The 43,205-nt window shown below is 36.7% G+C and carries 34 protein-coding genes; 25 read left to right on the top strand and 9 right to left on the bottom strand.

All coding sequences use genetic code 11. The annotated features are described in order from the left end of the window. The first annotated feature begins 320 nt into the window (after positions 1-320). From FFX44_RS09775 to FFX44_RS09725, 11 genes are all read left to right on the top strand, one after another. The gene (locus tag FFX44_RS09775; RefSeq protein WP_289980474.1) at positions 321-1,805 is read left to right on the top strand and encodes an anthranilate synthase component I family protein; all 1,485 of its coding nucleotides are present in this window, start codon (positions 321-323) and stop codon (positions 1,803-1,805) included. Then, positions 1,786-2,358, top strand: coding sequence for an aminodeoxychorismate/anthranilate synthase component II (locus FFX44_RS09770; RefSeq protein ID WP_289980470.1), 573 nt, complete (start codon positions 1,786-1,788; stop codon positions 2,356-2,358). The genes FFX44_RS09775 and FFX44_RS09770 overlap by 20 nt, the downstream gene beginning before the upstream one ends. A gap of 409 nt (positions 2,359-2,767) precedes the next feature. Further along, on the top strand, positions 2,768-3,793 hold the full coding sequence (gene trpD / locus FFX44_RS09765; protein ID WP_289980509.1) for an anthranilate phosphoribosyltransferase: 1,026 nt from the start codon (positions 2,768-2,770) through the stop codon (positions 3,791-3,793). Beyond that, entirely contained in the window at positions 3,790-4,572 is a 783-nt protein-coding gene (gene trpC / locus FFX44_RS09760) for an indole-3-glycerol phosphate synthase TrpC (RefSeq protein ID WP_289980469.1), read from the top strand. Before trpD ends, trpC begins: the two co-directional genes overlap by 4 nt. Before the next feature lie 3 nt (positions 4,573-4,575). Continuing rightward, a complete protein-coding gene (locus tag FFX44_RS09755) occupies positions 4,576-5,169 on the top strand; it encodes a phosphoribosylanthranilate isomerase (protein WP_289980467.1) in 594 nt (197 codons plus the stop codon). Continuing rightward, positions 5,147-6,352, top strand: coding sequence for a tryptophan synthase subunit beta (gene trpB / locus FFX44_RS09750; protein WP_289980466.1), 1,206 nt, complete (start codon positions 5,147-5,149; stop codon positions 6,350-6,352). The genes FFX44_RS09755 and trpB (FFX44_RS09750) overlap by 23 nt, the downstream gene beginning before the upstream one ends. After that, positions 6,345-7,148, top strand: a complete 804-nt coding sequence (trpA, locus tag FFX44_RS09745; protein WP_289980464.1) for a tryptophan synthase subunit alpha — start codon at positions 6,345-6,347, stop codon at positions 7,146-7,148. Before trpB (FFX44_RS09750) ends, trpA begins: the two co-directional genes overlap by 8 nt. Before the next feature lie 158 nt (positions 7,149-7,306). Then, positions 7,307-8,155, top strand: a complete 849-nt coding sequence (locus FFX44_RS09740) for a PRD domain-containing protein (protein WP_289980461.1) — start codon at positions 7,307-7,309, stop codon at positions 8,153-8,155. A gap of 127 nt (positions 8,156-8,282) precedes the next feature. After that, the gene (locus tag FFX44_RS09735; protein WP_289980459.1) at positions 8,283-10,238 is read left to right on the top strand and encodes a beta-glucoside-specific PTS transporter subunit IIABC; all 1,956 of its coding nucleotides are present in this window, start codon (positions 8,283-8,285) and stop codon (positions 10,236-10,238) included. Positions 10,239-10,260: 22 nt separating this feature from the next. Next, positions 10,261-11,697 carry a 6-phospho-beta-glucosidase gene (locus tag FFX44_RS09730; protein ID WP_289980457.1) on the top strand — a complete coding sequence of 479 codons (1,437 nt, stop codon included), beginning with the start codon at positions 10,261-10,263 and terminating at the stop codon, positions 11,695-11,697. Continuing rightward, positions 11,698-13,158 (top strand): glycoside hydrolase family 1 protein, encoded by a 1,461-nt coding sequence (locus FFX44_RS09725; protein WP_289980455.1) that lies wholly within the window; start codon positions 11,698-11,700, stop codon positions 13,156-13,158. Between the two features lie 239 nt (positions 13,159-13,397). Here FFX44_RS09725 and FFX44_RS09720 read toward each other — a convergent pair whose 3' ends face one another. The 3 genes from FFX44_RS09720 to FFX44_RS09710 form a co-directional block, all read right to left on the bottom strand. Beyond that, positions 13,398-14,594 carry an acyltransferase gene (locus FFX44_RS09720; protein WP_289980454.1) on the bottom strand — a complete coding sequence of 399 codons (1,197 nt, stop codon included), beginning with the start codon at positions 14,592-14,594 and terminating at the stop codon, positions 13,398-13,400. A 316-nt stretch (positions 14,595-14,910) separates the two neighbouring features. Then, complete coding sequence (locus FFX44_RS09715) at positions 14,911-15,651, bottom strand: amino acid ABC transporter ATP-binding protein (protein WP_289980452.1); 741 nt, start codon at positions 15,649-15,651, stop codon at positions 14,911-14,913. Then, on the bottom strand, positions 15,651-17,093 hold the full coding sequence (locus tag FFX44_RS09710; RefSeq protein ID WP_289980451.1) for an amino acid ABC transporter substrate-binding protein/permease: 1,443 nt from the start codon (positions 17,091-17,093) through the stop codon (positions 15,651-15,653). The genes FFX44_RS09715 and FFX44_RS09710 overlap by 1 nt, the downstream gene beginning before the upstream one ends. A 578-nt stretch (positions 17,094-17,671) precedes the next feature. Between FFX44_RS09710 and trpB (FFX44_RS09705) the strand changes: the two genes are divergently transcribed. The 6 genes from trpB (FFX44_RS09705) (at position 17,672) to FFX44_RS09680 (ending at position 25,575) form a co-directional block, all read left to right on the top strand. Next, positions 17,672-18,874, top strand: coding sequence for a tryptophan synthase subunit beta (gene trpB / locus FFX44_RS09705; RefSeq protein WP_289980450.1), 1,203 nt, complete (start codon positions 17,672-17,674; stop codon positions 18,872-18,874). A gap of 529 nt (positions 18,875-19,403) precedes the next feature. Next, a complete protein-coding gene (gene leuB / locus FFX44_RS09700; protein WP_289980448.1) occupies positions 19,404-20,453 on the top strand; it encodes a 3-isopropylmalate dehydrogenase in 1,050 nt (349 codons plus the stop codon). 6 nt (positions 20,454-20,459) lie between these two features. Then, positions 20,460-21,836, top strand: a complete 1,377-nt coding sequence (leuC, locus tag FFX44_RS09695) for a 3-isopropylmalate dehydratase large subunit (RefSeq protein WP_289980446.1) — start codon at positions 20,460-20,462, stop codon at positions 21,834-21,836. A 1-nt stretch (position 21,837) separates the two neighbouring features. Further along, a complete protein-coding gene (gene leuD, locus FFX44_RS09690) occupies positions 21,838-22,422 on the top strand; it encodes a 3-isopropylmalate dehydratase small subunit (RefSeq protein ID WP_289980445.1) in 585 nt (194 codons plus the stop codon). Positions 22,423-22,436: 14 nt separating this feature from the next. Continuing rightward, positions 22,437-23,786 carry an MFS transporter gene (locus FFX44_RS09685; RefSeq protein WP_289980442.1) on the top strand — a complete coding sequence of 450 codons (1,350 nt, stop codon included), beginning with the start codon at positions 22,437-22,439 and terminating at the stop codon, positions 23,784-23,786. A 346-nt stretch (positions 23,787-24,132) separates the two neighbouring features. Next, entirely contained in the window at positions 24,133-25,575 is a 1,443-nt protein-coding gene (locus tag FFX44_RS09680; RefSeq protein WP_289980439.1) for an APC family permease, read from the top strand. A gap of 119 nt (positions 25,576-25,694) precedes the next feature. On the opposite strand, the gene FFX44_RS09675 is transcribed toward FFX44_RS09680, so the two are convergent. Continuing rightward, positions 25,695-27,257 (bottom strand): hypothetical protein, encoded by a 1,563-nt coding sequence (locus FFX44_RS09675; RefSeq protein ID WP_289980437.1) that lies wholly within the window; start codon positions 27,255-27,257, stop codon positions 25,695-25,697. Between the two features lie 540 nt (positions 27,258-27,797). Here FFX44_RS09675 and FFX44_RS09670 point away from each other — a divergent pair. Further along, on the top strand, positions 27,798-28,550 hold the full coding sequence (locus tag FFX44_RS09670; protein WP_289980435.1) for a DUF1003 domain-containing protein: 753 nt from the start codon (positions 27,798-27,800) through the stop codon (positions 28,548-28,550). A gap of 205 nt (positions 28,551-28,755) precedes the next feature. On the opposite strand, the gene FFX44_RS09665 is transcribed toward FFX44_RS09670, so the two are convergent. Then, positions 28,756-29,664 (bottom strand): helix-turn-helix transcriptional regulator, encoded by a 909-nt coding sequence (locus tag FFX44_RS09665; RefSeq protein ID WP_289980434.1) that lies wholly within the window; start codon positions 29,662-29,664, stop codon positions 28,756-28,758. A 121-nt stretch (positions 29,665-29,785) separates the two neighbouring features. Here FFX44_RS09665 and FFX44_RS09660 point away from each other — a divergent pair, with 121 nt between their 5' ends. From FFX44_RS09660 to FFX44_RS09650, 3 genes are read left to right on the top strand one after another with little or no spacing between them, the layout of a single operon-like run. Beyond that, on the top strand, positions 29,786-31,297 hold the full coding sequence (locus tag FFX44_RS09660; RefSeq protein ID WP_289980433.1) for an FAD-dependent oxidoreductase: 1,512 nt from the start codon (positions 29,786-29,788) through the stop codon (positions 31,295-31,297). A 19-nt stretch (positions 31,298-31,316) separates the two neighbouring features. Next, positions 31,317-32,501 carry an MFS transporter gene (locus tag FFX44_RS09655; protein WP_289980432.1) on the top strand — a complete coding sequence of 395 codons (1,185 nt, stop codon included), beginning with the start codon at positions 31,317-31,319 and terminating at the stop codon, positions 32,499-32,501. 12 nt (positions 32,502-32,513) lie between these two features. After that, positions 32,514-33,089, top strand: coding sequence for an NADPH-dependent FMN reductase (locus FFX44_RS09650; protein ID WP_289980430.1), 576 nt, complete (start codon positions 32,514-32,516; stop codon positions 33,087-33,089). A 207-nt stretch (positions 33,090-33,296) separates the two neighbouring features. Here the strand turns inward: FFX44_RS09650 and FFX44_RS09645 are convergent, their stop codons facing one another. The 3 genes from FFX44_RS09645 to FFX44_RS09635 all read right to left on the bottom strand — a co-directional run bounded on the left by FFX44_RS09645 (position 33,297) and on the right by FFX44_RS09635 (position 36,611). Further along, positions 33,297-34,712, bottom strand: coding sequence for an FAD-dependent oxidoreductase (locus tag FFX44_RS09645; RefSeq protein WP_289980426.1), 1,416 nt, complete (start codon positions 34,710-34,712; stop codon positions 33,297-33,299). Between the two features lie 238 nt (positions 34,713-34,950). Further along, entirely contained in the window at positions 34,951-35,931 is a 981-nt protein-coding gene (locus tag FFX44_RS09640; protein ID WP_289980423.1) for a Gfo/Idh/MocA family oxidoreductase, read from the bottom strand. Between the two features lie 2 nt (positions 35,932-35,933). Next, entirely contained in the window at positions 35,934-36,611 is a 678-nt protein-coding gene (locus FFX44_RS09635) for a ribose-5-phosphate isomerase A (protein ID WP_289980421.1), read from the bottom strand. 180 nt (positions 36,612-36,791) lie between these two features. Between FFX44_RS09635 and FFX44_RS09630 the strand changes: the two genes are divergently transcribed. From FFX44_RS09630 to FFX44_RS09620, 3 genes are all read left to right on the top strand, one after another. Beyond that, the gene (locus FFX44_RS09630) at positions 36,792-38,693 is read left to right on the top strand and encodes a fructose-specific PTS transporter subunit EIIC (RefSeq protein WP_289980419.1); all 1,902 of its coding nucleotides are present in this window, start codon (positions 36,792-36,794) and stop codon (positions 38,691-38,693) included. A gap of 54 nt (positions 38,694-38,747) precedes the next feature. Beyond that, complete coding sequence (locus tag FFX44_RS09625) at positions 38,748-39,587, top strand: MurR/RpiR family transcriptional regulator (RefSeq protein WP_289980417.1); 840 nt, start codon at positions 38,748-38,750, stop codon at positions 39,585-39,587. A gap of 142 nt (positions 39,588-39,729) precedes the next feature. Continuing rightward, positions 39,730-41,289, top strand: a complete 1,560-nt coding sequence (locus FFX44_RS09620; protein ID WP_289980415.1) for a bifunctional metallophosphatase/5'-nucleotidase — start codon at positions 39,730-39,732, stop codon at positions 41,287-41,289. Between the two features lie 168 nt (positions 41,290-41,457). Here FFX44_RS09620 and efp read toward each other — a convergent pair whose 3' ends face one another. Continuing rightward, the gene (gene efp / locus FFX44_RS09615; RefSeq protein WP_289980413.1) at positions 41,458-42,015 is read right to left on the bottom strand and encodes an elongation factor P; all 558 of its coding nucleotides are present in this window, start codon (positions 42,013-42,015) and stop codon (positions 41,458-41,460) included. 289 nt (positions 42,016-42,304) lie between these two features. Between efp and FFX44_RS09610 the strand changes: the two genes are divergently transcribed. After that, a complete protein-coding gene (locus FFX44_RS09610) occupies positions 42,305-42,946 on the top strand; it encodes a GNAT family N-acetyltransferase (RefSeq protein ID WP_289980412.1) in 642 nt (213 codons plus the stop codon). Positions 42,947-43,205 lie beyond the last annotated feature (259 nt).

Genomic DNA, 43,205 nt, shown 5'->3' with positions numbered 1-43,205 from the left:
GTCCATACAAACCAATGAAGTGGAGATCAAGATAGTTGTGCACATGCAGAGAACCGGCGATGCTGCGAGTCCGGTTGAACGCAGGCTATTAAATGGACCACTGAGGGTGCGGTTAAAGCATGAAAATGTGAGTACTCCGCAACGTAAGATATGCGTCAGTTATCAGGGGTGTGATTGCACCTCGTAAAGAGTGTGGTTTATTGAACAGTGACTAACTGTTTTTTGAGCTACGAATTAAGGTGGTACCGCGGAAAATCCGTCCTTAGCAGGTGACTGTTATGGGCGGATTTTTTTGTGGATTTTTAGAAAGGAGTGATAAGATGTTTCCTAAAATTGATGAGTTAAAAAGGATTGCAGCATCTTATAATTTTGTGCCGGTTGCTATGAAGGTACCTTTAACAAAGAATGAAGAAGAACAATTGTTATTGTCCTTGGCACACGATGAAGATACAGTTTATTTTTCGGGCGGGAATCATGCACTTGGAAATTATAGTTATTTTGTAATTGAGCCAACACGAAGGATTACGGTTTTAGATGGTGTGTTAACCGATAGTGATAATCAGGGGAACAAAATAATAGAAGAAGTAAATCCACATGATTATTTGGAGGAAATCTTAAAAAAATATAAGCAGCCCGTTGTTCCAGGTCTTCCACCATTTACTGGTGGATTAATAGGTTATTTCTCATATGAATATACTAAATATTATCAAAAACATATTAGTTTTCAGCATGCTAATCCAGATAATATACAAGATATCGGCTTGTTCTGCTGTAACAAGTTAGTTGCTTATGATCATGATAAAAACGAGATGAGTCTGATTGTCAGTATTTCAGTCGAAGATTTGGAAGTTAATTATGAGCAAGCAAAAGAAGAACTTGAAAAATTTAGAGCAAGTGTATTTGCACGAATAAGACAAACCTATGAGATCCCACAATTGAGACTAATGAGTGATTTTCGAATGCACTTCAATGAAGTTGAATATGCGAATAAGGTTCAAAGTGCAAAGAAGCAGATTGCAGCAGGAGATATTTTTCAATTGATTATGTCTAATCCGCAAGAAATAAACTTAACGGGAGATCTATTACCACTTTTAGAGAGGTTAATGATAGATGAACCGCATGCTTATCATTTTTATTTTAAACAGGGAAGATTTGCTGCTGTGGCGGCGTCTCCTGAAACATTGATTACCAGACAAGGCAAGGAACTTGCAAGCTATCCTTTGGCAGGAACCCGAAAGTTAACAACTGATAACGTAAAAAACCAGAAAAACTGTGCGGAATTATTAGACAGTGCAAAAGAATTAGCTGAGCATAATATGTTAGTTGACCTTGGGAGAAATGATCTTGGACAAATAAGTAAATTTGGAACAATTCAGGTTACAAAGCATGCTTTTTTAGAAAAGTTTGCAACTGTTGTTCACTTGGCATCTGTTATTAAAAGTCAGGTATTACCAGAAAAAAGTGCATTAGATATCTTAGATGCTGTTTTCCCAGCAGGAACCTTGTCGGGAGCACCTAAAGTCAGGGCAATTCAAATTATTAATGAATTAGAGCATTTTAAACGCGGCATTTATGGTGGTAGTTTTGGTTATCTGAGTTTTTCAGGTGAGATTGATCAGGCAATTGGAATCCGCTTGTTACATCGAAATGGTCAGAAAGGTATTTTACACACAGGAGCGGGGATTGTGGCGGATAGTATTGCTAAAAATGAATATCAGGAATGTCTGAATAAGGCAAGGTCAGTAAGAAATGCATTAACCCAAGCCAGTACAAGAGGTGAAATAGATGGAATTACTAATCGATAATTATGATAGCTTTACCTATAATCTATATCAACAAATTGGTCAGTTTACAACTGATATTATTGTGAAAAAAAATGATGAAATTGATTGTGCTGCAATTGAGAGATTAAAGCCGAAACACATCATTATCTCTCCGGGTCCAGGTCGCCCGAGTGATGCAGGCAATTGTGTGGGGATCGTTAATAAATTCGCTGGTAGGATTCCGATACTTGGTGTTTGTATGGGACTAGAGGTCATTGCAGTAGCTTTTAATACCGCTGTTGTTCTTGCTCCTAAATTGATGCATGGAAAAGTTGACACCATCAAAGTAAAATATGTTGACGAAATTTTAAATGGGGTTCCTCAAAAGTTTCAAGCAGCAAGATATCATTCGTTAATCGCAGATTATCAACAATTACCCGCGAATTTTAAGATTACAAGTGTTTCAAGTGATAATGAATTAATGTCTTTCTCAGATAGTCGAAAACACATATATGCGATTCAATACCATCCAGAATCAATTATGACGGATAGCGTAGTTGGAAATACAATTATTCAGAACTTTTTAAAAGTTTAATTAGCAAAAATAAAATATTTATCCATACAAACCAATGAAGTGGAGATCAAGATAGTTGTGCACATGCAGAGAACCGGCGATGCTGCGAGTCCGGTTGAACGCAGGCTATTAAATGGACCACTGAGGGTGCGGTTAAAGCATGAAAATGTGAGTACTCCGCAACGTAAGATACGCGTCAGTTATCAGGGGTGTGATTGCATCCTGTAAGAGTGTAGTTTATTTGAACAGTGACTAACTGTCTATTAAGCTACAAACTAAGGTGGTACCGCGAAAAATCCGTCCTTAGCAGGTGACTGTTACGGGCGGATTTTTTAGAGAAAGGGGTAAAAAAATGAAAGAATTTCGTTGGCAGATTCTTTTGGGATATGAACTTGAACTTACAGAAACAATTCTTAAGGAGGATGTAAACATGATAAAAGAAGCAATCAAAAAAATTATTGCTGGTAGTAATTTGAGTTACGAGGAAATGAATCAGGCGACAGATGAAATAATGGCAGGGCGAGCTACAGACATTCAGATTGCTGCACTTTTAACAGCGTTAGCGCAAAAAAAGGAAACAATTGCTGAAATTGCAGGAGCAGCCCAATCAATGAGAGAGCACGCACTTCATTTTGATTCAAGTCAACAAGAAACACTTGAAATTGTAGGAACTGGCGGGGATAATGCACACACATTTAATATTTCTACAACAACGGCATTTGTTGTTTCGGCAACCGGGATACCAGTGACAAAGCATGGCAACAGAGCGGCCACATCTTTGAGTGGTGCGGCAGATGTATTAGAAGCACTGGGAGCAAAAATAAGTATTAATCCTGCAAAATCAACTGAAATCCTGGATAAAATTGGGATATGTTTTTTATTTGCACAAGAGTACCATCAAGCGATGCGTTATGTTGCAACGGTTCGTAAGGAATTAGCTTTTAGAACAATTTTTAATATATTAGGACCGCTTGCTAATCCCGCAGGAGCAAAGATGCAATTGATGGGTGTGTATGATGAACAATTACTTAAGGTTATGCCTGAAGTAATGCAGCGACTAGGGGCCAGTTCTGGGATGATTGTTCATGGAACTGATGGATTAGATGAGATTACACTAACTGGTCCGACTAAGGTAGCGGAATTCAATAAAAAAGAAATAAAAAATTATGAATTGACACCAGAACAATTTGGTTTTCATAGTTGTACAAAACAAGAATTAATTGGAGGAACTCCGCAAGAAAATGCCAAAATTACGCGTGCAATTTTAAACGGTGCACATGGGCCAAAGAGTGAGATTGTACTTTTAAATGCTGCAGCTGCAATTCATGTTGCACATCCCGAGGTTGACTTTTTCGAAGGAGTCCGTGAAGCCAAAAAAGCAATAGATAGCAAACTAGCATTAGCTAAGTTGAATGATTTTGTTAAGATGACAAATGATAACGAGGTAATTGTATGATTTTGGATGACTTAGTTGCGACAACAGCTGAACGTCTTAGCTTGCGTAAACAAAAAATTAAATTTGAGGAAATAAAAAAACTTAGTAAGCAGATGAATAATCATGATCTTGCGCACTCTTTTAAACAAAATTTACAGGATACGGAGCTAAGTATAATTGCAGAAATAAAACAAGCATCCCCGTCAAAGGGCACAATCGTTAATGAGTTTCCTTATTTACAGATTGCTAAAGAATACCAAGCTGCAGGAGTCAGTGCGATATCTGTATTGACGGAAGAAAAATATTTTCACGGAAAGCTAGAATATCTAAAAGAAATAGCCAAAGAAAGTAAATTACCAATTCTACGGAAAGATTTTGTGATTGATCCATATATGATTTATGAAGCTCGACTTGTGGGCGCAGCAATCATTTTATTGATTGTGGCAATTCTCAGTGATGAACAGTTAAATGACTATTTGGAATTGACACATGATTTGGGAATGGTCGCAATTGTAGAAGTCCATAATTACTCTGAACTGACACGCGCATTAGCTGCGAATGCTGAAATCATTGGAATTAACAATCGGGATTTGACTAATTTTAAGGTGGACTTAGGCACCACTTGCAGACTGAGTGTTTTGGTCCCAGCGAAACAACTAGTGATTTCGGAAAGTGGGATTCAAAATCAGCAAGATGTAACTTACTTGCAAAATAATGCACGCATTAATGGCATTTTAGTAGGAGAGTATCTAATGCGGGCGCGAAACAAAAAAGATACGATTTTAAATATGAAAGGATAGCAGATGACAGGAATAAAGATTTGCGGGATTAAAGATTTAAAAACAGTGGCAATTTTAAATCAGACTCTTCCAGACTATGTAGGCTTTGTTTTTGCTAAAAGTTCACGCGAAGTCAGCATTGAACAAGCGAAAAGAATTCGTGAGCAGCTTTTGCCTTGTATCAAAACAATTGGTGTTTTTACAGTCTTTGACGAGCAGACCGTTGAAAAACTGGTCAAACAAAAGGTAATCCAAGGGGTTCAATTGCATACCGAAATTACGAACGCAGAAGTCAATAATCTTAAAAATAAAGGCATGTTGATTTTTCAAATAGTAAATAGTCTGACAAAATCATTGGAAAAAGTAGATTATTTGATGTTTGATTCAAGAATACCAGGTTCGGGGCAACTGGCTGATTGGAATCAGATTGACGCAAAAGGACATCCGTTTATGATTGCAGGGGGGTTAAATGCGAATAATGTGGGTGAGGCTATCTCGCGGTTGCATCCAGAAATCGTAGATGTTAGTTCTGGAGTAGAGATAAATGGACAAAAAGATAATAATAAAATAGCTGAATTTATAAGGAGTGTTAGAGATGCAGACAAAGAAAACGAGTAAAATAAATGGGCGCTTTGGTGAATACGGAGGGCAATATATCCCGGAAACCTTGATGAGTGAAGTCGCTAAGTTGGCAAAAGCATATGAATATTACCGAAACAACTCTGATTTTCAGGCAGAAATGATGGATTTGTTGAAAAACTATGCTAATCGACCATCATTATTGTATTATGCAGAAAAAATGACTAATGATCTTGGTGGTGCACAGATTTATTTTAAGCGTGAAGATCTAAATCATACTGGTTCACACAAAATAAATAATGTGATTGGACAGATACTTTTAGCAAAAAAAATGGGTAAAACTAGAGTAATTGCCGAAACTGGTGCGGGACAGCATGGAGTAGCTACAGCAACTATTGCTGCACTTATGGGGATGGAATGTGAAATCTTTATGGGTCAAGTGGATACAAAGAGACAGGCATTGAATGTCTATCGCATGAAGCTCTTAGGGGCGAAGGTCAATTCAATTACAACTGGGACGGGAACCTTGAAAGATGCGGTTAATGCGGCAATGCAAGAATGGAGCAAAAGGACCAATGATACTCATTATGTGATTGGTTCTGTAATGGGTCCATATCCATTCCCAACAATGGTTAGTGATTTTCAGTCCATTATTAGTAAAGAAATCAAACAACAATTGCAAGATAAAACAGGTAAATTACCTGACGCAGTAGTTGCATGTGTTGGTGGTGGAAGTAATGCAATGGGAGCGTTCTATCATTTTATTTCTGAGCCTACTGTAAGGTTAATCGGTTGTGAGGCAGCAGGCAAAGGTGTTAATACACAACAGCATGCAGCAACAATTGAGCGTGGGAGCGTGGGAATCTTTCATGGTATGAAATCAAAGTTTCTGCAAAATGAAGATGGTCAAATTGATGAAGTATATTCAATCTCAGCAGGGCTTGATTATCCTGGAATTGGGCCGCAACATGCAGCCTTAGCAGATACTAAACGGGCTGAATATGTTGGAATCACTGATGACGAAGCAGTTGCAGCTTTTGAATATATAGCACGTCAAGAGGGTATCATTGCAGCGATTGAAAGTTGTCATGCAGTTGCCTATGTGATGAAGCTTGCACCGCAGATGAAAAAAGATCAGATTATTGTCTGCAATCTTTCAGGACGAGGAGACAAAGATGTCGCGGCAATTGCGAGATATAGAGGAGAGAAAATTTATGACTGAGAAGAGATTAAGAGCAGCCTTTACTAACCAGCATAAGGCATTTATTGGATTTGTTACAGCAGGTGATCCGACTTTTGAAAAGTCTGTTGCAGCAATTTTAGCATTGGCTGCAGGTGGAGCAGATGTTATTGAAGTTGGCGTACCATTCAGTGATCCAGTTGCAGACGGTCCAGTTATTCAAGATGCTGATTTGCGAGCTTTCGCAACAGGAATCACAACGACTAAGGTTTTCGAATTGGTTGGTGAGGTCCGAAAGAAAAGCGATGTATCTCTAGTTTTGTTAGTTTACTTGAATAATATCTTCAAGTACGGTTATGACCGTTTCTTTTCTAAATGCAAACAAGTAGGAATAGATGGGGTAATCATACCAGATTTGCCAATGGAAGAACGTTCAGAAGTATTACCTTTTACGCTTAAATACCAATGTGCATTAATTCCGTTGGTAGCTCCGACTTCGGGAGATCGAATTCCACAAATTGTGCAAGAAACTACAGGCTTCGTATACGTAGTTTCTTCAATGGGAGTTACTGGGGTTAGGAGCCAGCTTGATTCTAATTTGGAAGATATGATTACTGCAATTCGAAAGTCAACTGATGCCCCAATTGCAGTAGGCTTTGGAATCCATACACCCGAGCAGGCAGCCAAAATCGCAGCTATTGCAGATGGTGTAATAGTTGGGTCAGCAATCGTTAAAATAATTGCAGAAAATACAGCAGTGACGATTGAAAAAATTACGGGATACACTAGGCAAATGGGTGCAGCTATCCATAAAGGAGATAGAGAAAAGAATTTATAAAAATCCGTTGACAACGCTTACAATCGCTGGTATTATAATCACATAAAGCAGAGCGTGTTACTGATTCGATCAGGCATTAACCCACTTTTAGACTAGTTATTATAAAATAACTGTCTAGAGCGGGTTTTTTTAATACTTAGTTTCTGGAGGAAGTGATTATGAAATTTATTAAGAATTTTAATAATAATGCTGCTCTAGTTGAAGATGATCAGGGAACTGAATGGATTGTAATTGGTAATGGTGTAGGTTTTGGCAAGAAACAAGGAATGCTAATTGATGAAGGGAGGGTTGAACGCCGCTTTGTGACTGCTGAAAAGAATAGTTTGGATATTGAAAGTTTTAAAGAAATTGAGGCGCAATCATTAGAATTAACCACAAAAGTTATTGAATTGGTTGAACCATTGTTGGGAATTAAGTTTAACGATTATCAGTATTTTGTTCTTGCAGATCATATTGATTTTTCTCTAAAAAGAGCTTATGAAGGAATCGAAATTAGCGATGGAACAGTTATTTGGGAAATCAGTAAGTTATTCAACGAGGAATATCAAGCAGCAAAGAAAGCAATTACCTTGATAAACCAACAAGTACATGTTCAATTACAAAAAAATGAAGTCGTATTTATGACGTATCATTTTGTGAATGCAAGTATGGATGGTTCAAGACTGCAAGATACAATTAAAATTACAAAGTTGATTTCTGGAATTATTGATATTATACAGTACCAATTTCATCTGACATTAGATACAGAATCTTTTAATTATAGTCGATTTGTTACACATCTACGTGCATTGATGGTTCAAAGAGTCAGTAAAACAAGTCTGGCAGCAAGTGAATTAGATCCCGCACTGCTGAAGTTAATGCAATTGAAATATCCACTTGCATATGAAACAACTGAACGAATTGATAATTATCTGCAAAAGGAAACAAAATGGAAACTGCAACCAGATGACAAAGTTTATTTAACTTTACATATTTGGCGCGTGGCCCATCGGTTAAAAAAAGAATAAAAGTATTTTGGTGTGTTACTGGTCAAGCAGGCATTAACCCAGAGACTTTGCAAGTTACTTTATCCTAATTGGGAGAAGTATTGTAGAGTTAGCTGGGTTTTTATTTTAAATTCAGGAGATGATAAAAATGAAATATGAAGATCTCAGTAATAAAATTATTCAAGGAGTTGGCGGTAAAGAAAATGTTAATAGTGTGGTTCATTGTACTACACGATTAAGATTTAAATTAAAAGATGAAGGAAAAACGAAAACAGAACTGTTAAAAGCAACAGATGGTGTCATTACGGTTGTCCAATCTGGTGGCCAATATCAGGTTGTGATTGGTAATCATGTGGCAGATGTTTATGATGATTTAATTAAAGTTGGAGGATTTCAAGATGGTGGTTCTGTACCAGATGATTATGGCGAAAAGTCCAATATGAGCTTGTTGGATCGCTTTATTGATTTAGTTTCAGGTATATTTACTCCTATTCTAGGGCCATTGTGTGCAGCAGGAATGATCAAGGGCTTTACAGCGATGTTTGTCGCATTCGGCTGGATTACTTCAACTTCGGGTAGTTATTTGATATTACATGCGATTGGAGATGCTTTCTTCTATTTCTTCCCAGTTATTCTTGGTTACACTTCGGCTAATAAGTTTAAAGTTGATAAGTTCGTGGGGATGGCAATTGGTGCAGTGCTATGTTACCCAGATATAGTTGCAATAAATAGCAGTAAAACAATTCTATATACTTTATTTAAAGGAACTTTTTTTGCTTCTGATATCCATACAACTTTCTTTGGAATTCCAGTAATTATGATGGATTATACTTCTTCAGTTATTCCAATTATTTTAGCAATATGGTTTGCTTCACATATTGAAAAATGGGCTAAAAAAATTATTCCAGATGTTGTTAAAACATTCTTGGTACCTTTTGTTACCTTGATTATTACTTTACCTGTGACATTTATCGTAATTGGACCGATTGCAACTTGGTTAAGTACAGCAGTCTCAGACATTACAGTTGCGATTTATAACTTTAGTCCTATCTTTGCAGGAGTATTAATGGGGGCACTATGGCAAGTATTTGTTATGTTTGGTCTTCATTGGGGATTTGTTGCAGTTATGTTGACTAATCTTGCTTCTAAAGGGTTTGATCCAATCGTGGTTCTTTCTTTTGCAGCATCATTTGCACAAACAGGTGTTGTACTTGCAATGACTCTTCAGACAAAAAATAAAAAAACACGTAGTATTGGAATTCCAGCGGTTATTTCAGGAATTTTTGGGGTGACAGAGCCTGCAATCTATGGACTCTCACTTCCAAGAAAACGACCATTTATTTTAAGTTGTATTGCTGCCGCTGTAGGTGGTGGACTACTTGGATTCTTTGGTACGAAGACCTACATCTATGGTGGATTAGGAATCTTTGCTTTTCCAAGTTATATTAATTCCAAGACAGGAATTGACATGGCCTTTTATGGTTCGATTATCGCAGCAATTGTCGCTGTAATACTTGGATTCGTCCTGCAAATTATCTTTGGTAAGAATTATGTTGATATTGAACCTGAGACTGTGGCTACGACAGCAGCAACGGTCTCTCAAACTGATTCAATGGCAACTGAAAGCGACACTGAAATAATCTTCAATAAAGCGACAACTTTAGCAAGCCCACTTTCTGGTAAGTTAATCCAATTAGCCGAGATAGATGATAAGGTTTTTGCTTCTGGAGCAATGGGAAAGGGGATTGCAATCGAGCCGACAGAAGGAATGATTTATGCTCCTGCCGCTGGTGAGGTTGTCTTAGCCTTTCCTACTGGACATGCAGTAGGGTTGAAGACGGTAGACGGTGCAGAATTATTAATGCATATCGGAATGGATACTGTTAATCTTGAAGGCGAAGGCTTTAAGATGCTTGTGAAACAAGGAGAACAGGTGGATTTAGGAACACCACTTGTTAAATTTGATATTGAGTCAATTAAAGCGGCAGGGTACAGTGTTATCACGCCATTGGTTGTTACAAATTCAAAAAATTATCATGAGGTAAGGATAATATCTAATAAGAGTGAAATTACCAAGAGTGAAGCTCTGCTGGAGCTACTATGATTTAATGAAGGAAGGTAAAAGAATGAAATTTCCAGATGATTTTCTATGGGGTGGAGCAACGGCAGCCAATCAATATGAAGGGGCACACTTGACTGATGGTAAGGGATTATCATTAGTTGATATCTTACCCGCAAAAGCCGAAAAAAGAAATGATGCATTATTCAATCCTAAGCAGGCATTAACTACAAAGTATCGATATTATCCAAGTCATGAATCAGTTGACTTTTATCACCATTTTCGTGAGGATATCAAATTGTTCGCTGAAATGGGTTTTAAGGTATATCGAATGTCAATCAGCTGGCCAAGAATTTTCCCTAATGGTGATGATGAAAAACCTAATGAAGAAGGATTGAAATTCTATGATGAGATTTTTGCAGAATGTCGGAAATACAAAATTGAGCCTTTGGTAACTATTAATCATTTTGATACACCGCTGGCCTTATTTGAGAAATACAATGGTTGGGCTGATCGGAGGTTAGTCAATTTATATTTGAAATATTGCGAGATCCTTTTTAAACACTATAAGGGTCAAGTAAAGTACTGGTTGACCTTTAATGAAATCAATATGATACTGCATATCCCGTTTTTAGGTGGCGGTCTTGATGTAAACGATGCTGAAAACCCAGAACAACTGAAATATCAGGCCGCTCATCATCAGCTAGTTGCTTCTGCACTTGCAACAAAATTAGCACATGAAGTAGATAAAGAAAATCAAGTCGGCTGTATGTTAGCTGCAGGACAAACATATCCATATACATGTAATCCAAAAGATATATGGGCAGCGTTAGAAGCTGACCGTGAAGGATATTTCTTTACTGATGTCCAGTCTCGAGGATATTATCCAAGCTATGTGGATAAAATATTCAAAGAGAAAAAAGTTGAATTGAAATGGTTAGAAAATGACAAGCAAATTTTACGTGAAAATACTGTGGATTTTATCTCTTTTAGCTACTACTCTTCAAGGTTAACAAGTGCGGATCCTAATGTGATGGGGAAAACGGCAGGCAATATTTTTGCATCGCTCAAAAATCCATATCTAAAGACGAGTTCGTGGGGGTGGCAGACTGATGGACTGGGATTACGGATAACGATGAATCAAATTTATGATCGTTATCAAAAGCCGCTTTTTATAGTTGAAAATGGTTTAGGGGAAAAAGATGTAGTCACTTCTAGGAATGAAATTCATGATCAATACCGAATTGATTATCTAAGAGAGAATTTGCGTGCACTAGGTGCTGCAATTGATGATGGTGTCGAGTGTCTTGGATACACTAGTTGGGGGTGTATTGATTTAGTTTCGGCTGGAAGCGGTGAGATGTCTAAACGCTATGGCTATGTATATGTTGACAGAAGCGATAAGGGCGAAGGCTCATTGCAAAGATTGAAAAAGGATTCATTTTATTGGTATCAAAAAGTTATAAATACAAATGGTAAGTATTTATTAGAGGAGGATGTTTAAATGTATAGTAAGAATGTTCCTAGTGGGTTTCCAACAAATTTTTTGTGGGGTGGAGCGACGGCTGCTAATCAGGTAGAAGGTGCTTGGAATATTGATAGTAAGGGAATTTCAACAGCCGAAGTAGTTAAGCGAGCAACTAGTCGTAAAAATTTTACGCTGAATGAGGTAACTAAACAATCATTAAAAGAAGCTATCGCGGATTCAAGTACGTCAACCTATCCTAAGCGACGCGGAATTGATTTCTATCATCATTATGAAGAAGATATCAAACTTTTTGCAGAAATGGGTTTTAAAGCCTATCGTTTGTCAATTGCTTGGAGTAGAATTTTCCCCAATGGTGATGAAAATGAGCCAAATGAAAAAGGACTTTTATTCTATGATCATGTTTTTGAAGCTTGTAAAAAATATGGAATAGAACCGGTTGTGACGATCTCACATTATGAAATGCCGCTTGGATTAACTTTAAAAAATAATGGTTGGGCAGCACGAAAAACGATTACTGAATTCACAAAATTCACAAAGGTACTGTTTGAGCGTTATAAAGGACAAGTAAAATATTGGCTGACGTTCAATGAAATTAATGCAGCCGTTTGGGGATTTAATGGAACTGGGGCTCTTGATGAAGAACTACCCATTGAACAAAAGATGCAGTTACGCTATCAGTCTTTGCATCACCAATTTATCGCGAGTGCATTGGCTGTGTTACAGTGTCATGAAATTGACCCTGAAGCAAAAATTGGATCAATGCTCGCAAGGATGCAAACATATCCTAAGACACCCGCACCTAATGATGTCCGAGCTGCTCAATTGCAAGACCAATTGAACCTCTTCTTCACTGACGTCCAAGTACGAGGCGAATATCCTAGGTTTATGAATCGCTATTTCTATGAAAATGGAATTGAATTGGATTTTGCAGCAGATGATGAAGAAACATTGAAACAAGGAAAGGTCGACTTTTTGAGCTTTAGTTATTACATGTCAACTGTCACATCGGATGCTGATGATATTACTAAGTCAACAGGAAACTTTGCGCTTGGAGAAACTAATCCATATTTAGCTTCTAGTGAGTGGGGGTGGCAAATTGATCCAGTCGGGCTCAGAGTTTCTTTGAATGAACTATGGGATCGCTATCAAGTTCCATTATTTATTGTAGAAAATGGTCTTGGAGCGATTGATGAATTGACGTCAGATAAAAAAATTCATGATGATTACCGGATAGATTATTTGCGTAAGCATCTTGTTGAGATGAAAGAAGCAATAAAAGACGGGGTTGAGTTGCTGGGGTATACATCTTGGGGGCCAATCGATTTAATTAGTGCCTCTACATCTGAAATGTCGAAACGCTACGGCTTCATCTATGTTGACCAAGATGATGACGGCAATGGTAGTTTAGAGAGAATTCGTAAAGACTCATTTTATTGGTTCAAGGAAGTCATTGCAACGAATGGTGAAAAACTATAATTAATTATAAATTATAAGATTAAAATAAAGGAATTACGCCAAAAATGAAGTGCCGCATAATAATTAGATTTTTGTCTAACTACTATGTGCACTTCAAAAGTATAATTTGGCGCAGTTCCTTTATTTATTACGAATAAACAGATTTCATAAGACAAGATTTGAATTCTAGATTTAGGATTTATACAGTGAAAGAAGCTAGGATGATAGTATGGCACTGCGACTCCATTTCAATGAATTTTTTATTCTTTAGAAGCAGAAATCTTTTTAAATACAGAGAGCTTGCTATTTTTAAGTGGGTGCCAATTGGGACGTCCTACTAGAAATCCTAAGGGGGGAACTTTATAACAAATCCATGCAAGTTCAAATGAGATAAAAACAACAAGAAGCCATCCAACAGGGATGAGTATCAATAGTAACCAGTTTGGCAGTGAAAGGGTACTTAAAATATAATTTACGATCAAGAGACCGATTGTTTGATTCAAGTACATACCAAAGCTGACTTTAACAGCTCGATCCATTAGTGATTGTAACCAATTTGGCAAACCACGAGCTTGGCGTTGTGCATATTTTTTTCCAATCCAAAAGATTAGGCTAAGCATCACAATATCATAGCATACGATATAAGGTTGATGAAGAGATAGGGCGTGATCGCTATCTAGCTGCAAGTATTGCTGGTTCCAGATACGGTAATAAGCAATCATACCAAAGGCCATTGTGATAGCGAGAATTATTAACTGCTTAATATGCCGCTCAAGAAATGCATAAACTTTTTCGTGATATAGCCAAGTATAAACACCAAAAAATATATAGAATTGATATGCAAAGATATTGATGCTGACCGCTTTAATCCAATAAGGCCAAGAGCTGGTATCGGTTTGACTCATAACGTATTTAATCCAAAAGTCTGTCAACAGTTGGATAGTGAAACTGGTTGATAGAATCAGTGAATGGTGTCTTGCAAAGTGTTGAAAAAGATAAACAATTACAGGAAATAGTAGATATAGTTGCATTACAAGCAGCATATAATAAAGATAAAAACTACTTCCGTGCATCACAATTGTGAAGTATTTGCTGCCAAATGAATCAAGTGAATAATTCGGATTACCAATCATTATCATTAAAGTCATTAAGAGTGCATTCCATGCTAGGTAAGGCCAGAGGCTGCCACCAAATCTTTTTTTGAGGAATTTTGACCAATCATGTTTTTTAAAGTATGTCAAAGTTAAAACAATGCCGCTGATAAAAATAAATCCCATTCTAGTATAGTGGAACATGACACGCGCACTGCGTACAGTATAGTAAGTATTACCGTCTGTCATTGCTGAAGTGAATTTATTAACTGTATGATTAAATAATACACCAAGGGTAAAAAAGATACGCATAAAATCAATTTCATACAAATGGCGACGTTTTTGTGTAGCAGTAGTATTAGTCAAAAGGAACCCCTTTTCTAAATAAATATATTTGAAGCATAAGCTATATATTATTTTAGAAGAAAGATAAGATTTTTTTTGAAATGATATTTGCTTGTTTTTCAAATAAAACATGAATTTTTAAAGAAAAAAGGAATGCGCTATAGTTTAGAAATTAAAATTAGATGAAGAATTTTGACTTATGAGATATATTTATTTTTAATAAAAAGAGGGTTGAATCAAAATTTAACTTCTGATTCAACCCCAGTGATTAATTGATTACGCATAAATTTACTATAACTTTTCCGTCTAATCCGGTTTATGCACGTTAATCTTGTTTTTATACGTTGATAACTTTATCTAAGAATGCTTTTGTTCGTTCGTTTTTTGGATGATCGAATACAGCCTCTGGTTTTCCTTCTTCTACAACGACACCATCTGCCATAAAGACCACACGATCAGCCATCTCTTTTGCAAAGCCCATTTCATGGGTGACAACGACCATGGTCATTCCTTCTTTTGCGAGCTTCTTCATTACTTCTAGGACATCACCGACCATTTCAGGATCAAGTGCGGATGTTGGTTCATCGAATAACATAATGTCGGGGTTCATTGCAAGTGCACGTGCAATTGCAACACGCTGCTTCTGTCCCCCAGAAAGAGATTGTGGTTTAGCAGAATACTTGTCTTCCAGTCCGACAGTTGTAAGCAATTTTTTTGCTTGTGCAGCAGCATCTTCTTTTGAAAGCTTACCTAATTCAACGGGAGCTAATTCGACATTTTGACCAACTGTTAAATTGTTGAAGAGATTAAAATGCTGGAAAACCATTCCAATATTTTCACGAGCTTGATCAATATTGGTTTTAGTATTACTGATATCTTTTCCATCAATTGATACTTTCCCAGAAGTAGGGTTCTCAAGTCGGTTCAAACAGCGTAAAAGTGTACTCTTACCAGAACCAGATGGCCCTATCAACACGACAACCTCATTATTGGCAACTTTGAAATCAATTCCTTTAAGAACATGGTTATCACCAAAACTTTTATTCAAATCTGTTACATCTACTTTTAAATTAGCCATTAGTCATTAATCCTCCGTTCAACCCACTTAGATAGTAATGTCAACAATGTAATAATTAAGAGATAGATTACCGCAATGATGGCCCAGACTTTAAATCCTTCAAGGTTACGAGCAATAATAATCTTACCGGTTTGAGTTAATTCTAGAATTCCGATAATCGATAGAATCGAGGTATCCTTCAAAGTAATAATAAATTGATTGATAAATGAAGGAATCATTATCTTGATACCTTGCGGTAGGATAACCTTGCCCATTGCTTTACCAAAAGGTAGCCCTAGACTTCTCGCAGCTTCCATCTGTCCAATATCGACAGCTTCAATCCCACCTTTAACAAATGCGGCAGTGTAAGCACCTTCGTTTAAAGTCAAAGTAATAATACCAGCTACGAAAGCTGGAATCTTGGTACCAGTTAGACTAGGAACACCATTATAAATGAATAAGGCGAGTACTAGCAAAGGCAAACCTCTAAAAATGTAAACAATTGTCGTAGAGATGCCGCGTGCAAATTTGTTGGGTAAAACACCAAGTAATCCAACAAGAATTCCAAAAATCGTTGCACAAATGATGGAGACAATTGTCAACTTAAGGGTTTCTAAGATTCCGCTTAGGATAGCTTTTTGATTTTGGCGCAAAAGGCCGAAGAAAGTACTACCCTCAGAGTTTGATTTACTTGTCTTGGTTGTGGCTGCTTTACCAGTATATTTCTTGATAATTTGATCGTATTTGCCATTTTTCTTTAGTTTAGCCAATCCAGCATTGAACATCTTTAGTAATTTTTGATTTTGTCCTTTTTTAACAGCAAATCCGTATTGTCCAACATCGGTAGGTTTCGTAACGATTTTTAGACCTAAACCAGTTTTAACGCCATAATTAAGTACAGCACTATCATCGAAACATGCGGCAGAATTACCTGTTTTAACATCGTTATAGACATTATCAGAATCATCAAAAGTGACGATTTTGAATCCATACTTGTCTTTAATTGAGTTTGCATATGTAGCACCTTGTGTACCGGTTTTGACAGCAACGGTTTTCCCTTTTAATCCTTTAAGGCTTGTAATCTTGCTACTAGGAGCAACTGCCATTACAATTCCAGATTCATAGTAAGGGGTAGAAAAGTTGAGCGTTTGCTTACGTTCATCAGTAATCGTCATTCCAGCGATAACGCCATCAATCTGCCCAGAACTGAGGGACTGAACAGCTGCATTAAATCCAAGTGGTTTTATGTTGACTTTAAAACCTTCTTCTTTGGCGATGGAGCGGATTAATTCCATATCGATTCCTACATATTTGTTATTGGAATTTGCATAAACAAATGGGGGAAAGGTAACATCTGTACCAATTGTGTAAGTCGTGGCAGCGTGTACCTGTGGAGCGTGCCAGGCAAACATCCCTAAAGTTGCAAAAAATAATGCAAAAAAAAGTTTTAATCTAATTTTCATTTAATCTCCCTCTATCCTTTAATATCATATGCCAATTATATCACATACATGTAATTAAAAATAATTGTAGCATATTAATCGTAAATAATAAGGGCCATTAATAATTTATTCGAAACTATATTGTATCCAATTAATTTCACAATAAATCAAATATAACAGAGGTAGTAAGGATATTTGGATGATACAAGACAATAAAACATAAGCGCTTTACTATATTTTTAAGATCAAATGTTCAGTATTAAAAATTTTTTAGTACACAAAAATTCGTAATAAAAAATTTTATAAAAATAATAAAGCACTTGACTTTTGGTTAGAATAAAGTGATAATAATTAGCAATTAATAACGGAAAGGATGACTGTATTATGATTTTAAACATTCAAACATGGCAACTTTGGCGTAGCTAGGGCAGGTCGGGTGTTTTTTATGGACATAGACTTGCTTAATTACTTTTGTAGTTTTGAGAGAGTCTATGCCGGATACAGTTTATTCAAGGACTGATCATGCATACCTATGTGTGGTCAGTTTTTTTATTGGACGAGACTCTCTTTTTATAAAAAATAAAAAGGAGTTTTTTATTATGACAGAAAAAAAAGGATTACAAACAAAAAAGGGATATTACGGAATTTTTGGTGGACAATATGTTCCTGCCGATGTTGCAGGTGCATTGCAACAACTAGAAGACGCATATTTAAAGTATAAAGATGATAAGAAATTCAGAGCAGAATTAGCATATTATTTAAAAGATTATTCTGGGCGCGAAACACCACTTTATTTTGCTGAATCATTAACTAAGAAATTGGGTGGTGCAAAAGTATATTTAAAAAGAGAGGATTTAAATCATTTAGGAGCCCATAAATTAAACAATGTTCTTGGACAGATTCTTCTTGCTAAAAGAATGGGTAAAACAAAGGTCATTGCAGAAACTGGTGCTGGTCAGCATGGGGTAGCTACTGCAGCAGCGGCAGCAAAATTTGGGATGGATTGTGAAATATTTATGGGAGCAGAAGATGTTCGCAGGCAGAAACTAAATGTTTTTAGAATTAACTTATTGGGTGCTAAGGTCCATTCTGTTAATGAGGGCAATGGGACTTTGAAGAATGCTGTTGATGCTGCTTTTAGTCATTTTGCACAACATTTAGATGACACTTTCTACGTATTAGGTTCGGCTGTTGGACCATATCCTTATCCAACAATTGTTAAAGATTTTCAAAGTGTCATTAGTAAAGAAGCTCGTAAGCAGATTCTGGAAAAAGAAAAGCGATTGCCAGATGCAATAGTTGCTTGTGTTGGTGGGGGGTCGAATGCAATTGGAGCTTTCGCAGAATTCATTAATGATCCTGAAGTTAAATTATTTGGCGCCGAAGCAGCAGGCAAAGGTGTTGCTACACCAGATAATGCAGCTACGATGACAAACGGAACTGTTGGAATTTCGGATGGGATGAAAACATATGTCCTGCAAGACGAGCAAGGAAATGTGTTACCGGCATACTCAATTTCTGCTGGACTTGATTATCCTGGAGTCGGACCCGAACACGCTTATCTTAAGGATACGAAAAGAGCACAGTATGATGCAATTACAGATCAAGAAGCAATTGATGCATTTGTTCTGTTATCTAAGACTGAAGGAATAATTCCAGCATTGGAAAGTTCACACGCAGTTGCAGAAGCGGTAAAAATTGTGCCTAAGATGAATAAAGATCAAATTGTAATAATTAATATCTCTGGACGGGGAGACAAAGATGTCGAACAAGTTGCCAATTTTTTGGGAATCGAAGTGTGAGCAATGTAAGAAGCAAACATTGTGAAGCAACTATTTATTATTAATTTTAAATTTTATAAATTGAGAATTTTTTTATTATTATTAAGTTTTATTGCAAATTTCCATTGACAACGTATGAAAATCGCGTTAGATTATTATTAAATTAAACGAAAGGAGTCCTAACCATGAATAATAGTATGTGTAATAGTTTCACAATTGAATTTGCCCTACTACTATGACCCAGGACTCTGACATTATTAGTCGAGTCCTATTTACCGTTATAGGAATGGGGCTCGGGAGGAAGGCGTCTCATTCTATATTGAATGAGGCGTCTTTTTGTCTGGGAGTGTGACATAAGTTGGAAAAGTTTTAGTACTAACTCGAAATTACGAATATAGCGAGTGTTTTGCTATGAGTAATTCGAAGTTAGACGGAGAATTTTGACTTATGGAACACGTTTATACGGAATAAATAGAGAAGTTAGGTCATTCTGGCCCAACCCTCTTGTCTGAGTAGAATCAATTGAAAATAAGCGGAGGGAACAAATTTAATGAAAATAAAAAGAATTGCAGTTTTGCAAGGCGATTATATTGGACCAGAGATAATGGCTGCAGGACTTGAGGTATTAAAAGCAGCTAAACAAGGAACAGGGTTTGAATATCAAATACATAAGTATCGTTTTGGCGGCGAAGCAATTGATAGCTGTGGCGAGCCATTACCACAAAGTACTATTGAAGGCTGCAAAAGTTCTGATGCAATCTTGCTCAGTGCAATTGGCGGTCCTAAGTGGGATAAGGCAAGTGTTAGGCCAGAAACGGGCTTATTAACAATTAGAAACAAACTTGGATTATTCGCAAATATCCGTCCAACTAAGATTAATCCAGTCTTAGCTAGAAAGTCTCCAGTCAAAGCCGAAGTAATTCAAAATACTGACTTTGTAATTGTGCGAGAACTGACAAGTGGAATATATTTTGGAACTCCTAGGAGGCAAGATGAGCATGCAGCAGTTGATACTTCAAGTTATACGGTGGAAGAGATTGAAAGAATCATGCATATAGGTTTTGAAATGAGTATGCACCGCAAGAAACATGTGACGGTTGTCGATAAAGCCAATGTGTTAGCTACTTCAAAATTATGGCGGCAAGTGGCACAGAAAATGAGCAATGATTATCCAGAAGTTGTTGTTGATTACTGTTACGTTGATGCTGCGGCAATGAAAATTATTACGCGTCCAAGTTTCTTTGATGTAGTTATTACGGCAAACCTATTCGGAGATATTTTAAGCGACGAGGCATCAGTCTTAACAGGATCACTTGGAACAATTCCTTCTATGAGTACAGGTATTAATGGACCGAGTCTATATGAGCCAATCCACGGTTCAGCGCCTGACATTGCTGGGAAAGGAATTGCGGATCCAATCTCAATGATTCAAAGTATTGAGATGATGCTTCGAGAGTCATTTGGAGAATACGAGATAGCTGATAGAATTGCAAACGCAGTTGAACAAACTATTGAAATGGGGAGTGTAACACCAGATCTTGGCGGTGAAGCGACAACCAAGGAAGTTACAGCACGAATAATTGAGAATTTGAGAGGATGAAATAGAATGGGAAAAACATTATTTGACAAGCTTTGGGAGAAACATGTAGTTAGTGGAAAAAAAGGAGAACCGCAATTAATTTATGTGGACTTGCACCTAGTACACGAAGTTACATCACCGCAAGCTTTTGAAGGGTTGAGAACGAATAAGCGAACTGTGAGACGACCTGATCGAACCTTTGCAACAATGGATCATAATGTACCAACGAAAGACATTTTCAATATTAAGGATCAGATTTCACGCAAACAGATCGAAACACTGCGAACAAATTGCAAAGAATTCGGACTTCGTTTGGCAGATATGGGGAATGAAGAGCAAGGAATTGTCCATGTAATAGGGCCACAACTTGGCTTAACGCAGCCTGGGCAAATTGTAGTTTGCGGGGATTCACATACTGCAACCCATGGAGCATTTGGTTCGATTGCATTTGGAATTGGAACATCTGAAGTTGAACATGTGCTGGCTACGCAGACAATTTGGCAACTTAAGCCTAAAACAATGGGAATTCATTTGTACGGGAAACTGCAAGAAGGAGTCGCTGCAAAGGATATTATTATGGCATTAATTGCACAAAATGGCGTTGATTTTGGAACTGGACATGCAGTCGAATTCTTTGGCGAAACAGTACAGCAGTTGTCGATGGAAAATCGAATGACTATTTGTAATATGGCAATCGAAGGCGGAGCAAAGATGGGAATGATGCGCCCAGATCAAACAACCTTTGAATATCTGAAAGGTCGGAAGTATGCACCTAAAGATCTAGATACAGCTATTGAATACTGGCGACAGTTCTATACGGATGATATTACTGACTATGATACTGTAATTGAATTTGATGTTAGTACATTAGCACCTTATGTTTCTTGGGGGACTAATCCTTCAATGGCAGTTCCAGTAAATGCAAATTTACCAAAGATTACAGATATGAATGTGCAGCGGGCATACGATTACATGGATTTAAAGCCAGCAATTAAGGCAACAGATATCCCAATTCAGTGGATTTTCATTGGATCATGTACGAATGGTCGCCTGGCAGATATTCAAGAGGCTGCCCACGTTATGGAGGGCCATCATATTGCAGAAAACGTAACTGCATGGATTGTTCCAGGCTCAAGAGCGGTTAAGAATGCGGCTGAAGAATTAGGATTAGATCAGATTTTTAAGAATGCAGGGTGCGAATGGCGCGAACCAGGGTGTTCAGCATGCTTGGCAATGAATCCAGATAAAATTCCAGCTGGAATTCACTGTGCATCAACAACTAATCGTAACTTTGAAGGTCGGCAAGGTAAAAATGCAAGAACACATCTTGCAAGTCCGGCAATGGTTGCAGCCGCAGCAATTCATGGACATTTTGTTGACATTCGCCAAAAGGAGGCAATCTAATATGGAAGCAATCACAATCCACAAAGGGACAACAATTCCTTTGATGAACAATAATATTGATACAGACCAAATTATTCCGAAGCAGTTCTTGAAGAACATCTTAAAAACAGGTTATGGTCAGCATCTCTTTCATGATTGGCGCTTTCTAGACGATGGAACACCTAACCCAGACTTTATATTAAATAAACCAGAACATCAGGATGCAACGATTCTAATTAGTGGTGATAACTTTGGGTGTGGTTCTTCACGCGAACATGCAGCATGGGCCCTCAAAGATTGGGGATTCAAAATTATAATTGCTGGCGGGTATAGCGACATTTTCTTTATGAATTGTACAAAGAATGGAATATTACCAATTATTTTGCCACAGAGTACAAGAGATATTTTGTCGCAGTTAGCGCCTGATGACAAGATTACAATTGATTTACCACAGCAAAAAGTAATTTGGCAAGATAAAATGTACGCATTTGAGATAGATGCAACATGGAAACAGAAATTTATTGCTGGAATAGACGATATTGAATTAACACTGAGACAAGAAGAAAAAATAAGTAATTTCGAAAAAAATATGCCAATTTTTGAATAGAGAGGAAAGTATATATGGAAGAAACAATCAGTTCAAAAAATATACAAGATAATAAAAAAGCATGGCAATTAAAGGCAAGAATGAATCAGATACAACCAACAACAACTTTTTATAAGATTTTTATTTTAGTTTCAGCTGGTATGTTTCTAGATGCGATTGATGTGTACTTAGCGAGTGGAGTAAGCAGCTATTTGTTGGAAACAAATTGGTCAACATTGAAACTTAACTCAATTTTTTTAGCAGTTGGTTTTTTCGGCTTGTTTTTAGGATCGGTATTTGCAGGAATAGTGGGAGACTTTTTTGGGAGAAAGAAAGCATATCAGCTGAACTTGATTGTCTTTGGATCTTTTACCCTGATTGGTTCATTCGCACCTAATATGTACTTCTTAATTGCTTGCCGCTTGCTTGCAAGTATTGGATTAGGAACTGAGATAGTTACCGGATATGCAATGATTAATGAATTTGCACCAGTCAAGAGTCGTGGAAAATGGTGTGCACTAACTTCATTTATCGCTAATTGTGGAGCTCCAATCACAATGTTGATGTGTACATTATTGATTCCACATTTTACTTGGAGAATAATGTTTATTATTTCTGGAATATCTGCGTTAATCTTATGGTATTTTCGTCGCAGTTTACCTGAATCACCTCGTTGGAGCATTGCACATGGTCGAATAGATGAAGCTCAAGATGTTATTAATGAGATTGAAAACGAGATGAAAGATGAAGGAGTAAGCAAAGCCCAAATTAATTCCAAGATAAATAGTACCGTGGCTGCTGCTGAAATTAATAGTCATTTTGGACGTAATCTTCTTGTTGCAATTGTTGCTGTTTCAGCAACAATTGTCTGCCAATATACGTTTACCTCTTGGGTGCCAACACTTTTGGTTAAGCAAGGAATTAACATTGTTTCTTCTTTAGGATTTACGACAGTGATGTTGCTGGGAGCCCCGACAGGTGCATTTTTGGGTGCGCAATTAGTGGATAGGGTTGGCAGAAAGCCAACGATTGTCACCGCCTTTATTTTTGCAGCAGTCTTAGGCATTATTTATTCACAGCAGACTAATTCAGTAACTGTTATGGTACTTGGATTCCTGTTGACTACTTGTTTTTATATCTTAATGGCATCGGTGGTTGGTGTTTATGTTTCGGAATTATTTACAACCAAGTATCGCTTTCGCGGGGCAGGGATTGCCAATGGTTTATCTAAGTTAATAACTGTAGGGATGCCACTTGGGGTTGCATGGTTGTTGAGTATTTCAAATACTACAATGATTTTTATTGTAATAAGTATTTTTGCGATAATCGCTGCAGTGATTGTATATTTTTTTGGACCTGAAACTAATAATCAGGAAGTCGATTAAAATATCATGGCAGAACTTTCTTTAAAGACAATCCCTCTTTATTTCTTTAACTATTTGTTTTAAAATACTTAATTGTGACTAATCGTTAGTCGACTTTAGATTAAGTGAGGATAACCTTCTTGTGTTCAGAAATAGCAACAACCTTGCATAAGCCACCAAATGGGAGTGTGCCATAAGTCGGGAAAATTTGAGTATTAACTCGAAATTACGAACACAGCGAGTACTTTGCTATGAGTAATTCGAAGTTAGACAGAGAATTTTGACTTATGAAACACGTTTATACGAAATAAATAAAGAAACTGAATCAAAATTTAACTTTTGATTCAGCCCCATTGGAGGAATAATTATGCCTAATAATTTTTTACAGTCCAAAAAAAACTATATGAGTTGGCCAGTAATCGCACTTTTAGATTTTGTAACCATTATTAGTTTTGAAAATATTTTTTACCCATACCAAAATCAGGGACTTTCTGTTGTTGTATCTTGGATCTTCCTATTATTTGCCTACGTAATCCCATATGAACTAATCGTCAGTCAATTGAGTCTGACTTTTGATAATCAAAGTGGGGGATTAGCTTCTTGGGTAAGACGGAGCGGTAATGACACACTAGGTTACTGGACTTCGTGGATGTACTGGATTCAAAGTGTTCCGTACATAGTGGATGTTTCTAATTCGGTGATTGTTTCATTTAGTTGGATGGTTCTTGGAAATAACACCTTAGGCAATAAGATGTCCACGTTTGAATTTGGCCTATTGACTTTTGCCATAATACTAATATTTATTCTATTAGAAAACGCGATTAAAAATTCTTTAGAAGCATTGTCGCTAATCGGTGGTGGTGCAATGTTTATTATGTCAATGTTGTTTGTTTTACTTGCAGGGTATGCATTGATGCACGGAGCTCGTATTGCGACACAGCCATTTAACTGGGGAGCTTTTATGCCAAATTTTAGCTTGAAATATTTCTCGACCACAGGACTACTGATTTTTGCGATGTCAGGTGCCGAACTAGCAGCTCCATATATAGTTCAAATGCGTGATCCTAAACATGAATTTCCCAAGGCAATGTGGTTGTTAGCGTTAATGACAGCATTTTTAACCATTTTTGGAACATTGTCATTAGCAGTCTTTTTCAATGCAAATGCTATTCCACATGATTTTAAGATGAATGGGCCATATTATGCTTTTTCAATGCTTGGTACAGAACTTGGATTAGGCAAGTTTTTAATGTATCTCTTTGCGATTGTGCAAGCAATCTTCATGATGGCACAATTAGCGGTTTTATTAGATGCATCAAGCCGTGTTTTTGCGGGAGATGTGGCTGATAAGTTTATGCCAAGCTGGTTAACTAAGAAAAATAAAAAGGGGTTACCAGTCAATTCATATTTGATGACTACAGGATTGAGTTTATTTTTGTTATTGTTGACGGGAACTCTACCAAATATCAATACTATCTATAATTGGCTATTGAATATCAACGGAATAGTTTCACCATATAAAACTTGTTGGGTGTTTTTTGCATTTTTAGCAATGAGATGGCGCGAAAAGGAATTCCATTCAAATTACATATTTATTCGGAACCGTAAAATTGCATTAATTGTCGGTGGCTGGTGTTTTTTATTCACATTTGTTTGTGCTACGCTAGGCTTTATTCCGCAGGATGCTGATTATGGGACTAAGTCATTCGATTATCAATTGATAATGAACTTTATCACTGTCTTCGTTTTGTTTGGAGTAGGATTCTTGTTACCTTATCTTAGAAAACGTGAACTCAATAGAAATAAGTAATTGTAATGGGTTTAAAATAATAAAATAAAGCTTTCATTTTTAATGCTAAAAATAAAAAAAGAATTGATAAATTTAGTCTGTGCTAATTTTTATCAATTCTTTTTTGTCGAATCTGTAGTTTATTTTTTAAATCTTCTAAATAATTTCAGTACAATATAAGTTAGACAACTAATCCATGTGATGATGATAAGATACATGATGGGCAGGAACCAATTTCCAATGTTATAGCTAACAACTAACGTATTTTTCCCCTTCTTTTGTGTTACAAGAGGTGTTCCAATTTTTGTTACACAGTATTGGCGACGTCTTTCCATTATTTTTCTTCCATTTAAAATAAGGCATGTATTGTAATATTTTATTATAGGAATACTAATTATTTTTTTCTTTTTGCCGTACCAAGTGATAACTAATATATTATTACGCACGGCTTTTGTGAAACGTGAATTGTCAGAAATAATATAATGACCATACAATTCGTAATTTTTCTTAGTACTACCGTGATAACTAGGCAAATAATCGGGTGTTTTTTTCTGAACTAGATTCAATAATGAAGTGAGATCTGTGGAATAGAGTGAATTGTGAATCCGGCTGTCGTTCTTAGAATTAAAAACAAGTGTACTTAGATTTTTAAGTGGGCGATTACTAGTCATCCACTTTTCATATTTTTTATTTAATAAAGTCATGGTTTGAAAAAATCCTACAAAAACAACGAGTAAAATAATAACGTAAACTTGTTTATCATTGCCCTTAGATAATTGATTTGACAGAAAGTATGCGAATAAAATACATGCAAAAATTGTTACAATCACAAAAAAGCGGAAGGGAAATTGAAAAATCTCAAGTGTTTTTATTTGGTATTTAGTTATTAAATACCAAGGGAAAAGACTGGTAGAGAGAAGTGAAAATATAAAAAAATTTATGCTGCAGCTTTTAATAAATGGTGGATAATTATTCCATTTTTTTATAGAATGATAAAACAAAAATATTATGATTACTGTGAGGGGGATTGAAGTAAAAAGCCAATAACTGCCGCGCTCTGTAACAGAGTATGAATACATATGCCTGTTTGTAAAAGGCAATATTAAATTATTTGAATGTGTAATAGCGAGTAAGACAGTCCAGATATTCATTGTTAGGAGTAAAAATAAAAAGATGGCATTACTAATTTTAAGAATATCTTTTTTTAGACTTGTTGATTTCAATAGTCCATAGGCAAAAAAAGGAATGTAGGTTATTACCAAAAGGATAGTACTTAAGACATGAACCTGGAGAAGCAAGGCGACACATAAGGCAAGTTTAATACTATTTATCTCATGGTTTATGACGTATTTGAAGGCTGGAATTAGCGCAAGTGGAGTGATTGCGGCTCCCCAGCTTGTGAAACCTTGGCGAAATGTCCAATCCTGGATGGAAAAAGTTGTTAAATAAAAGCAGGCTATGGGAACCGCTACGCGAATTCTGATATGGCCTGTGCGTAGTAAGAAATACATAGAGAAACTTGCAATGATATTTAGGAGAAGGCGCGAAAAAATTTGGTAATTGTACCAAGTTTTTGATAATAATAGTAATAATCCCTGTAAGTAAGCAAATATTGGACCATATAAGGCATTAACAATTCTGCCAGATTGCTGGAATCCATATGTAGAAATAAAATATTGAAAATTACCAGTTTTTATTTGCATAGCGGTGTCATAAAAACGATTATAATGAAATAAAAAGTCAGGGCCTAAAATTATTCCACCGGGAAAATATTGCGGGAGCACTAGCAATATTGAAAACGAAAATAAACACCCACCAATTAATAGGTGCTTTTGAAAACTTCTCATAAGAATTGTTCCTCTTTTACATTAATTAGATTACATAGCATCAGAATTATAAGAAATTAAGCAGGAGACAACAAGTAGTACTATAAATAATTAATTATATTTTATAGTTATTACGTACAATTTAATTTTTAAATGAATTATATTTAGAGAATAATTTGTTGTTTAGGTATTAAAAAAAATTTATAGTTCAAGTAGATGATTGACACTTCTGCAATAAATCGCTATGGTAAATGTGTATCAAATCAACAGGAATTTTAGAAAGTGTGGTGAGGGAAATGTCAGATAGTCATAGATGTACTATAAATAGTAGTGACGAAGCAATGGTTAGTGGTGCTGATGATTACGTTCCCTCGCAATATAGGCGCCTAAAATAATTCAATTGAGGGGAAATTATCAATGGAAAAAAATATGGAGCATGGGCTAAAATGTCTTGTAGATCAAAAAGAGTATGATTTGGTGGACGGGGTTTTTCTAAAAGATCTGGATGGTTCTCTGCGAGCACTGATAAGACGAGACTATCCGAAAGCTGCTGACAGCCAATTTATTTGCAGTGAGCATCTAGTGCAGTATCGTGTAAAAAAGATGGATCAGATGATTGAAAAAGATTATCGGCAAAACGATAAGTTAACTAGAAAACTAACGCGTGTGATGGAAAATGATGCCTATCAAGTAATAGATGTACGTAAGCAATTAGAAAACTCTATGACTTTTGGACAAAGAATTGCTGATGGAGTTGCACGTTTTGGTGGTAGCTGGTCATTTATTTTAAGTTTTATTGGAATCATGATTTTCTGGATACTTTTAAATGTATTTCATTGGTTCGGTGTACATTTTGATCAATATCCATTTATTTTACTGAATCTTTTTTTAAGTATGGTCGCTGCAATTCAGGCACCATTGATCATGATGAGTCAAAATCGTTCATCCGAGTATGATCGACTGGAATCACGTAATGATTATCAAGTGAATCAGAAGTCAGAAGAAGAGATTAGGGTTCTGCATTCAAAAATTGATCACTTAATTCAACAAGATCAGCCAAATTTATTGCAAATCCAGAAAATCCAAACGGAGATGCTAGGGTCTATTGAGTCACAGGTAAGTGAATTAAGAAGATTACAGCAATATTTTGAAGAAAAAGACAAAAAATAATAGTATTAATCTGAATTATGGAACATATGAGTATAAAAATAGAATTAAAAACTTGATTAAAAAAGTAGAGAGTGTACTACAAGTGAGATGCCCCATAATAGTTAGGTAAAAATCTAATTATTATGGGGTATTTTTTATGACCAAATATACAAGCAATATTTTAAAAATCAGATTACTAATCACACAAATAGTATCTCTGCAGCCATTATGAGTGTTGATGAATATGTTGCTGGTATTCTTCACGAAACTGACGGGGAGTCTGTCCACGTTCATTGCGGAAATGGCTATAAAAACTAGTTAAATTTTTATAGCCTAATTCGGTACTGATTTCATCAATACCTTTACTTGATAGTGATAACATGCGTGCTGCCATTTCCATCCGTAAGGTCGTCTTCAAAGTTGAGAAAGATTGATTAAACAGTGCGTGACATAAACGTGAAAAATAGTTTTGCTGGTATCCAAAGTAAGTTGCAGCACTCACTAAAGTTACATCATTAATATGTTGTGTTAGGTACATGAAGATTGCACCGGCCTGTGCGTCCGGTCCTGCGTAACGAATAGGGCGTTGAGGAAAAGAAGAGTCAGTCTTAGAAATTTTTTGCCGATGTGCACGTAATAGTTCAGTATATAACAAGCCCAGTAGACTCTCATGCTGGAATGTTAAAAACTTATCTGTTGGATAATTCTCTAAAGTAGCAATTACATTCAAGTATCCATGCACAATTTTAGTTTCCAGATGGCGGAAAACTACGTATTGATTTCGTTGCGAATCAACATCGTTCATTAAATCATGAATCAGTGGATTATTGCCCACCAGTGTCATATTTAATGGATTCGGTATTTGCAGCCATTCATCAAAAATTCGAATTTCAGCTGGCTGATCAGTGGCCTTGAATAGCAATTGATCGACTTGTTGAATTAAGATCACATCAAAGGGCCGCAATGGAATTTCTGTTGTACCCAATGTTACTGCACAGCTTGCTATGCACTCAATCATTTGCATGTGAACTTTAAAGCAATAAGCTGCACTGCTTGTAATTGAAGGCAGTTTTCGACGCTCAGATACCATTCCATCAATCTTTATAGCACTTTTTATTGTATGATTTATTATCATTTGAGCTTTCCTCTTTTTCATAAAAGATATATTTACCCTAAGATTAAGATATATCTTCTACTGATATTGTGCAACATTTCACTATAAAATATAAGCATAACTTAATGTAGGAGTGATTATTATGAGCAAATTAATTAAAACTGATGTTGTTGTAGCTGGTGCTGGCGGAACTGGTTTAGCCGCCGCCCATGCTGCCGCTGAGCATGGGTTACAGGTCTTAGTTCTAGAAAAGCAGCCTCAAATTGGTGGGAATACTAAAATCTCGAGTGGCTTCTTCGCTATTGACTCCAAAGAACAGCGCGAACGCGGGATGGTCATGTCCAAAACTGAGGCTATTCGACAGTTGACTAGTTATAACCATAACATTTCCAATGGACCGCTAATTCATAAAATTGTTACTTCAGCAGCTGATACTTTAGCGTGGATTGAGAAAATGGGGATGCATATTAAATTAAATGCAACTGCTGATACAACACAATTTGCTCATCGTAACAGTGACTATCAGGGTGGTGTTTATCATATGTATCAAGATAAAACTGGTAGTTATGAACGTATTCAGCAAACTCTAGTTGACGAAGGTGTCAAATTCGAATTTAATGTCACTATGCAGGCTATTAAACAAGACAGCACTGGTCAAGTTATTGGGATTAAGGCAACCACTGTTAATGGCGAGGTCATTGATGTTGAGGCACAGGCAACAATTATCGCAACGGGTGGATTTGGTGGTGATAGTGACTTAGTTGCTAAAACAATGCATACTCGTAATTTGCGGCAATTAGGAGTACCTAATAATGGCGAAGGACTTAAGGCAATCGTTGCTGCAGGTGGGGTCAACATTGATGGGACTGCCTTGATTCATGCCGCCCAATTAGCTAAATCCAAAGTTACTCAACAAACTTCAAAGAAACATTTAGCTGGCTTTTCCAACTCTGCGTTAACTCAATTATTATTAACGCCATTGTTTTGGGTAAGTTCCAAAGGTGAGCGCTTTACTAATGAGGATGTAGTTTACGATACTGTTGAGTGGGCCAATGCAGGATACTCTGTTGGTGGTAAGTACTATTTTGTGGTTGACCAAGCAACCCTTGATGATTTCACTAAAACCGGGGGTCAACTCGAAATCTCGCAAGCCGGTCCAGGGGCTGGGACTGAGCCCGGTGATTTCACCAAACTTGCCAATGAATCCGTTACCGCTGGGACAGCCTTTAAGGGTAATACTTTAGTTGAATTAGCTGCTGCTGCAAATATGGATTCAGCTACTTTAACTCAGGCAGTTGCTGCGTACAATCACAATGTGAAAAATCGTGTCGATACTGATTTTGCAAAATCTGGTCGCTCACTCGTCTATTCAGTAGAACAAGGACCTTTCTATGCTTTTTCTGCCCAAGTTGCTTACTTAGGTACGGTTGGTGGTGTTCGTGTTGATACCAATCTAAGTGTTCTAGATGACAAGTTCAAATCTATTCCTGGTCTCTATACGGGTGGCGCTAATGCTGGTGGTTATTATCAAGGTCACTGCTACCCTGCCTATGAAGGCTTGGCTTCTGGTTTTACTTGGACATCTGGACGAATTGCTGGTACAAGTGCTAGTGAATATATTAAAACTAAAAATAATAAATTAATTAAAAACTAGGTTAGGAAGGTTTTAACTCATGGAAAATGCTAAATCACACGGTTGGTTATTTAAACTATCAGTGCTTTCGCTTTCGATTTTATCAATGACCGCGCCATCAATAGCGGTTGCTATCCCATTAATGGAAAATACATTTACACAGCAAACTACCGCGCAAGTTGAAATGATTTCAACTCTGCCTAACTTAGGTGTGTTACTAATGATTATGTTTTCAACTATGATTGCCCAAAAATTTGGAATTAAACGGACTATCATGAGTGGTTTGGTAATGTACTTAATCGGCGGGTTAACTCCTGTTTTCGTTACCAATTACATGGTTATTGTAATTGGCCGCTTTATTATGGGTTTAGGAATTGGTCTCTTTAATCCCTTTGCCGTTAGCTTAATGTACCGTTTTTATAAAAAACAAGAACTAGCCGACATGTTGGGTTATCAAAATACATCACAAAATTTAGGAAATGCAGGCTTTGGTTTACTGTTAGGGATTCTCGTTCTTGCTGGCTGGAAGACTGCCTTTGCAGGTTACCTAATTGCAATGATTCCTTTACTAATGTTTGGCTTTTTTGTTAAGATTCCGACTGATCACCAGACAAATGAGAAGACAAACGTACCGAAACAATCGACTAATGTCCATGTTTTTATGCTTGCATTATTAATGCTTGCCATTTTTGGAATGTTCATGATGATGACGATTAAGTTAGCGAGTTTTGTGACGGCACAGCACATTACTACTCCTGCAATTGCTTCAAGTATTTTGGCAGGAATGGGAGCTGCTTCGATGTTTGCTAGCATGCCATTTGGTAAGATTAGTAAATTTATCGGTAACTTTATTTTACCAATTGCTTTACTAGGAATTTCAATAGGTTTTATGATTGTTGCTACAGCTACTAGTGTTCTGGTCGTTACGATTGGTGTTATCATTTGCGGAGTTTTCTTTGGTTGGGTTTTTCCACAGGCTTTTTATCGCGTAGCACAAATCGCTCCAGCTAACTCTGCAAATTTATCAACTTCTATTATCTTAGTAGGAATTAACTTAGGTGCTTTCCTATCACCAACCTTAGTTAATGGTGTTGCTAACTTATTTGGCAATGATCAGCCTTACTTTGTCTTAATGCTGTGCAGTTGGGGATTCGCTATCTTAACCGTTATTATGGCTATTTATACCGTAGTTGACAAGAAAAGCCACAAGTTTAATCAGGAATAGGAGGAATTCTAAATGGTACTTAACTTAGTAGGTTTAGTGGGAACTAATGCTCCAACTTCATATAACCGGATGCTCTTAGAATATATGCAGCACCACTTCATTACCGATGCCACTATCACTGTGGCTGAAATAGACGAGATACCCTTATTTAACGAAACTGGACTAGCAGATGTTCCAAGCAGTGTCTATACTTTGAGTGATCAGCTCACTGCTGCGGATGGAATCATTATTGCTACACCCGAATATGATCATGCAATTACAGCTGCACTTAAAAGCACAATTGAATGGTTATCAGCAGCCACACATCCGTTCACTACTCAGCCAGTAATGGTTGTTGGGGCTTCTTTAGGTTTCCAGGGGACAGCACGCGCGCAAGATAACCTCCGTCAAATTCTAAATTCTCCTGGTGTTAATGCCTTTGTTATGCCGGGTTATGAATTCTTATTGAGCAATGCTAAACAGCAATTTGATGATCAGTCCCAATTGACAAATGCCAAAACCATCTCTTTTCTAGAAGAGTGCTTCACGCATTATTTACACTTTGTTGCTGATAACCGCGAAAATTTAAAACTTGTTCGTGAAGTTTAACAGTAAAATATAACCGCAAATTACCATAAATAGTGCTTAGTTCAGAGAACTACATGGAAATTTTTTCTTTCATTGATTTATTCAGTTTCTTGCAGGTATCTGTGATATTTTAAGTCATTGTTTGTTGTTAATAAAAAAAGACCTTCTTAAATTATCAGAATTAAGTCTCATAATTTAGGAAGATCTTTTTGTTCGATTAAATATAAATTACTTTTTTGTGAATTCTACTTCGCCTAATGCATGTTGAGCAGCTAAGTTGAGTAAACTCCATTGACGATCAAAACCTGGTTGGAAGAAGAAGTCAGCTTCAGCCAAATCTTCTACTTTTAGTTGTTGCGAAATAGCAAGGGCTAAAACATTTCCTTGAGCAGTTATATCATATGTTGATAAGACCGCACCACCGAGAAGACGATGGTTTTCGGGATCGAAGAAAAGTTTTACGTAAACTTTCGGATTTACTTTATTTTCTGGGACATAGCTTGGACGGAGAGTATCTTCATAGAAAGAACTAGCTATTTTAACACCTGCACGCTCAGCAGTGAAGCTATTTAAGCCACTCTGAGCAAAATGATAATCGAAAACACTTAAGGCTGATGAACCAACTATTCCTGCAAAGGGAACGGATGGAGTTTTCTCAAAAAGATGTTTCACTAAGTAACGAGCCTCACGACGAGCAACGGTGGCAAGCGCTACCGGAATTTTTTTATTTGCAGCGACTGAATATGCTAATGTGGCATCCCCAATGGCATATACATCGGGAAGATTTGTCCTGAGGTACTTATCATTTTTAATCCAACCACGAGCATCAAGATCAACAGTTCCTTTTAACCAAGCAGTATTTGGCTGAACGCCAGCAGCTTGAATGACTACATCGCTTGGGAAATTACCTTGGTCGCTTTTGACCGCTTGAACCTGATTGCCTTGACCACTATATTCTGAAATTTTAACTCCAGTATGAACCTCAACACCCTTTTCTGCTAGGTGCTCACTGATGACATCTGTTAATTCAGAATCAAGATAAGTTCCTAAAGGGCGATCAATAACATCTAAAAGATTTACATGTTTCCCAGCTTTGACAGCAGCTTCAGCGGCTTCAATGCCAATGTAACCAGCACCAATAACGGTAATGTTCTTAACGCTTGGATCTTCTAATTTGGCTTTTATTTTTGTTGCCCAATCATAACCACGCATCAAATAAACATTTTCTAGGTCTTTACCAGGTATTGGTAAAGATTTAGGATTCACACCTGAACTGAGAATCAGTTTGTCATATGATTCTTCAGTACTCTTGCCATTTTCTAAATCAGTAACAGAAACAGTTTTTTGATCGCTATTAATCTTAGTGACTTGGTGGTTGTTCAAAATGTGAACGTTTTTCTGTGGAAAACTTTCAGGCCTGAAATTGCGGACTGCCTCGACGTTGGTTACACTATTTTCCAAGTATAATTCCATGCCACAGGACATAAACGAAATAAAGTCTCCCGTTTCGAACAAAGTAATGTCAACATCGTCATAGCGGCTAAGCAGTTCAAGAATAGACTGATGTCCACCATGAGAGGCACCGACAATAATAATTTTTTTCTTCACACTAATTACCCCCAATTTCTGGGAACAATTTAACATGTTAATATTTTATTGTCAAATCAAAAAGCTTATTAAAAAAGAGCTGGTTCAAAGTTAAATTTTTAAACCAGTTCTCCTATATTTAGTAAGAATAAACGTGTTTCATAAGTCAAAATTCTCCGTCTAACTTCGAATTACTCATAGCAAAGTGCCTGCTATGTTCGTAATTTCGAGTTAGTACTCAAATTTTAGCGAATTAGACTACTTTTTTCAGTGTTCAAAGTATAGCTTACATTGATTAATCAAATGGATACTTCATTCCCCAAGCATTGCGGACACTGTCCAGAATGTGAGCAACATCGCGTGAAATTGCAAGTTGACCATCATCGTGACCATTATCAATATAGCGTTGCATATCACGAACTTCGTAACGTAAAGCTTGTGTATCATCACCAGCTGTCAAAGTTTCATTGGCTTGTTCGTGTGCATCCTCGGTATATGTGACTTCAGCACTTGTTGCACGAGGGTAATTGTTGATTTCAACGTAGCCCTTTGTTCCAGAAACAACCCCACGCTTTGGCTGTTTCGCACGCATGGATAATGCCATCACTGCGAGTTGTTCTTGATCATTTTTCAAAATAATACCAGATTGTTCATCAACGCCAGTTTCGAAGAATTTAACTGTTGTTAATGTTGTGTTTGGTTGACTTGCCAAAAAGGTTCTTGCAAATGCAGTTGCATAACCGCCAATATCTAATAAGGCGCCACCTGCAAGATCTTTGTTGAAGAAACGATTTTTTGGATCATAGTCTTTCAAGCTACCGAAATTAACTTGTACTAATTTGATATCACCTAATTTGCCAGCAGCAATAATTTCTTTTACCTGATCGAAGACAGGCATGTGATACAAGGTGAGTCCTTCTGTTAAAATCAAGCCTTTTTCTTTTGCTAAAGCCTCAACTTCATCAAATTGTTTGGCATTAACAGTGATTGCTTTTTCGCAAAATACGTGTTTGCCAGCTTCTAGAGCAGCTTTGATATATTGATAATGATATGTGTGCGGTGTGGCAATGTAGATCACATCAATGTCAGGGTTGTTAATCATCTCATCTGCATCAGTATATGTTTTTTTGATGTGTTTCTCTGATGCAAATTTTTCCAGCATCTCCTTGTTGACATCAGCAACGGCATAGACCTCACCGTTAACATCATTCAATGCGTCAGCCATTTCATGTGCGATCCAGCCGGTACCAATCATACCCCAATTATATTTTGTCATAATTAATCTTCCTTCCTAAATTCATATATTTTTCCAGTTTCATCAAAAGTTAAACCAAGTGTTACCAGATTCTCAAAGAAAGATGTGGCAACGACTCCATTTAGTTGTGCGAGAATAGCGTTAACTTGCGAGATATTATGCCAATCACTTGCGTAGCAGTCTATTAAGAGGTTCCCTAAGGGTGTTCTTGCATAGCCTGCAATGTCTTTTGCCAGCCTAATACTGCCTTTTAGATTTAATTCTTCAAGTCGCTGCAACACGGCGGAACTTGTAATATCAACTATTTCAAGTGTGAGTGGTACTGCAGGATTGAGTAATTTTGTTACCCTTTGGTGGGGGGCCAAGATGATATATTCATCAGCTAATTCAGCATTGATTTTCTCAAATAAATGAATACCGCCATTGCTTTTTAGAGCATTAAGATCTGTGTCCAATGAATCGCATCCATCAAAAGCCAGATCAATATGCTTGATACCAACGTTGCTCGTAATTCTTATTCCAAGTGACTTGCAATAATTTCTTGTGAGCTCAGATGGAGTATAAATTGTTAGATTTAAATCAGGCTTTGCAGCCAGCGCAGAAGCAAGATGAGAAACATTACTTCCACCACCTAGGCTGATACTCATGTTTGGCTTGATAAGTGCAAGCGCTTCTTTGACTATCGGTGGCAACTTAATCACCTCTTTTTAAATTTTTTTCAGAAAATAAATATTTATGAAATTAATTTACAAGAACATAGTATTACATGAAAATTTATTTGTCAACACTTTAAATTAGATGTTGACTTTTTTCTAAAAAGCGGTTACATTTTGATTGTAATTATTTTCACTAAATAAAAAAAAGGGAAAGAGGTTTTCAAAATGGATGTATTAAACATACTGAAAAAAGACATCATGATTATGGATTTAAAAGCAAAAACTAAGGAAGATGCATTGCATGAAATGGTTAACTCATTTTTTGCAAATGGTTTAGTTAATGATAAAAAGCTTTTTGAACAAGATATTTTCAAGCGCGAAGAGGAAGCAACGACGGGAATTGGTGATGGAATTGCAATGCCTCATGCTAGAAATAAGGCGGTAAACGCAGCTGCTGTTTTATTTGCGAAAAGCGAACAGGGAATTGATTACGATGCACTTGATGGAAAACCGGTTCATTTGTTCTTCATGATTGCTGCTCCAGCTAATGCTAATGATGTTCATTTGCAAGCTCTGGCGGGATTATCATCATTATTGTTGGATGCTAATCTGATTACAGATTTAAAGAAAGCAAAAACACCAACGGAAGTTCAGCAATTATTCAAAGCAGCTAGTGACAAAAAGGAATCAAATGAGATACAACAGCCTGAGATTCAAGATTTACCTTTAATTGTTGCTGTAACTGCTTGCCCAACTGGAATTGCGCACACATATATGGCAGAGTCAGCATTACTTGATGCTGGTAAAAAAATGAATGTTAGGATGAGAGTTGAGACAAATGGGTCAGAGGGAGTCAAGCATCGCTTAAGTACAGATGAGATTGCTAATGCTGTAGGCGTAATTGTTGCGGCAGATAAAAAAGTTGAAGTGGAGCGCTTTGCTGGGAAGAAAGTTCTACAGACTGCTGTAATTGATGGTATTAAGAAACCTGATGAACTTATTCAGCGTGTGTTGGCTGGGAATCTTGCTACGTTTGAAGTTGCGGGTGGAAATAGCTCTTCAAGTGAAGATAATAAGCAAGGTGGAATTTGGCATCATGTTTATCAAGATTTAATGAGTGGAATTTCGAATATGCTGCCCTTTGTTGTTGGTGGTGGAATCTTAATGGCAATTTCATTTTTGTTAGAGCAATCATTAGGGAAGACTTCAACTGCTTTTATATTCTTGAACTCACTTGGAACAAATGCATTTAGTTTCTTAATTCCGATCTTAGCCGGATTTATTGCATTTTCAATTGGTGATCGTCCAGCCATGATGCCAGGTTTTGTCGGTGGCTATATGGCAACGCAAGCGAGTGCAAGTATTGTTAAGTCAAGTGGTAGTGCCGGATTTATTGGTGGGATTATTGCAGGATTCATCGCAGGCTATTTGATTTTGTTGTTGAAGAAGATATTTATTAAATTACCGAAATCATTAGACGGATTAAAACCAATGATTATCTTTCCTGTATTAGGATTATTTATCATTGGAACATTAATGTTCTTTGTAATTGATCCGATTTTCTCAGTAGTTAATCTGTTCTTAGTTCATTTTTTGACAACTATGGGAACCGCAAATGCAATCTTGCTTGGAGCAATTCTTGGTGGAATGCAGGCAGTTGACTTGGGCGGCCCAGTGAATAAAGCGGCATATACGACTGCAATTGGTGTATTAACAGCGACTGGTGATGGCAGTATGATGGCATCCGTAATGGTTGGGGGGATGATTCCACCTTTAGCAATCGCAATTGCAACAACAATTTGGAAAAATAAGTTTACGGAAGATGAACGTAAAGCTGGAATCAGTAACTATGTCTTAGGAATTTCATTTATTACCGAAGGAGCAATTCCATTTGCGATTGCTGATCCGTTACGAGTAATCGGTTCTTGTATCATCGGTTCTGTAATTGGTGGTGGACTGGCTCAATTATGGAAGGTTAGTGTACCAGCTCCTCATGGCGGCTTATGGGTTGTTTTATTGATGCACAATCCTTTGTATTTTGTATTAGCTTTAATAATCGGATCAGTTGTAGCCGGAACAATTTATGGTGTTTGGAAGCCAAAAAAGATAGCGCTCATCGAAGAATAAATGATATTATGTAATTGATTCTATTTTACACAGTTGTTTGGAGGACTGAGATTAATGAGTAGCGAAAATGTAGTTGATACAATATATAGTAACTTGCGTGCTATGACCCAGACCGACAAAAAAATTGCACAGGTTATTTTAAAAAATCCTGGAGATGCGGTAAATTATACAATTTCGGAACTTGCAGCTAAGGCAGTTGTCAGTGAAGCCTCTGTTTCAAGATTTTGTAAGAATTTGCAGTTGTCTGGTTTTCATCAATTGAAGATTAAATTAGCGAAAGTCTCCGATGATGAATCTAGTTACTACAAAGTTATTAATATTGATAATATTCAACAAGCAATCGCTAACATTAGTGATAATAAAAATGCTGAGATTACTAATACTTTGAATAGTGTAACCACGCCAACGATAAAAAAAATTATGGGATTAATTCAAAATGCACATATTTTACAGATTGCGGCAGAGGGTAATACGTTTCCTGTTGTTGCGGATGCAGCTTATCGCTTTAATCAGATTGGTATTTTATCAATTTGTTCGGAATCATGGCAGACTTCAATCGGGCAGACTCTTAATCTAACAGATAGGGATGTGCTAATGGTTATCTCCAATTCTGGTGAATCTAAATCATTATTAAAACAAATTGATGTGGCAAAGAAACGAGGAATGAAAATAATAGCAATTACTAACCGCAGTGATTCACCAATTGCCCTAGAAGCAGACTATCATTTGCATACGGCAGTTAGACAGAGGGTTTTGCAATCGGAGTATTATTTTTCGCGAGTTGCAGCAATGACCGTTGTGGAGACGATTTTTCTACTGTTGATCGCTGAGAATCGAGAACGACTAAGCAAGATTATGGATCATGAGACTATCATTTCAGATACGAAGGTCTAAAAATGAAGTGTCTATTGAATTAAACTATTAAAGGTATTTTTGTTTTGTTTCTTGAAAATATTAGTTAAAAAGTTATATTTTTTATAGATGTTTTAATTAATTTGTTTTTTAAGAAGATTGCGAAAGAAGATGGTTTAAACATATGAAGGTTAAGATTCTCTCGACAAGCGATGTACATGGTTATATTTTTCCAACTAATTTTAGCAGTAGAACAGACTATCATCCATTTGGTTATTTGAAGGCTGCACAGGTTATTAAGACAATCAAGGAGACAGCTGCTAGCGATGAGGTTGTCATATACATCGAAAATGGCGATTTCTTAGAGGGTTCTCCTATGACCGATTATACTTACCGCACAAGGAAAACAAAAAAATATAATCAGGACTTTTGTATGATGACTAATTTTCTGGATGCAGATGCAGGTGTTTTAGGGAACCACGAATTTGATTATGGAATATCGTACATTGAAGAAACCTGGAAAAATAAAAAGTATCCGATTTTAGGTGCAAATATTAGTGGAGAGATGGCGCAAAAAATTATTGATCAGCCATATCGAATAATTGAAAAGGCGGGTATCAAAATTGCGATTTTAGGATTGACCACGCAGTATGTACCACACTGGGAAAAGGCAGAAAATATTGATAGAATTACTTTTAGTTCTGCTCTTACAGCGGCAAAAAAATATGTTCCGATTTTAAAAAAGCAAGCAGATGTGGTAGTGGTTGCTTATCATGGTGGTTTTGAAAAAGACCTTGGTAGTGGCAGACTAACTGAAGAATTAACGGGTGAAAACGAGGGGTATGCACTGCTTTGCGAAGTACCAGGTATCGATGCCCTAGTAACTGGACACCAACACAGAAAAATAGCACAACTTGTTAATGGAGTTCCGACTACTCAACCTGGATACCGTGCCGAAAATGTAGGACAGATTTCAATAGAATTAGATGACAATAAAGCGATAATCGGCTCAAGCGCAGAACTTCTTAATACAAGTGACCAACCGGTAAATCAAGAACTAGAAGCAATTTTAATGGACTGGAGACACAGTATTGAAGATTGGCTGGATATACCAGTAGCAACTGTCAATGGGAACATGCATATTCATAATCATCTGAATGCAAGGCTGCATGGACACGCATATTTAGACTTAATCAATCATATCCAGATGGATGCTACTGGGACAGATGTTGCCGGTTCTGCACTATTTAATGATGAGGTCAAAGGTTATGATGCACAAATTACTGTCAGGGATATCTTGAACAACTATATCTATCCCAATACATTAGTAGTTGAACGAATTAGTGGTGCCGATTTGAGAGCAGCTCTGGAGCGGTGTGCCAGCTTTTTTGAACTTCATGCAGATGGTTCAATCAGTATGGCAAGTAGTTGTAATGTATCTAAAGTCCAGCTGTATAATTACGATTATTATTCAGGAATAGATTACACTTTTGATTTAACCAAACCACTGGGGCAGCGAGTTGTTAGAGTTATGTACCATAAGCAGGTGCTTAAAGACACTGATAAGATTGATGTCGCGATTAGTCAGTATCGAGCTGTTGGTGGTGGTGAATATCCGATGTTTAATATGGATAAGAGTATTCGTGTGTGTGATGATGATATGCCAAAGCTGATTGCTAAATACCTAAGGGAGCACAAAGAGTTTAAAGCAGTTCAACCTAATAATTTGAAAATAATCAAATAAAAACCTTTTTGTTTTGTACTAAAAGAACTCCTATAACATACTGACCCCCAAAAGTTAGATTTTATGTCTAACTTTTGGGGGTCAGTATGTTTCGATTAAGTCTTTTTTTATATTCAAGTCCTTGAAGGTAACAGATTATAGTAAATGGAAAACAACGGACAATAAGTTCTAAGCTCTCTGCTTATAGGTTCCATTTCCAGTGTTGATAACTAATTTTTCACCATTTTTGATAAAATCGGGAACAACGACAATAAGTCCTGTGTCCATTGTTGCAGGTTTTCCGCCACTAGCAGCCGTAGCACCCTTAATAGTTGGTTCGGTTTCAGTAACTGTCATTTCAACAGTTGTTGGTAAATCAATTCCGATTAATTCATTATTGCAAAAGTTTAGTTGAACTTGTAAGTCGGGAATTAAATACTTACTTTCTGCTTCAATTAGTTGAGCGGGTAGTTCATATTGTTCATATGTGTCTAGATCCATAAAGAAGATGATATCATCTTGCTTATATAAGAATTGAGCCTTCTTCTTATCAACGATTGCTAGGTCAACTTTTTCTGTAGGACGCATAGTAGTCTGAACAATTGAGCCGGAACGAATATCGTTCAGCTTCATCTGCATAACTGTATTACCCTTGCCAGGTTTGTGATGGTTAGTTTCGAGTACCTTGATGAGTTTACCATTTTTTTCAAAAATCATTCCAACTTTTAATTCAATTGCTTCAATCATTTGTGTAACCCCTTTTTATTTTTTGTATTATAAATCTATAAATTGCTAACTAAGCAAGGGGTGGTGCGAGTGATAGAGCGAAACCACGATGAGTCATTATTATTTCCACCAATTATTTTTTTATGTTCAACTTTCAGTATAACATAAAGAATGATGGAACATTGAAGAAATGGACAGTAAAATAGGAATATTGTAAATAAAGCAGCAAGTATTTTGTCTTTCGAGAACTTTACGGTACGATAGAGGATAGAAAATTGGTTTAAATACCCAGGAAGTCGAGAGTATAAAGATGAGAGAGAAAATTATTTATAGAAAAATGGAAGATGCTGATTATCAAGAAGTCTTGGAAATGGTTATAGAGACATGGGATTACCGTGAATGGATTGAAAAGCCTTTGGTCAAGCCTATGGCGGAATTCTTCTTATGCGATTTACTGGTCGGGGCAGATGATGTTTTTGTGGCAGTAATCAATAGTAAGATTGTGGGCATAGTCGCCACAAGTCATGAACAATGGTCAAGACTGCAATATGTTTGGCAGAGACGACAATTAAAATCATTGTTACAGTTAGCTGGATTCGAAGATAAAAATTATATTTTTGCACAATATATGGAAACGATGAATATTGATGAGGAATTACTAGCGTTAAGTGGGAAGAAGTATGGCGGAGCACTTAATCTATTGATTGTTAAGGAGGGGTATCAAGGATTGGGCATTGGAGGAAAGCTGTACAAACATTTTTATGATTATCTTCAAAGATTGGGTGTAAACAACTTTTACTTGTTTACCGATAATTCATCTAATTTTAAATTTTATGATCACAAGGGTTTACAGCGAGTCAATCAAAAAAACTTTTTCTGGAAAGACGAAGATGGAACGCCGCATAAAAATCCTGAAATATATTATTTGTATGAAGGTAGTATTACTATATAGAAGGACTAGGTTAATATGTTCGTAATTTTGGTTAGTGCTCAAATTTTCTCAACTTGTGTCAGACTCTGATTAAACGTGTTCCACAAGTCAAAATTCTCCGCCTAACTTCAAATTACTCGTAGCAAAGTACTCGCTATGTTCGTAATTTCGAGTTAGTACTCAAATTTTCCCGACTTTGTACTGCCTTAAAAAAGTTGGACATGTTTATTTTAATTGTTAGCTAGATACTGTTTACGATATTCGACTGGAGTTAATCCAT

The sequence above is a fragment of the Lactobacillus sp. UCMA15818 genome, from assembly GCF_030400225.1.
Lineage (GTDB): Bacteria > Bacillota > Bacilli > Lactobacillales > Lactobacillaceae > Liquorilactobacillus.
This window is presented reverse-complemented; position numbering and strand designations above follow the sequence as displayed.

Bases quoted from the DNA above. Each gene is read 5' to 3' on its own strand.
- FFX44_RS09775 (WP_289980474.1), top strand. From the start codon at position 321: ATGTTTCCTAAAATTGATGAGTTAAAAAGGATTGCAGCATCTTATAAT.
- FFX44_RS09770 (WP_289980470.1), top strand. From the start codon at position 1,786: ATGGAATTACTAATCGATAATTATGATAGCTTTACCTATAATCTATAT.
- trpD (WP_289980509.1), top strand. From the start codon at position 2,768: ATGATAAAAGAAGCAATCAAAAAAATTATTGCTGGTAGTAATTTGAGT.
- trpC (WP_289980469.1), top strand. From the start codon at position 3,790: ATGATTTTGGATGACTTAGTTGCGACAACAGCTGAACGTCTTAGCTTG.
- FFX44_RS09755 (WP_289980467.1), top strand. From the start codon at position 4,576: ATGACAGGAATAAAGATTTGCGGGATTAAAGATTTAAAAACAGTGGCA.
- trpB (WP_289980466.1), top strand. From the start codon at position 5,147: ATGCAGACAAAGAAAACGAGTAAAATAAATGGGCGCTTTGGTGAATAC.
- trpA (WP_289980464.1), top strand. From the start codon at position 6,345: ATGACTGAGAAGAGATTAAGAGCAGCCTTTACTAACCAGCATAAGGCA.
- FFX44_RS09740 (WP_289980461.1), top strand. From the start codon at position 7,307: ATGAAATTTATTAAGAATTTTAATAATAATGCTGCTCTAGTTGAAGAT.
- FFX44_RS09735 (WP_289980459.1), top strand. From the start codon at position 8,283: ATGAAATATGAAGATCTCAGTAATAAAATTATTCAAGGAGTTGGCGGT.
- FFX44_RS09730 (WP_289980457.1), top strand. From the start codon at position 10,261: ATGAAATTTCCAGATGATTTTCTATGGGGTGGAGCAACGGCAGCCAAT.
- FFX44_RS09725 (WP_289980455.1), top strand. From the start codon at position 11,698: ATGTATAGTAAGAATGTTCCTAGTGGGTTTCCAACAAATTTTTTGTGG.
- FFX44_RS09715 (WP_289980452.1), bottom strand. From the start codon at position 15,651: ATGGCTAATTTAAAAGTAGATGTAACAGATTTGAATAAAAGTTTTGGT.
- FFX44_RS09710 (WP_289980451.1), bottom strand. From the start codon at position 17,093: ATGAAAATTAGATTAAAACTTTTTTTTGCATTATTTTTTGCAACTTTA.
- trpB (WP_289980450.1), top strand. From the start codon at position 17,672: ATGACAGAAAAAAAAGGATTACAAACAAAAAAGGGATATTACGGAATT.
- leuB (WP_289980448.1), top strand. From the start codon at position 19,404: ATGAAAATAAAAAGAATTGCAGTTTTGCAAGGCGATTATATTGGACCA.
- leuC (WP_289980446.1), top strand. From the start codon at position 20,460: ATGGGAAAAACATTATTTGACAAGCTTTGGGAGAAACATGTAGTTAGT.
- leuD (WP_289980445.1), top strand. From the start codon at position 21,838: ATGGAAGCAATCACAATCCACAAAGGGACAACAATTCCTTTGATGAAC.
- FFX44_RS09685 (WP_289980442.1), top strand. From the start codon at position 22,437: ATGGAAGAAACAATCAGTTCAAAAAATATACAAGATAATAAAAAAGCA.
- FFX44_RS09680 (WP_289980439.1), top strand. From the start codon at position 24,133: ATGCCTAATAATTTTTTACAGTCCAAAAAAAACTATATGAGTTGGCCA.
- FFX44_RS09675 (WP_289980437.1), bottom strand. From the start codon at position 27,257: ATGCAAATAAAAACTGGTAATTTTCAATATTTTATTTCTACATATGGA.
- FFX44_RS09670 (WP_289980435.1), top strand. From the start codon at position 27,798: ATGGAAAAAAATATGGAGCATGGGCTAAAATGTCTTGTAGATCAAAAA.
- FFX44_RS09665 (WP_289980434.1), bottom strand. From the start codon at position 29,664: ATGATAATAAATCATACAATAAAAAGTGCTATAAAGATTGATGGAATG.
- FFX44_RS09660 (WP_289980433.1), top strand. From the start codon at position 29,786: ATGAGCAAATTAATTAAAACTGATGTTGTTGTAGCTGGTGCTGGCGGA.
- FFX44_RS09655 (WP_289980432.1), top strand. From the start codon at position 31,317: ATGGAAAATGCTAAATCACACGGTTGGTTATTTAAACTATCAGTGCTT.
- FFX44_RS09650 (WP_289980430.1), top strand. From the start codon at position 32,514: ATGGTACTTAACTTAGTAGGTTTAGTGGGAACTAATGCTCCAACTTCA.
- FFX44_RS09645 (WP_289980426.1), bottom strand. From the start codon at position 34,712: ATGTTAAATTGTTCCCAGAAATTGGGGGTAATTAGTGTGAAGAAAAAA.
- FFX44_RS09640 (WP_289980423.1), bottom strand. From the start codon at position 35,931: ATGACAAAATATAATTGGGGTATGATTGGTACCGGCTGGATCGCACAT.
- FFX44_RS09630 (WP_289980419.1), top strand. From the start codon at position 36,792: ATGGATGTATTAAACATACTGAAAAAAGACATCATGATTATGGATTTA.
- FFX44_RS09625 (WP_289980417.1), top strand. From the start codon at position 38,748: ATGAGTAGCGAAAATGTAGTTGATACAATATATAGTAACTTGCGTGCT.
- FFX44_RS09620 (WP_289980415.1), top strand. From the start codon at position 39,730: ATGAAGGTTAAGATTCTCTCGACAAGCGATGTACATGGTTATATTTTT.
- efp (WP_289980413.1), bottom strand. From the start codon at position 42,015: ATGATTGAAGCAATTGAATTAAAAGTTGGAATGATTTTTGAAAAAAAT.
- FFX44_RS09610 (WP_289980412.1), top strand. From the start codon at position 42,305: ATGAGAGAGAAAATTATTTATAGAAAAATGGAAGATGCTGATTATCAA.